This is a genomic window from Rhodobacter capsulatus (genome assembly GCF_003254295.1).
Lineage (GTDB): Bacteria > Pseudomonadota > Alphaproteobacteria > Rhodobacterales > Rhodobacteraceae > Rhodobacter > Rhodobacter capsulatus.
The window spans coordinates 18,819-74,348 of record NZ_QKZO01000006.1 but is presented as its reverse complement, the minus strand read 5'-3'; the positions used below and the strand labels follow the sequence as shown (position 1 = coordinate 74,348).

Genomic DNA, 55,530 nt, shown 5'->3' with positions numbered 1-55,530 from the left:
CGGATAAGAAGAAGGGGGGCTCTGCCCCCCTCTTGCCTTCGGCAATTCACCCCCCGGGATATTTTCACCAAGGTGAAAGGGCTGAAGGCTCTGTTTTCACCTTGGCCCAAATATCCCACGGGGGTGCGGGGGTGTGAAACCCCCGCCGCTGCAGCCGGATCAGCCGCCCATCCCGAACCATTGCGCCCAAAGGCCCGCCGCCCAGAACATCAGGCTCAGCGTCATCATCAGGATGCCGAGTCCGAACTTGTCGCGCAGCGCGAAGACGATCGGGTCGTGATCCTGCTTGCCGAACCAGCCGAGCGCCACCATGCGCACCAGCCACCCCCCCATCGGCAGCATCGCCAGCCACAAAAGCCAGGTGTCGGGGTAAAGCCGCCGCGCCTGATCCGAGATCGAATAGAGAAAGAAGACCACCAGCGCTCCCACGACGCCGATCGCCGCGACATTGAGCAGATCGCCGCGGTCCGGGCGGCCATAGCCGCGGCCGGGCAGGGGCTCGTTTTCCGTGGCAAGGGTCAGTTCCGTCAGCCGCTTCACGCAGCCGAGGCTGAGGAAGATCGGGAAGAGGAAGATCAGCATGTAGATCGAGACATCGACCGCCCCCGCCGCGGCTCCGGCGATCACGCGCAGCGTGTAAAGCGCCGCCAGCGTGGTGATGTCGATCCAGCGCATCCGTTTGAGCTTCAGCGAATAGGTAAGCGACATCGCGATATAAAGCACAAGGATGCCGAGGAACCCCGCGTTCAGCGCCGCCGCAAGGCCCAGCGCCGTCAGCGCCAGCCCGGCGCAGGCGATCATCCCCACCTTGATCGGCACCGCGCCGCAGGCGAAGGGGCGGCGGCATTTCGACGGATGCAGCCGGTCGGCCTCGAGATCGAGCAGGTCATTGACGATGTAGATCGCCGAGGCGGCCAGCGAAAACGCCACCATCCCGAGCAGGATCGGCAGCAGCGTGGCGGCGTCGAAACGATGCGCCGCGATCATCGGCAACAGCAGCAGCAGGTTCTTCACCCATTGATGCGGCCGCAGCGCCTTGAACAGCGCCGCCGCGCTCCAGCCGCCGGGCAGGGTCACCACGCCGATGCCGCGCGCGGGCAGGGCGGCGGCCTCGGGCAGCCGGCCCACCACCACCGCGGTTTCCGCCTGTTCCCAGACCGCCATGTCGCAGGCCTCGTTGCCCGCATAGACGAAGCCGCGCGGCCCGAAGGTCCGCACCAGCGCCCCGGCCTTGGCGGCGCCCTTCAGGTTCCGCCGCCCGTCCGAGGCGAAGATCCGCTCGGAGAGCCCGTGATCGGCCGCCAGCTGCGCCACCAGCCGCTGATCCGAGGCCGAGGCCAGACAGACCTCGCGGCCCTCGTTCAGCGCGCCGATCACCACCTCGGCCACGGCGGGGGCGACCGGCATCAGATCGGTGCGCAAAGGCCCCAGCGCGGCCAGCTCGGCCTTCATCCGGGCGCGGTCGCGAAACCGCGTCGCCGTGATCCGCAACGTGCGCAGCGGCGCGCGGCCAAGACCGGCCCAGAAGCTTTCATGAAGCAGATCGGTGCTCAGAAAGGTGCCGTCGACATCCAGCACCAGCGGTTTGTCATTGCTCATCGTCATCCCTTCGAGGCGAAGACGCAGCCGTCGGTGACCAGTTCGGGCGGGCTGAGGCACAGCCCCCGCGCCACCTGCCAGGCCGCCAGCACCTTGGGCACATAATCGCGCGTTTCGGCATAGGGCGGCACGCCGCCATTGCCTTTCACCGCGTTTTCCCCGGCATTGTAGGCGGCGATCACCATCAGCGGATCGCGGTCGAATTCCTTCATCAGCCAGTTCAGATAGGCGACGCCGCCCTTGATGTTCTGGCTCGGGTCGCGGCTGTCGGAGACGGCAAAGCGGGTGGCCGTCGCCGGAATGAGCTGCATCAGCCCGACCGCCCCCGAGCGCGAGACGGCATCGGCCTGCCCGCCCGATTCCGTCGAGATCACCGCCAGCACCAGCGCCGGTGAAACCTCGGTGCCGATCGTCGCGGCAAGGATGTCGCGGCCATGCGTCTGCGCGATCGCCTGCAGGCTGGCCAGACGCGGCGCCCGCACCGCCTGCCCGCCCGGGCCCATGCTCAGCGCGTCGATCGCCTGCTGGAACCGCCCCGCCCGATCCGAAAGCGTCGGCGAGACCGCCTTCCAGAACCAGGCATAGGAGGCCGCGCCGCCATCCGCCGTCCGGCCCGTTCCCGCCCCCGTTCCGGAGGCGGGGGGCGGGGTCGCGGTCAGCGGCGCGAAGGGTTTGGCCGCCTGGGCGGCCAGGGCGGCCGCCTGTTCCTCGGGGTTGATCTGGATCGTCAGGAACCGCGTCTGCCCGGCTTTCGGCGGCAGCACGCGGCGGGGCTCGAAATGATGCACGGTCGGCGATTTCGGGCCGATTTCGGCAAGGGCGGGCACGACCGCAACGGTCGCGCTCAGGGCGAGACTGACGACGATTATCCGGCGCATGTGCGCAATCCTGCTCTGGTGATCCGGTTTTGGACCTTTTGTCCGGCGGGGCCGGTTGCGGTCACTATTCCCGAAACCGGGCGGAAAACCAAGAAAAACGCGATATCCGTGCCTGACCGGGGCAAGATTCCCCCCGACCTGTTGCACGAAGGCTTGCGCGGCGGGCGCCGCGGCCGCGAAAGGGCCAGCCGCCGGGCGTCGATCCGATTCTTTCGCCGCGGGACAAACCCGTGTCGATGCCGCGAAAATGGTTAAGATTGCATTAACTTCGGTGGGGTTTCGGCCTTGCCGCGAAGATATACCGCTTCCGCCCCAATCAGGTCACGATTCACCGCCAGAAAGAGCCCATACCGCGAGGCTGGATGCAACGAAGCCCGGCAGCAGCGCGGAGCAACCCGAACCGAAGGAGAGACCCGATGAAATTCTTCAAACTCGCCCGCAAGATCCGCACCGAAGAAGATGGCGCCGTGACCGTTGACTGGGTCGTGCTGACCGCCGCCGTCGTCGGCCTGGGCGCTGCCGCCCTGACGCTGGTGCGCGGCAAGACCCAAGTTCTGACCGAAAAAGTCGGCACCTACCTCGACACAGCCGAAGTCAAGAGCACGTTCTGATCTCCCCTCGGGATCGATCGCAAGGGCCGCCTTCGGGCGGCCCTTCGCCTGTTTCGGGCTGATCTTGCGCATTGGGCGGCGGATTCGTCGAAAAAAATGCGCCGATCCGCCCCAATTGTGCCGCCTTGCGGCGCCAGAATGGCGCAGAATTGCCCAGTGCAGAAGGGAACACCGAAATGCGAGAAGGACTTTTGTCGGCCGTCTGGTCCGGGGTCTGCCGTGACGAAGAGGGGGCGATCACCGTCGACTGGGTGGTGCTGACCGCGGCCGTGGTGTCGCTGGGCATGGTTGCGGGCGCGCTGATCTGGAGCAATTCCGGCAGTGTCGCCCGCAATGTCGGAGATTTTCTGGACACGCAGTCGGTGAAGGTCGCCTTCTGATCCGCGGAGGGCGGCGCCTGCGCGTTGCCGGGTCGGATGGTGTCTGGGCAGTGACCGAGGGTTCGGTCCGAAAAGGAAAAGGGGGCGCGGATGCGTATGATTGTCGCTTTGGTGCTGGTGCTGGGTGTCGCCCTTGCCGGTCTTGCGGTCTACATGGCGCAGCAGCAGATCTCGCAGTTCCAGGCCGAACGGGACATGCTGGTGGCCGAACGGCGCAATGCGCCGCAGCTGGTCGACGTGGTGGTGCTGCGCCGCCCGCTGGCCTATGGCGAACGCTTCACCGCCGCCGATCTGGGCGTGATCAAGATGCAGGTGGGCCATCTGCCCGCGGGCATCTTCCACAGCGTCGCGACGCCCCAGGATGCCCCCGAAGAGGCGCGGGCCGCCTCGGTCTTCCCCGGCGGCGAGACCCGTCCGCGCGCGGCCTTGCGGGCCTATGACGCCTATGAGGCGATCCTGGGCAACAAGATCACCGCCCCCGGTGTCGATGCCGGGATCACCGCCAGCCTGTCGCCGAACATGCGCGCCTTCACCATTTCGGTCAATGCCACCACCGGGGTTTCGGGCTTTCTGCGGCCGGGCGACCGGGTCGATGTCTATTGGTCGGGCGAGGTGAACGGCGAGCGGGTGACGAAGCTGATCGACACCAACCTGCGGCTGATCGCCATCGACCAGAGCGCCGATGCCGATCGCGCCGAGGAAACCCAGCTGGCCACCACGGTCACCGCCGAGGTGACGCCCGAACAGGTCGCCTCGCTGACCCTGGCGCAGGGCACCGGAGAGCTGACGCTGTCGCTTGTGGGGATGCAGAACACCGCCGATCTGGGCGCGATCGAGATCGACCGCAACAAGCTTCTGGGCATTCAGGCGCAGGAGGCGGTCAAGGTCGAGGCCGAGCGGGTCTGCACCATCAAGATGCGCAAGGGCACCGACGTGGTCGAGATGCCGATCCCCTGCAAGGAGTGAGCCTCGCCGCTGCGGCCACGGCCGGGGGCTGGCGCGGCAGGAAATGGGCCGCCAAACCGGTTGATTCTTGCAAAAAAATCAACACTCGGGCATTGTCTGCGCCAGACGGGTGAAAATCACCGCATACCGGGCGCAGATCCGGCGGCAGCAGCGTGATCGGAGAGGCAGGGTCACCATGAAAATGAAGAGTTTCCTCGGGGCTTGCGCGCTGGGTGCCGCGCTGGCGACGGCCGTGTCCCTGCCGGTTGCCGCCGAGACGCTGCGCATCGTCTCGGGCACGGGCAGCACGCCGCTGGCGGTGCCGATGAACCGCGCCGTGGTGGTGGAAAGCGATCAGCCGTTCTCGGAACTGTCGATCGCCAATCCAGGCATCGCCGATGTCACCACGCTGTCCGACAAGACGATCTATGTTCTGGGCAAGGTGCCCGGCCGCACGACGATGACGATTCTGGGCGCCGACGGCACGCTTTTGTCGAATGTCGAAGTGCAGGTCACCCCCGACATCGCGGAATTCAAGGAACGGCTGAAACAGATCCTGCCCGGCGAGACTATCGAGGTTCGCACCGCCAATGACGGCATCGTGCTGTCGGGCACCGTGTCGTCGGCGGCGAAACTGGATCGCGCGCTGGATCTGGCGCGCCGCTACGCAGGCGACCGGGTGTCGAACCTGATGAATGTCGGCGGCACGCAGCAGGTGATGCTGAAAGTCCGCTTCGCCGAGATGCAGCGCTCGGTGTCGAAGAATCTCGCCTCGTCGCTGGCGATGCGCGGCACGGTGGGCGGCGGCAGCGCCCAGACCGGCGTCGTCACCGGCACCGGCAATTTCACCGCGACCGATGCGGTGGGCAATGCCTTCGACAAGGGCACGATGCCGATTTCCCCCAACACCCAGGGCGCGCTGGGCCTTGGCTTCACCGTCGGCAACATGGAATTCGGCGTCCTGCTGGAAGCGCTGGAAAGCAAGGGGATGGTGCGCACCCTCGCCGAACCGAACCTGACCGCGCTGTCGGGGCAGCAGGCCAAGTTCCTGGCGGGCGGCGAATATCCGATCCCGGTGGTGGACGACGATGGCGTGTCGATCGAATACAAGCCGTTCGGCGTCGAGATGTCGTTCATCCCGCGCGTCGTCGACGGCGATCTGATCAACCTCGAAATCGCCGCCGCCGTTTCCGCCATCGACACCTCGGTGACGATGTCGAACAACGGCACCACGGTGAACGCCTTCAAGCGCCGCGAGACCTCGACCACGGTCGAGATGCGCGACGGCGAAAGCTTTGCCATCGCCGGGCTGCTGCAGGACGATTTCAACGATCTGAACACGCAGATCCCGTGGCTGGGCGATGTGCCGGTGCTGGGCGCGCTGTTCCGCTCGACCGCGTTCGAACGCAAGCAATCCGAACTTGTCATCATCATCACGCCGCATCTGGTCACGCCGACGCATGGCGAGGCGCTGGCGCTGCCGACCGACCGGATCCGGCTGCCCAGCGAATCCGAGCTGTTCCTGCGCGGCAAGACCGAGGGCGGCGCCGCGGGCGAAGTGGCGCGGCAGGATTTTTCCGGCTCCTACGGCTATGTGATGGAGTGACGGGATGCAGCTGGGGGTCCAGAGGATGCGCTATGGGGTGATCGTCGCGGGCGCGCTGGCGCTGGCCGGGTGCAGCGGTGCCGAACTGGGCAGCCAGTATGAAACCGGCGGCTTCGGCAATGCCACGATGAACAACACCCTGATGATGACCGGGCAACGCGATTTCGCCGTCAGCCTGACGCGCAAATTCGCCCAGGACGTGCCCAATACCGTCAATTTCGCCTTCAACTCGGATCGGCTCGACGGCACGGCGCAGGCGGCGCTCGTGCAGCAGGCGAACTGGATCCGGCAATTCCCCGAGGTGAAATTCCGCGTCTATGGCCATACCGATCTTGTCGGCTCGGATGCCTACAACAAGGCGCTGGGCCTGCGCCGCGCCCGCGCCGTCGTCGCCTTCCTGACCGGGCAGGGGATTTCCCGGTCCCGGCTGGAAGCGGTCGTATCCTATGGCAAGACGCAGCCGCTGGTCTATGACCCGGGTCCGAATGTGCAGAACCGCCGCACCGTCACCGAGGTTTCGGGGTTGGTCAAGCGCACACCGCAATATCTGGATGGCCAATATGCGGAACTGGTGTTCCGGCAATATGTCGCCTCGGCCATGCCGGTCAGCATCGTCACGCTGTCGACCGGCCAGAGCAACGGCAGCGGCGGCGGTGGCGGCGGCGGTGGCGCCCCGCAATAAGCGCTGCGCAGATCTTTCGTTCCGGGCGGGCTTTGGCAACAAGGCCCGCCTGTTTCTTGGATCGTCGCCAAATACCCCACAATTGGAACAATCCGGCCCAAATGTTGCCCTGATTGGCCGCGACCCTTAACGGGCAGGAAATGGCACGTCCCCGAGTCGTGCCCCTTTCGCGGCTGTGCCGGACGCAGGCTTGCCCGGTCCCGGTCGCGAAATGCGTAACAAAGGACCGAGGCAATGAGTGCAGCAGCAAGTCTTTCTCCGGAACCGGCGCCGATCGTGGCCTGTACGGTCTCGCGGGACGTCTCGAATTTCGACCTGCTGATCGAGGACATGGAAGCCGAGCTGGGCGAAAGCTGGGGCGATCTGACCTTCGAGGATGCGGCGGTCTTCCTCAACCAGCCGGATTCCGAACTGCTCGAATTCATCGCCATCGCGGTCGACAACGAAGATGAAAACAACCTCGCGCGGATTTCCGGCATCATCGGCACCGCCAAGGAAAAGGGCATCCGCGTCATCCTGATCGCCGAGGAGGTCAGCCCGATCGCCCTGCACCAGCTCTTGCGTCTGGGCGCCGATGATTTCGTGCCCTATCCGCTGCCCGAAGGCGCCCTGCACGAGGCGATCGAGCGGCTGGGCCAGTCCGATCTGCCGCCCGAGCTGCCCGCCGCCGCCGCGGCCCCGCCCGCCTTCAAGGCCGCGGGCGGGCGCGATGGCGTCGTGTTGCCGGTGCATGGCCTGTCGGGCGGGGTGGGGGCGACGACCTTTGCCGTGAACCTGGCCTGGGAACTGGCCACGCCCGAGGCCTCGAAGAAATCCCCGGCGCCGGCGCCGCGGGTCTGCCTGCTCGATTTCGACCTGCAATTCGGCTCCGCCTCGACCTATCTGGACCTGCCGCGCCGCGATCTGGTGTTCGAGATGCTGCAGGACACCGCGCATATGGACGCCGAAAGCTTCAATCAGGCGCTTCTGACCTTCAACGACCGGCTGCATGTGCTGACCGCGCCGTCGGAAATGCTGCCGCTCGACATCGTCACCGCCGAGGATATTTCCCGCATCATCGAGATGGCGCGGTCGAATTTCGACTTCGTGGTGATCGACATGCCGACCACCGTCGTCAGCTGGACCGAAACCGTGCTGAGCCAGGCGCATCTTTACTTCGCGGTGATGGAGCTTGACATGCGTTCGGCGCAGAACACGCTGCGGATGATCCGGGCGCTGAAGGCGGAAAACCTGCCGATCGAGAAGCTGCGCTTCGTGCTGAACCGGGCGCCGAAATTCACCGATCTGTCGGGCAAGTCGCGGGTGAAGCGGCTGGCCGAAAGCCTGGATATCGGTATCGAGCTTTTGCTCTCCGATTGCGGCCGGATCGTCACCCAGGCCAATGACCACGGCCTGCCGCTGGCGCTGTCGGCGGCCAAGGCGCCGCTGCGCAAGGAAATCCAGAAACTCGCCCAATCCATCGCCGAGTTGAACCGCGCCGCCGAAGCCGCCACGGCCTGAGCGGACCCCGGAGACCGTCATGTTCTCGCGTTACAAGAAATCCGCCGCTGCCGCGCCCGCCGGGACCGTCCGGCCCGCCGCCGCCGCCCCGGTGCCGCAGCTGCCGATCGCCGCCACGCCCGAGACGCCGAAGCCCGGGGTGCAGCGCCGGATGATGCCCGGGGCGCCGGCCTCGGCGCAGGCGGCGGCCGCCGACAAGGACCGCAAGCGCAAGGAGCGCATGGGCGAGCTCAAGGTCGAGCTGCACAAGCGGCTTTTGGAAAACCTGAACCTTTCCGCGCTGGAACATGCCTCGGAAACGGAGCTGAAAGCCGAGATCGCGGCGATCTCGGGCGAGGCGATGACCGAGATGTCGGTGGTGCTGAACGCCGCCGAACGGCTGAGCCTGCATCAGGAACTTTACGACGAGGTGATGGGCCTTGGCCCGCTCGAGCCGCTTTTGAAGGACGAGACCGTCTCCGACATCCTGGTGAACGGGCCCAATCAGATCTTTGTCGAACGCTTCGGCAAGCTGCAGCTGTCGGATGTCACCTTCAAGGATGAAAAGCACCTGCTGCGGATCATCGACAAGATCGTCTCGGCGGTCGGTCGTCGCGTCGATGAATCAAACCCCTATGTCGACGCCCGTCTGGCCGATGGCTCGCGGTTCAACGCGATGGTGCCGCCGGTCGCGGTCGATGGCTCGCTCGTCTCGATCCGGAAATTCAAGAAGGACAAGCTGGCGATCGATGATCTGGTCCGCTTCGGCGCCTTCACCGAGGAGATGGCGGCCTACTTGCAGGCCGCCGTGGCGACGCGGCTCAATGTGATCGTGTCGGGGGGCACGGGGTCGGGGAAGACCACGACGCTGAATGCGCTGTCGAGTTTCATCGACAACTCCGAACGCATCCTGACGATCGAAGACACGGCCGAATTGCAGCTGCAACAGACCCATGTCGGCCGGATGGAAAGCCGCCCGCCGAACGTCGAGGGCAAGGGCGCGGTGACGCAGCGCGACTGTTTGAGGAACGCGCTGCGGATGCGGCCCGACCGGATCATCGTCGGCGAAACCCGCGGCGAGGAAGTCATCGACATGCTGCAGGCGATGAACACCGGCCATGACGGTTCGATGACGACGATCCACGCCAACAACGCCCGTGACGGCATCTCGCGGCTGGAAAACATGGTCGCGATGGCGGGCATCGAAATGCCGCTGAAAGCCGTGCGCAGCCAGATCGCCAGCGCGGTCAACCTGATCGTGCAGGCAAGCCGCCTGCAAGACGGCTCGCGGCGGATGGTCTCGATCACCGAGATCACCGGGATGGAAGGCGACGTGATCTCGATGCAGGAAATCTTCCGCTACGAACGGCTTGGCCTTGCGCCCGATGGCAAGATCATCGGCCGCTTCACCGCCACCGGCGTGCGCAGCCATTATTCGGAGCGCTTCCGGCAATGGGGCTACGACCTGCCCGCCTCGATCTACGAACCGGTTCAGGACTGACGGAGAGCAAAGCCCATGATCATTTCCGCCACGCCGATCATCTATGGCCTGATCTTCGTCGCCGTGCTTCTGATCGTCGAGGGCATCTATCTGCTGGTCTTCGGCAAGTCGATCTCGCTCAACAACCGGGTGAACCGGCGGCTGGAGATGCTCGACAAGGGGCAGCGGCGCGAACAGGTGCTGGAACAGCTCCGCAAGGAGGCGACGCAGCATTCGAAGGCACAGGGCATTCCGCTTTATTCCCTGCTCGCCTCCAAGGCGCAAAAGGCCAATATCGCCTTTTCGCCGATGGCGCTGATCGGCGTGATGGCGCTGGTCAGCTTCGTCGCCTTTCTGGGCCTGACGCTGGGCACCCAGGCCTCGACCCCGGTGCGGGCGGCTCTGGCGGTGGGGATGGGCGTCGGCGGGGTCTATTTCTGGGTCCATGGCAAGGCCGGCAAGCGGCTGAAACTGGCCGAGGATCAGCTGCCCGACGCGGTCGAGCTGATGGTGCGCAGCCTGCGTGTCGGCCACCCGCTAGCCTCGGCGATCCAGGCGGTGGCGCGGGAAATTCCCGATCCGCTGGGCACCGAATTCGGCATCATCGCCGACGAGGCCGCCTATGGCCGCAATGTGGTGGATTGCCTGCGCGATCTGGCCGAACGGCTCGACATGCAGGATCTGCGCTTTCTGGCCGTGGCGGTGTCGATCCAGCAGACCTCGGGCGGCAACCTGGCCGAGGTGCTGGAAGGTCTGGCCAAGGTGATCCGCTCGCGGTTCCGGCTGTTCCGCCGCGTCCGCGCCATCACCGCCGAGCCGAAATGGTCGGGTATTTTCCTGTCGGGTTTTCCGGTCGCCGTGCTGGTGGTGATCCAGGTGGTCGCGCCCGATTACTATGACAACGTCAAGGACACGCCCTCCTTCGTTCCGGCCGCGCTGATCGTCTTCGCGCTTCTGGCGGCGAATGTGCTGTTCATGAAGGTCATGACCACGATCAAGGTCTGAGGAGGCAGGGATGTCCGCACAAGCGATCACCGAGATGCTGACCGCCTGGCTGGGTCCGATGGGCCCGGTCATTGCCATTGCGGCCCTGGGCGCCGTTCTGGTGCTGGCGGCCCTGCCCGCGCTTGTGTCGAAACGCGAAGACCCGCTCGACAAGCTGCGCAAAAGCATCGCGGCGGGCAACGGGACCGCCGGAGCGGCGCAGGCGACGACGAAAAAGGCGCAAAAGCTGCGCAACAGCGGTGGCCCCGACAAGCTGCAGAAATTCGCGGGATTTCTGGAGCCGCAAAGCAAGGAAGAAATGTCCGAAAGCCGGAAATGGCTGCACAAGGCGGGCTATCGCGGCCCGCATGCGGTGCGCCATTTCCACGCCGTGCAATTCGCGCTGGCGATCTCGTTGCTGGGCCTCGGCGTGCTTTATGTGCTGTCCTACAATGCCGGACATGAAATCCCGCTGGAATCGACCAATGCGATCGCGGCGATCCTTGGCCCGGCGGTCGGCGGCTATTACGCGCCGCGCCGCTGGGTGAACCAGCGCGTCGCCGCCCGCACCCAGGAAATCCAGGACGGCTTTCCCGATGCGCTCGACATGCTTCTGGTCTGCGTCGAGGCGGGGCAATCGCTCGATCAGGGCATCATCCGGGTGTCGAAGGAACTCGCCAATTCCTACCCCGCGCTGGCCGAGGAATTCGAAACCGTCGCCCACGAGATCAAGGCCGGTCTGGACAAGCCCACCGTGCTGCGCGCCTTTGCCGAGCGTTCGGGCGTGTCCGATGTCGCCTCCTTCGTCACCGTGATGATCCAGAGCCAGCAATTCGGCACCTCGATCGCCGAGGCGCTGCGGCTTTACGCCGCCGACATGCGCGACAAGCGGATCATGCGCGCCGAGGAAGCGGCGAACAAGATCCCGACCAAGATGACGCTGGGCACGATGCTTTTCACCGTGCCGCCGCTGCTCATCATCCTTGTCGGCCCCTCGGTCCATGATATGATGGAAAACTTCGCCGCCATCGGTGGCAGTCCCTAAGATGTGATCCATGCGCCCGACCCGTTTCGCGCCGCTTGCCGCGCTGTCGCTGTGCCTTCTGGCCGCCTGCATGCCGGGCGGCCTTGGCGCGTCGAAGGGCAGCCCCTTTGCCCCTGGCGCGGCCGAGGGCGAGGGCGTTGACGGGCTGATCGTCGGGCATCGGCTGATGGCGGCGGGCGAATACGAACTGGCTCTGAAGGCCTATTACCGCGCCGCGGGCGAGCAGGGGGCGACAGTCGATGTCCTGTCCGCGATCGGCTCGGCCGATCTGAAGCTGGGCCGTCTGGGGCAGGCCGAACAGATCCTGCGCCGCGCCACCGAAAAGGACGAACGCTTCGTGCCCGCCTGGAACAATCTGGGCGTCGTGCTGATGGAACAGGGCAAGGCCGCCGAGGCCGCGCGGGTGTTCCAGATCGCCTATGGGCTCGACAGTGGCGAATCCGACGCGATCCGGCAAAACCTGCGCCTGGCCCTCGCAAAGAAACAGAAACCCGCCTATGATCCGCCGACGGACCGACCGTTCAAACTGGTGCGGCGGGGGGTTGGAGAATACCTTCTGCTGACCGAGCAGTGAGGCACGAGCAAGAGGACGCAGCACCATGCGCCACCCGATCATCCTTGTGCTCCTTGCGGGCTGTTCCTTCACGCTTGCCGGCTGCATGGGCCGCGACAAGGCCGAGGTCGACAAGGCGCTCGACACGGTCAATGCGGTCGATGCGACGAACCTGTCCGACATCATGCTGACGGTGGGCGACCCGCGCGAGGCGGTGGCCTATTTCACCCGCGCGACGAACGAACACCCCGAGCGGATCGACCTGCAAAGGGGTCTGGGCAAGTCGATGGTGCGGGCCGGTCAGGCCGAAGCCGCGATCGGCGTCTGGACGCGGATCATCGCCATGCCGGGCGGCGGCAATGACGACAAGGTGGCGCTGGCCGATGCGCAGATCCGGGCGGGCAAGTGGGAAGCCGCCAAGGCGACGCTGAACACCATTCCGCCGACGCACGAAACCTTTGAACGCTACAAGCTTGAAGCGATGGTCGCCGACAGCGAGAAGAACTGGAAGAAGGCCGACAGTTTCTACGAGACCGCCGCGGGGCTGACGACGCGGCCCTCGGGGGTGTTGAACAACTGGGGCTTTTCCAAGCTGACGCGCGGCGATGCCAAGGGCGCCGAGACGCTGTTCTCCGAGGCGCTGAGCTATGATTCCACCTCGTTCACCACCAAGAACAATCTGGTGATGGCGCGGGCGGCGCAGCACAAATACGATCTGCCGGTGGTCGACATGACCCAGACCGAACGGGCGAAGCTGCTGTATACGGCGGCGCTGTCGGCGATCAAGCAGGGCGATGTGACGATCGGCAAGGGGCTTTTGCAGGACGCGGTCGACACGTCGCCGGTCTATTTCGAGGAAGCGGCACGGGCGCTTGAAGCGCTGGATGCCGGGGGCAGGCGGGGCTGAGATGCTGGGACTGAGCGTGTCGCAATCGGCCCTGGCGCTGTTCGTCGCCGTGCTGCCGATCTGCGCCTGGGTAAGCTATACCGATCTGAAATACATGAAGATCCGCAATGCCGCGGTGCTTTCGCTGATCGCGGTCTTTGCCGTCGTCGGCGTTCTGGTGCTGCCGCTCGAGGTCTGGGCCTGGCGCTGGCTGCATCTGCCGGTGGTTCTGGGCATCGGCCTTGTGCTGAACATCGCGCTGGGCGTGGGTATGGGCGATGTGAAATTCGCCGCCGCCAGCGCGCCGTTCTTTTCCGCCGATCCGGGCCGGGTGATCCTGGCGGTGCTGCTGCTGCAGGCCTGTCTGATCCTGGCCTTCGCCCTGCATCGCCTCGCCCGCGCGATTCCGGCGGTGCGCGCCGCGACGCCCGACTGGGCCAGCTGGGGGCATCGGAAATTCCCCTTCGGCCTGGTGCTGGTGGGCACGCTGCTGAGCTATCTCGGGCTGATCGCCGCGCTCACCTGAGCTGCGGCGCGGCTTTCTGCGCCTGATCGCCAAGGCTGCCATGCGCGCTCCACCAGCCCGGATGGCTTGCGGCAAGGGCGGCCTGCGCTGCTGCGGCCTCGGCCTCGGTGCCGAACAGGCCAAAGCAGGTCGCCCCCGATCCCGACATCCGCGCCAGTTGGCAGCCGGGCAGGGCGGAAAGCACCGCCAGAACCTCGGCGATCACCGGGGCCTGCGCCACGGCGGGGGCCTGCAGATCGTTGCGCTGGCTGGCCAGCCAGGCGATGCAGGCGCCCGCATCCGCAAAGGCCGGGATCTCGGGCAGGGGGGGATTGTCCTTGCGGCTCAGCGCCTTGAAGACCGAGGGCGTGGGCACTTCGACGCGCGGATTGACCAGAACCGCGGGCAGGGCGGGCAGGGCAACCGGGGTCAGATCCTCGCCGATGCCGCGGGTGCGGGCCGGGCGCGGGTCCAGACACATCGGCACATCGGCGCCAAGCTTCAGCACCGCGCCCGCATCGGGCAGGGGCTGGCCGGTCAGTGCCGCCATGCCGCGCAAGGCCGCCGCCGCATCCGACGAGCCGCCGCCGATCCCCGAAGCTGCGGGCAGGCATTTCTCCAGCCCCACCGCCGCGCCCACGCCAAACAGCGCCGCCGCCTTCAGCACCAGGTTTTCCGGTCCCTCGGGCACGGCCGCGCCTTCGGGGCCGCCGACCTTCAACCCCAGCCCTGCGGCCGGTGCCAGCGTCAGCCCGTCGCCCACCGGCGAAAAGGCGACCAGACTGTCAAGCAGATGATAGCCATCGGCGCGCTGGCCGGTGACATGCAGGGCCAGATTGACCTTGGCCGGGGCGAAAACGTCAATTCTGCGCATGGTCCGGGTGCAGCGGCGCGGCACCTTCCTCCTTCAGCACGGCATCCAGTCCGACTTCAAGCTTGCGGCGGACGCGGTTGGGGTCAAGATCGGGCGAGGGCCCCAGATTGAGCGCCCGACGCCACTGGAATTCCGCCTCGCGCTGGCGTCCGACTGCCCAGTAGACATCGCCCAGATGGTCGTTCAGCAGCGGATCGGCCGGGGTCAGCTCGACCGCCTTTTCCATCTGCACCACCGCCTCGTCATAGCGGCCCAGCCGGTAATAGGCCCAGCCCAGACTGTCGGTGATATAGCCGTCATCGGGTCGCCCGGCGACGGCCTTTTCGATCATCTTGAGCGCCTCTTTCAGGTTCTGGCGCTTCTCGACATAGGAATAGCCCAGATAATTCAGCACTATCGGCTGATCGGGCGAGAGTTTCAGCGCCTGGCGGAAGCCCTTTTCGGCCTTGTCCCACTGCCCCGAGCGTTCCTGCGCGATGGCGCGCGAATACCACAGGCTCCAGTCGGCCGGGCGCGGCGTGCCGGTCAGCGCGATCGCCTTGTCATAGGCGGTGGCGGCCTCGGCGTAGCGTTCCTCGCGGCGCAGCGTGTCGCCAAGCGAGGACCAGGCATTGGGCAGGGCGGGATGGCTGCGGGAGAGCGCTTCGAGCACGCCGATCGCCGCATCGGATTGCCCGGCCGAGACCATCGCCTGCGCCCGGCCCAGTTCGGCGGCATAGAAGGCGGGATTGTCCGGGCCGATCTCGGCATAGGCGGCGATCGCCAGATCATATTGTTCCTGCGATTCCAGGATGTCGGCGATCAGCAGCGCGGCATCGACATCGTCGGGGCGCAGCCACAGCGCCAGCCGGGCATGGATCAGCGCGAAACCGGGCAGTGAATCCGCGCTCAGCGCCAGCGCGACGGACTGGAACACCTCCGCCACGCCATCGCGGGCGGACCCGATCCGGGTGAAGGGCAGGGTTTCCCCGGCCGCCAGCTGCTTGCGGATCGCGGCGATCTCGGGCGGGGCGGTGTCGCCATAGGCCTGATCGATCAGCGCCACCGCATCTCCATCGCGTTCCAGCTGCGAGAGCACCTGCGCATGGGCCAGAATGCCGCGCCGGGTGCCGTTGAAGTAATCGGCATATTTGCCCGAAAAGATCTTCTCGGCGCCCTCGTGATCGCCGACCAGCGCCGCGGCGAGCGCGCGGTGATAGGCGGCAAAGCCTTCGAGCCCGTCCATCTTGCCCAGCGCGCCAAAGCTCTCCATCGCCTCGGACATCTTGCCCGCGCCCGCCAGCGCCCAGGCCTTGTAAAGCCCGCCCACCAGCTGACCGGCATCGCCGCCGCGGTCCAAAAGCGCCTCCCCGGCGGCGAAATCGCCCGAATGCGCCGCCTCGGCCAGCATCACCAGCACCGCCACCTGCGAGGGCTGCTTGGCGGTGACCATCTGCGCCGCCAGATCGCGGGCCGCAGCCATGTCGCCCAGTGACAGAAGGCTGACCAGCAGCCCCTCCTGCACCCGCTCATCGGTGGGATCGTCGGCCAGAAGGCGTTGATAATAGGTCGCCGCCGCGGCGTAATTGCTGTCCGTCGCCGCCGCCTGCGCGGCCAGATAGGCGCCCGCATCCTCGGACCGGACCGCGGTCGCGGGCAGGGCCAGGCCAAGGCCAAGCGCCGTGGCAAGGCAGAGAACAGGCGAAAGTCGGGAAAGGAAGGGCACGGATGGGTCCTTTTGATCGGGCTGGCCCAAAAGGTAGCGAGGCCCATCGTGCAAAGCAATCGGGGGCGGCGAAAGCCCCCCCCGCAACACGCCGATGTGACGCGCAAGACTCACATATTGGGGTAGTTCGGCCCGTCGCCGCCCTGCGGCGTGGTCCAGGTGATGTTCTGCGACGGATCCTTGATGTCGCAGGTCTTGCAATGCACGCAGTTCTGGAAGTTGATCTGGAACTTCGCCTGATCGCCCTCGCCCAGCACCTCGTAAACCCCCGCCGGGCAGTAACGCTGCGCCGGTTCCGCATAGTCGCGCAGGTTCACCGTCAGCGGGATCGAGGCATCCTTCAGCCGCAGGTGGCAGGGCTGGCTTTCCTCGTGGTTGGTAAAGGCGAAGCTGACATTGGTCAGCCGGTCGAAGCTGATCTTGCCATCGGGTTTCGGATAGTCAATCGGCGCGAAATCCTTCGCCAGCCCGGTATGGGCGGCGTCGGTCTTCTTGTGCTTGAGCGTGCCGAAGAAGGAAAAGCCCAGCAGTGAATTCGTCCACATGTCGAGCCCGCCAAGGAACATCGAGGCCCAGATCCCCCACCAGGACCACATCGGCTTGACGTTGCGCACCGGGATCAGATCCTTGGCGATCGCGCCCGAGCGGACATCGGCCTCGTAATCCACCAGCTCGTCGCCTGCGCGTCCGGCCTTGATCGCCTTCGCGGCGGCCTCGGCGGCGGCAATGCCCGAGAGCATCGCATTGTGGTTGCCCTTGATCCGCGGCACGTTCACGAAGCCTGCCGAGCAGCCCAGAAGCGCCGCCCCCGGCACGGTCAGTTTCGGGATCGACTGCCAGCCGCCCTCGGAAATCGCCCGCGCGCCGTAAGCCACGCGCTTGCCGCCCTCCAGCAGCTGCGCCACCATCGGGTGATGCTTGAAGCGCTGGAATTCCATATAGGGGTAGAGATAGGGGTTCTGGTAGTTCAGGTGCACCACAAGCCCGATATACACCTGATTGTTTTCAATGTGATAGATGAAGGACCCGCCGCCCGCATTGTGATCCAGCGGCCAGCCCATCGTGTGCGAAACCGTGCCCTCGCGGTGCTTTTTCGGGTCGATCTCCCAGATTTCCTTCATGCCGATGCCGAATTTCTGCGGGCATTTGCCATCGGAAAGATTGTAACGCTCGATCAGCTGTTTGGAGAGCGACCCGCGCACCCCTTCGGCGAGGAAGACATATTTGCCGCGCAGTTCCATCCCGGGCTCGTAGTTCGGGCCGGGCGTGCCATCGGCGGAAAGCCCCATTTCCCCCGCGACGACCCCGGCAACGCGGGTTTTGCCCTCGGCGTCCTTGTCCCAGACCAGTTCCGAGCACGACATGCCCGGGAAGATCTCGACCCCCAGCGCCTCGGCCTGTTCGGCCAGCCAGCGGCAGACATTCGCCATCGAGACGATGTAATTGCCGTGATTCGACATCAGCTTCGGCATCGGCCAGTTCGGGATGCGGGTCTGCCCGGCGGCCGAGAGCAGGAAGAAATTGTCTTCCTTGACCGGCGTCCTGATCGGTGCGCCCCGGTCTTTCCAGTCCGGAATGAGCTTGTTGAGGCCCCGCGGGTCCAGAACCGCGCCCGAAAGGATATGCGCGCCGACCTCGGAGCCCTTTTCCAGCACGACCACGTTCAGATCCGGATCGATCTGCTTGAGCCGGATCGCCGCAGACAACCCCGAAGGACCGGCCCCCACGATCACCACATCGTATTCCATCGACTCGCGTTCGATCTCGGCCATCTGGGGGCTCCTTCGTTCAGGCAGCTGCAGCGCGTTCCGGCGTCGTGGTAACGCGAATGGGAACATGAAGCAATTGTTACGCAGCGCCGCGACGCAACAATGTTTCGCATCTGCAGAAAAGACACGCGCGCCCGGATGCGGCACCCGGTCGGCGGAAAACGCCCCGCCACCCTTGACACCGGACCCGCTTGGCGGATTTACCTCACAGGACTAAGAAGAAGAATTGGCAGCCAGCACAGGTCAAGACCGCCATGGAAAAGATACCGATGACGCGCGCCGGCTACGACGTGCTCGACGAGGAACTGAAGACGCTGAAGTCCGTGGAACGGCCCGCCGTGATCAAGGCGATTGCCGAAGCCCGCGAGCATGGCGATCTGTCCGAAAACGCCGAGTATCACGCCGCCCGCGAAAAACAGAGCTTCGTCGAGGGCCGGATCAAGGAACTCGAATCGGTTCTGAGCCGCGCCGAGGTGATCGACACGGTGAAGCTGTCGGGCTCGATCAAGTTCGGGGCCACGGTGACGCTGGTCGACGAGGACACCGAGGAAGAGCGCACCTATCAGATCGTCGGCGAGCACGAGGCCGATCTGGAACGCGGTCTTCTGAACATCAAGTCGCCGCTGGCGCGCGCGCTGATCGGCAAGGATGAAGGCGACAGCGTCGAGGTCCGCACCCCGGGCGGGCAGCGCAGTTACGAGATCCTGTCGGTCCGTTTCCTGTAAGCGGATCTGTACAAAGGTGACGAGATGGGCGAGCCCCAGTCCGAGCGCAAGACCTCCGAAGGCGGTGCGGTGCCATGGTCGCCCGTGCCGCAACCGGACGTGCCGTCGCGCCGCACCGAATGGGTGGCGGGCGGGCTGACCGCGCTTTGGCTGGCGCTGGTCGGCGCCGTCTGGCTGTTGCTGCCCGCGGACGGGGCGACGGGGCCGAATGCCGCCTCGCTGGTGATGGCGGTGGTGGGCGTCGTGCTGCCGGTGGTGATGATCTGGATCGCCGCCGTCACCGCCCGCACCGCGCAGGAGATGCGCGCCGAAGCGCAGGCGCTGAAGGTCGCGCTGGAGGCGATGCGCTCGGCCTGGATGAACCAGAGCCAGCTGCGCGGCGGTCAGGCGCTGGAGAAAAAGCTCGACGAGGTGGCGATCGCGGCGCGGCAGGCGGAATCGGCGCTGGCAACGTTTTCGACGCGGCGCGACCATGCGGCGATGCAGCCCCCGGCCGACCGCAAGGCGGCTTTGGCGGTGCCGAAATCCGCGGCCCCGGTCGATGACCAGCCCCGGCTGGCGCTCGGCACGCCTGCCGAGGACTTCAAGCCGCCGGTCTCGGTGGCCGATTTCATCCGCGCCATGCAGTTCCCCGACAATGCCGAGGACAAGGAGGGCTTCCGCGCCCTGCGCCGGGCGCTGGAAGACCGGACGATGGCGAAATTGCTGCGCGCGGCGCAGGATGTGCTGAACCTGCTGGCGCAGGACGGCATCTACATGGACGATCTGAAGCCCGACCGGGCCCGGCCCGAGTTGTGGCGCCGCTTCGCCAAGGGCGAGCGCGGCCGCGAGATCGCCGCCTTGGGCGGGGTGCGGGATCGCTCGTCCCTGGCGCTGACCTCGGGGCGGATGCGCGCCGACACGATCTTTCGCGACGCGGCGCATCATTTCCTGCGCCAGTTCGACCGCACCTTCACCGAATTCGAGCAGAACGCCAGCGATCAGGAGGTCGCGGAACTGGCCGAAACCCGCACCGCCCGCGCCTTCATGCTTCTGGGCCGCGTCACCGGCACTTTTGACTGAAGATCGGGTGATGGGGGATCGGGGCCCGCAGGCCCCGACCTTTCGGCCTTACAGGCTGTCGCCGAAATCGGCGCGGAACTTCGCCGCCAGTTTCTGCTGCCAGTCGCCCACCGGATCGAGCCGCCCGTAGAAGAAGCGCAGGATTTCCGGTTCCTCGACAAAGACCAGCCCGCCCACCAGATCACGGTTCTGATAGAGCCAGTCGATCCGGTCGATGGCATATTTGACCTGAGACAGCGTGAAGACGCGGCGCGGCATCGCGAGGCGCAGCAGTTCCATGTTGGAATAGACTTCCGTCCCGTCCGGGTTGCGTTGCTCGGACAGCGAGCCGCGTTCCATGCCCCGGATTCCGCTGGCGATGAACAGCGCCGAGGCGAGGGCCCCGGCGGGATATTGCGACTGCGGGATATGCGGCAGGAAGCGCATCACGTCGATATGGCAGCCCAGCCCCCCGGGCGGGGTGATCACCGGCACGCCGCGCTTGTCGAGTTCGCGCACCATGTAGTCGATGAAGAGCGGCCCTTGCGAAATCATGTCCACGTCCATGGTTTCCTCAAGCCCCACGGTCAGCGCCTCGATTTCGCGCACCGACATGCCGCCATAGGTCAAAAAGCCCTCGTAAAGCGGCACCAGCACCCGCATCTTGCGGTAAAGCTCCTCGGACCGGATGCAGATGGCGCCGCCCCGCGCACAGCCCAGCTTGCGGGCCGAGAAATAGATCACGTCGCACAGATCGGCGATCTGCCGGGTGATCGCGGCGATGCTCAGATCCTTGCAGCTCTCCTCGCGGGTCTTGTTGAACCACAGGTTGTCGGCCAGCAGCGAGGCATCCAGGACGAAGAGCATCCCGTGCTTGTCGCAGGCGGCGCGGATCTCGCGCAGGTTGGCGATCGAGATCGGCTGCCCGCCGATCAGGTTCGTCCCCGCCTCCATCCGCACGAAGGCGATCTTGTCCGCGCCATGGCTGGTGACCAGCGCCTCAAGCTTGGCGATGTCCATGTCGCCCTTGAACGGATGGGTCGAGGTGACCTCGAGGCCGCGGTCATGGGGGATTTCCTCGACCGAGCCGCCGTTGAGCACGATATGCGCCTTGGTGGTGGTGAAATGGTAGTTCATCGGCACGATCGTGCCCGGCTTCACCAGCACCTGGGAGAGGATGTTTTCGCAGGCGCGGCCCTGATGGGTGGGCAGGATGAAGTCCATCCCGAACAGCTCGACCAGCTTGGCCGCGAATTTCTCGTAGGTGGCGGATCCGGCATAGCTGTCATCGGCGACCATCATCGCCGCCACCTGCCGGTCGGACATCGCGTTCACGCCGCTGTCGGTCAGCATGTCCATGAAAATGTCGCGGTTTTGCAGCAGGAAGGTGTTGTTGCCCGCCATGGCGATCGCCGCCAAGCGGTCCTCGATCGGCGCGAGGGTGAGCTTTTGCACCACCCGCACCTTGTGCATTTCCAGCGGCACGGTCTCGCCGCCAAAGAATTTCACGACCATCTCTTCCTCCCCGGGCCGGTGGCCCTGTTTCCCGCGGCGATTGAGCGCCAGAGCGCGGCCGCGATCAATCCGCGGCGGCTGCGGCACAAGATCACGGCGGGGGGGCCGGGGCTCTGGCCTTCGGGGCGGCCTCGGCTTAGGCTGCGGGGGCAAGAAGGACCCGCCCATGCCCAAACGCCTGCGCCTGACGCGCCGCTTTCCGGTCTCGATGACGAATGACGCCTATCGCGTGCTGCACCGCTTCGCCGCGGAAGCCGGGCTGAGCCCGGACGAGGCTTTGTGCTTCCTCTTCGAGCATTTCAATTCGGTCACGCATCATGAAAATCTTGCGGTGCGGCTGCGGCTGTTCAAGGCGGAACTTGAAGATCGCAAGGCCTGAGGGCGCGCTGGGGGCCGGTCTCGGCAAGGGCGTATTTGGGCCAAGAAAAAGCTGGCGCGTAAGGTTTTGTTAACCAAGGCGCGGCACTCTGGTCGCACGGTACAGGCTGGCGAGCCGATGACCGTCCAAGGAAAAGCCGCCCCGGCGCGGGGAATGATCTTCCCGAGAGGCTTGAGTGACCTCCGTCAGCCGGGGCGCACCTTGGCTTGGGCTTTTCCTGGCGCAAATACGCCCTTTGCGACCTCTCCTCTGCGGGCCTTTCGTGACGTTGCGCCACTTTGTCGCCAGGCTACTTACGCGCACGTCAATTCGTTGCAATATGGTTGCCGACGCGGGGCTTTCCGCGACGGGAGCAGGCCCGGCCTCGTCCGGGCAGAGGAGGATCGATGACCGAAGCCTATATCTATGACGCCTGCCGGACGCCGCGGGGCAAGGGGCGCGCTGACGGCAGCCTGCATGAAGTCACCTCGGTCGCGCTGTCGGCGCGGCTTCTGGATGCGGTGGCGGAACGCAACGGCCTGACGGGTCCCGCGGTCGAGGATGTGATCTGGGGCAATGTCACGCAGGTGGGCGAGCAGGGCGGCTGTCTGGCGCGCTCGGCGGTGCTGCTCTCGGGGCTTCATGAATCGATCCCGGGCCTTTCGATCAACCGCTTTTGCGCCAGCGGCATGGAAGCGGTGAACCTTGCCGCCAATCAGGTCAAAGCGGGGGCGGGCGCGGCCTATATCGCGGGCGGGGTCGAGATGATGAGCCGCGTCGCCATGGGCTCGGACGGGGCGGCAATCGCCGTCGATCCCTCGCTTGCGATGAAGACCTGTTTCGTGCCGCAGGGGATTTCGGCCGATATCATCGCCACCGAATACGGGTTCAGCCGCGGGATGGCCGATGCCCTGGCGGTCGAAAGCCAGCGCCGCGCCGCCGAGGCCTGGGCCGAGAACCGGTTTGCGAAATCCATCGTGCCGGTGCGCGATCAGAACGGGCTGGTGATCCTGGAGCGCGACGAATATCTGCGCCCCGGCACGACGATGGAGGATCTGGCGAAACTCAAGCCCGCCTTCAAGGACATGGGCGAGGTGATGCCCGGCTTCGACAAGGTGGCGATGCTGAAATATCCGCATCTGGAGCGCATCGAGCATATCCACCATGCGGGCAATTCCTCGGGCATCGTCGATGGCGCGGCGGCCGTGCTGATCGGTTCGAAGGACTTCGGGCAGGCGCATGGGCTGAAACCGCGCGCCCGCATTCGCGCGACGGCGAAGATCGGCACCGATCCGACGATCATGCTGACCGGCCCGGTGCCTGTCACCGAAAAGATCCTGCGCGACAGCGGCATGTCGATTTCCGACATCGACCTCTTCGAGGTGAACGAGGCCTTTGCCGCCGTCGTCCTGCGCTTCATGCAGGCTTTTGACGTCAGTCAGGACAAGGTCAACGTGAACGGCGGCGCGATGGCCTTGGGCCATCCCTTGGGCGCGACGGGGGCGATCATCATCGGCACGCTGCTTGATGAGCTGGAACGGCGTGACCTGTCCACCGGCCTTGCGACGCTGTGCATCGCGTCCGGCATGGGCGCGGCCACCATCATCGAACGGGTCTGAGGGAGGAAACCATGACCGATTTCACCTGTGATCTGGGCGCCGATGGCGTCGCCATCCTCACCTGGGACGTGCCCGGCAAGTCGATGAACGTGATGAGCCTCGAGGGCTTTGCCCAGCTCAGTGCGCTGGTCGACGGCTGTCTGGCCGATCCGGCCTGCAAGGGCATCGTGCTGACCAGCGGCAAGAAGGATTTCGCCGGCGGCATGGATCTGAACGTCATCGCCAAGATGCGCGAAGGCGGAGCGGAGGCGATCTTTGCGGGCGTGATGCAGATGCATGCCGTGCTGCGCAAGATCGAGCGCGCCGGGATGGACCCGAAGACGCTGAAGGGGGGCAAGCCGATCGCCTGCGTCCTGCCGGGCACAGCCCTGGGCATCGGGCTCGAGCTGCCGCTTTCGTGCCACCGCATCTTCGCCGCCGAGAACCCGAAGGCGAAGATCGGCCTGCCCGAGATCATGGTCGGCATCTTCCCCGGCGCGGGCGGCACGACGCGGCTGGTGCGCAAGATGGGCGCGATGATGGCGGCGCCGTTCCTGCTCGAAGGCAAGCTTTCCGATCCCAAGGCTGCCAAGGCCGCGGGGATCATCGACGAGGTTTGCGCCGATCCGATGGCCGCCGCGCGCGACTGGGTCTTGAAGGCGACCGAGGCCGATCTGGTCAAGCCCTGGGATGCCAAGGGCTACAAGATGCCCGGCGGCGCGCCCTATCATCCGGCGGGCTTCATGACCTATGTCGGCGCCAGCGCCATGGTTTCGGCCAAGACCCTGGGGGTCTATCCGGCCGCCAAGGCGCTGCTGAGCGCGGTCTATGAAGGGGCGCTGGTGCCCTTTGATCAGGCGCTGCGGATCGAGGCGCGCTGGTTCACCAAGGTGCTGATTAACCCCTCCTCGACGGCGATGATCCGCTCGCTTTTCATCAACAAGGAGGCGCTGGAAAAAGGCGCGAACCGGCCCAAGGTCGCCGATCAGTCGGTGAAGAAACTGGGCGTTCTGGGCGCGGGGATGATGGGGGCGGGCATTGCCTATGTGTCGGCCAATGCGGGCATCGAGGTCGTGCTGATCGACAGCACGCAAGAAGCTGCCGAGCGCGGCAAGGCCTATGCGACCGGCATCCTCGACAAGGGCATCCAACGCCGCAAGGTGACGGAAGAGAAGAAGGCCGAGGTTCTGGGCCGCATCACCGCCACCACCGATTATGCGGCGCTGGCGGGCTGCGATCTGGTCGTGGAGGCCGTGTTCGAGGATCCGAAGGTCAAGGCCGAGGTGACGGCGAAAGCCGAAGCGGTGATCCCCGAGACCGCGATCTTTGCCACCAACACCTCGACCCTGCCGATCTCGGGTCTGGCCAAGGCCTCGAAACGACCGGAAAACTTCATCGGTATCCATTTCTTCAGCCCGGTCGACAAGATGATGCTGGTCGAGATCATCAAGGGCAAGGACACCGGCGAAGTGGCCGTGGCGAAGGCGCTCGATTTCGTCCGCGCCATCCGCAAGACCCCCATTGTCGTCAATGACGCGCGCTTCTTCTACGCCAACCGCTGCATCATCCCCTATATCAACGAGGGCATCCGCATGGTGGCCGAGGGGGTGAACCCGGTCCTGGTGGAAAACGCCGCAAAGCTGGTCGGTATGCCGCTGGGGCCGCTGCAACTGGTCGACGAGACCTCGATCGATCTGGGGGTGAAGATCGCCAAGGCGACGAAGGCCGCGATGGGTGACGCCTATCCCGACAGCGCGGTGGATGACGTGGTGTTCTGGATGGCGGAACAGGGGCGGCTGGGCAAGAAAGCCAATGCCGGGTTCTACGCCTATCCCGAGGGCAAGCGCGGCGGCATGTGGGAGGGGCTGGCGGCGCAGTATCCGCGCGCCGCGGCGCAACCCGAGCTGACCCATGTGCAGCATCGTCTCTTGATGGTGCAGGTGCTGGAGGCCGTGCGCGCCTTTGAACAGGGCGTCCTGACCGACATCCGCGAAGGCGATGTCGGCGCGATCCTCGGCTGGGGTTTCGCGCCCTGGTCGGGCGGCCCCTTCGCCTGGCTTGACATCCTGGGTGCGGCCCGCGCGGTCGAGATCTGCGACGCGCTTGCCGCCCAATACGGCGCCCGTTTCGAGACCCCGGCGCTGCTGCGCGACATCGCGGCCAAGGGCGACAGCTTCTACGCCCGCTTTGGTGCGGGCACGGCGGCGCAGGCCGCCTGAGCGCCCGGATCACGCGAAAGGGGGCGGTGCCGCGGGCATCGCCCCTTTTCCTTTGCGCCCGCGCAGCCTAGCTTCGGGCCAAAGGAGTGCACGCATGACCAACCCGCTTCTGGCCGAGGGCATCGGCCCCTTCGCCCTTCCCGATTTCGCCGCGATCACCGACGCCGATTTCGGCCCCGCCTTCGATCAGGCCCTGACCGAGGCGCGCGCGACGATCGCGGCCATCGCGGCCAACCCGGAACCGCTCAGCTTCGCCAACACCATCGAGGCGCTGGAACTGGCCGAAGGCCTGCTCGACCGGGTGTCGGGGGTGTTCTACAATCTGGCGGGCGCCGACAGCACCCCCGCGCGCGAGGCGCTGATGCGCGATCTGGCGCCGAAGATAGCGGCCTTTGCCTCGGAAGTGACGATGAACCGGCCGCTGTTTGCCCGGATCGAGACGCTCTGGGCCGCCCGCGACAGTCTGGATCTGAGCCCGGAACAGGCCCGGGTGCTGGAGCTTTATCACCAGATGTTCGTGCGCTCCGGCGCGGCGCTTGCGGGCGCCGATGCCGAGCGGATGACCGAGATCAAGGAACGGCTGGCGGTGCTCTCGACCGCCTTTTCGCAAAACCTGCTGGCGGATGAACGCGACTGGTTCCGGCCGCTCGCCGAAGACGAGTTGCAGGGCCTGCCCGATTTCGTCGTGGCCGCCGCGAAGGCGGCGGGAGAGGAGCGCGGGCAGGCGGGTCCGGTGCTGACGCTGAACCGCTCGCTGATCGTGCCGTTTTTGCAATTTTCCCCCCGCCGCGATCTGCGCGAGCTGGCCTATGAGGCCTGGGGCGCGCGCGGGGCGAATGGCGGGGCGACCGACAACCGGCTGATCGCGGCGGAAATCCTGAACCTGCGCGAGGAACGGGCGAAGCTTCTGGGCTATGAGAGTTTCGCCGCCTACAAGCTTGACCCCGAGATGGCGAAGACCCCCGCCACGGTCCGCGATCTCTTGATGCGGGTCTGGACGCCCGCCAAGGCCGCCGCCGAGGCCGATGCGGCGAAACTGACGGCGATGATGCATGACGACGGCCTCAATGGCGATCTGGAGGCCTGGGACTGGCGCTATTATTCCGAAAAGCGACGCGTCGCCGAGCATGATTTCGACGAGACGGCGCTGAAACCCTATCTCTCGCTCGACGCCATGCTGGCGGCGATGTTCGACACCGCGCACCGGCTTTTCGGGCTCGACTTCCGCCCGATCGAGGGGCCGTTCTATCACCCGGACGTGCGCGGCTGGGAGGTCAGCCGCAAGGGGCGCCATATCGCGGTGTTTCTGGGCGATTATTTCGCGCGGCCCTCGAAACGCTCTGGCGCCTGGTGCTCGGCGATGCGGTCGCAAAAGAAGCTGGGCGGCGAGACGCGGCCGATCGTGGTCAATGTGTGCAACTTCGCCAAGGGCGATCCCTGCCTGTTGTCCTATGACGACGCGCGCACGCTGTTTCACGAATTCGGTCATGCGCTGCATCAGATGCTCTCCGATGTGACCTATCAATTCGTCTCGGGCACCTCTGTCGCGCGCGATTTCGTGGAACTGCCGAGCCAGCTTTACGAACATTGGCTGGAAGTGCCCGAGGTGCTGGAACGTCACGCAAGGCACTGGCAGACCGGCGCGCCGATGCCGAAAGCCCTGCGCGACAAGCTGCTCGCCGCCGCGACCTACGATCAGGGCTTCCTGACGGTGGAATTCGTCGCCTCGGCGCTGGTCGATCTGGCCTTTCACGAAGGCGCGGCCCCCGCCGATCCGATGGCGCTGCAGGCGCAGGTTCTGGCCGGGATCGGGATGCCGAAGGCGATCCGCATGCGCCATGCGACGCCGCATTTCGGCCATGTCTTCAGCGGCGACGGCTATTCCGCGGGCTATTACAGCTACATGTGGTCCGAGGTGATGGATGCCGACGCCTTCGCGGCTTTCGAGGAAACCGGCGACGCTTTCGACCCCGCCACGGCGGAGCGGCTGGAACGCTGCATCCTGTCGGTGGGCGGGTCGGTGCCCGCCGATGCCGCCTGGCTGGCCTTCCGGGGCCAAACCCCGGGGGTCGAGGCGCTGCTGAAGGGGCGGGGCCTTCTGGAGGCCTGAGGGACCGGATCCGACCGGCGGAGGCGGGGGTTTCACACCCCCGCACCCCCGTGGGATATTTTCGCCAAGGTGAAAGGGAGCCCGGGCTTTGCTTTCACCTTGGGACAAATATCCCGGGGGGAGCCTCCGCAGGAGGCCGGGGGGCAGCGCCCCCCGCCTTGGCTAGCCTTGCCAGACATCCATGTGGATGATCACATCGGCCTGCGGATAGGCCTCGCGGATGGCGCGTTTCAGGTTGCGGGCGATCGCATGGGCGGCCTCGAGCGACTGCGCGCCATCCAGTTCGATATGCAGCTGCACGAAGATGCGCGCGCCCGCGGTGCGGGTGCGCAGGTCGTGAAAGCCGCGCACGCCGGGCGAGACCGCCGCGATCTCGGCGATGCCCTGCACCACATCGGCGGGGGCGGCGCGGTCCATCAGCGCGTGCCAGCTGGCAAGGCCGATCTGCAACGCGCCGCGCAGCATCAGGGCGGCGGCGAAAATCGCGATTACGCTGTCGGCGCGCGACCAGCCGAACCGGGCCGAAAGACCCAGCGCCAGAATCGCGCCCAGCGTTGGCAGCAGGTCGCCGACGTAATGCAGCATGTCGGCCGCCACGACCTTGTTGCCGGTCATCCGCGCCACGCGGCGTTGCCACAGCACCAGCGCCGCCGTCAGCCCGGCGGAAACCGCCATCACCGCGATCCCCGCGCCCTCGGCGGCGAGCGGCACCGAAGGCGACATGAGCCGCTCGGTCGAGACCCAGAGGATCAGCCCGCCCGAGGCCGCGACAAAGATCGCCTGACCGAGCGAGACCAGATCCTCGATCGCGCTGTGCCCGAAGGTGTGATCGTCATCGGCGGGCCGCGCCGCATAGATGATCGCCGCCAGACCCGCCGCCGAGACGAAAAGATCCATCGCCGAATCGGCCAGCGAGGCGGCGATCGACAGCGCCCCGGTCGCCCAAAGCGCCCAGAGCTTCAGCACGACCAGCACCGCGGCAACGCCGACCGAGGCGAGCCCGGCCGAGAGATTCAGTTTCTGCGAAGCGGCATCATAGGGCATGAACGACTCGGGGCTGGGATGCGGGCCCTGTCCCTAACCGATCTGGCCGCCTCAGTCACGGATTTCATCCGCGTCCACACCCCAGATCGCCGTTTTCGGCACCCAGCCGTCGGCCTCCTCGGCGCTGATCTCGCACCAGTCCGGGGTGCAGTTTTCCAGCTGGGCCACCGCCCCCATCTCGGCCAGCGCCACCACCGCCGATTTCGCATCGGCGCGGGCATGCAGCTCGGTCATGTCATCCTCGACGATCACCGTGCGCACGCCCGACAAAAGCGCGTAATGCACCCAGCCGCCCGCGCCGTCGCGGTCTTCGACCCGGCGCCAATGGCCGAATTCCGCGGTGACCCGCAGGGGCATGCCGGGATGGGTGAAGACCCAGTCGATGCGGTGCGACAGCGAGGGGCCGCGCCGCGCATTGCCCTCGGAGCCCTTGAGCGAGACATAGCGCGGCAAGGGCAGGTTCGTCACCGGACCGCGGCCGCTTTGCGCGGCCAGCGCCTGCGCCACCGCCTCGTCGGTGGGGGTCGGGCTGTCATCCACCTCCTGCGCGGGCGCAGGCAGCGTGCCAAACCCCAGTACCGCGGCCAGAATCAGCCCCGCCAGCCTGGGCGACAGGTGTTGTTCACGATCGCGCGCGCAACAAAATTGCGCTAACACGCCAAAAATCGTCATTTCTGCTCTCTCCGGGCCTTGTAACTTGCCCCTTTGACGGTCAATTTGCACGCAAGCAGACAAGTTTGGAAGAGAGGAGAGACAACCATGCCCGCACCGCGACTGAGTGTTGTCGTGACGCGACGGTTGCCCGAGGTGGTCGAGACGCGGATGAAGGAACTCTTCGAGGTCACCCTGCGGGAGAGCGACGACAAGATGACCCGCGAGGAGTTGGTGGCGGCGATGCAGCGGGCCGACGTGCTGGTGCCGACGCTGACCGACCACATCGATGCCAACATGCTAGCCGGGGCAGGCAACCGCTTGCGCCTGATCGCGAATTTCGGCGCCGGGGTGGATCACATCGATGTCGCCTCGGCGCGCTCGCGCAATGTGCTGGTGGCCAATACTCCGGGCGTGGTGACCGAGGACACCGCCGACATGGTGATGTCGCTGATCCTGGCCGTCACCCGGCGCATCCCCGAGGGGCTGGCCGGGATGGCGCGCGGCGACTGGCAGGGCTTCGCGCCGATGGCGAATCTGGGCGGGCGGATCGGTGGCAGGCGGCTGGGCATCATCGGCATGGGCCGGATCGGTCAGGCGGTCGCGCGCCGCGCCGCCGCCTTCGGGATGGAGATCCATTACCACAACCGGCGCCAGCTGCGCCCCGAGACCGAGGCCGATCTGAAGGCGACTTTCTGGGACAGTCTTGACCAGATGGTGGCGCGGATGGACGTGATTTCGGTGAACTGCCCGCACACGCCCTCGACCTTCCATCTGCTCAACGCGCGGCGGCTGAAGCTGATGAAACCTTCGGTGGTGATCGTGAACACCTCACGCGGGGAGGTGATCGACGAAAACGCGCTGGTGCGGGCGCTGAAGGCCGGTGAGGTGGCCGGGGCGGGGCTTGATGTCTATGAACACGGCGCCAACATCAACCCGGCGCTGCGCGAGCTGCCCAATGTGGTGGCGCTGCCGCATATGGGCTCGGCCACGCGCGAGGGCCGGATCGAGATGGGCGAAAAGGTGATCTTGAACATCAAGACCTTTGCCGATGGCCATCGGCCGCCGGATTTGGTCGTGCCCGGCTTGCTGTAAGCGAAAGGGCGGCCGCGGGGCCGCCCTTTTCACATGCTGCTGTCGCATCGCGGGCGGCTGGTCGCGGTCACATCGTCAGCCGGACGGCGCGGCCATTCTGGCGGTCGGGGCTGACGGCGGTCAGCGACATCGTCGAGTAGGCGCCCTCGCGCGCCTGCGCGGCTTTCTGCTGGCTTTGCATCTGTTCCTGCGCTGAGGGCTTGTCGATCAGGCTGGTGCCGCGGCGGGCGCGCCCCTCGGCCAGAGCCTGCTCGCTCATCTGCCGCAGGGCGTCATCCTGCTTGCTGATGTCGACACGGGTCTGCGACAGATCGACCTTTTGCGCCAGCGGCGAGGTCTGTTCGATCAGCGCGTTCATCTCTTCGACGCTGCCGCCGGGCTTGCCGCCCGCCTGCTGCTCCTTGAGCACCTCGACCGGCGTCGGCTCGCGGACCTTCATTTCGCTGGCCGCTTCCGCCGCGATCTTCTTGACGGAATAGACGGCCCCCGCGGGCTGGGTCTCGGTGCTGGCGATTTCGCGCTTCATCCGGTCGGAGGCGGGGTTTTCAGGCATCTGCCGCGCCTCTTTCGAGACGTCGCGCAGCCCGCTTTGCGGGGTCGTGTCCTGGCTTTTGGCTCGTGTCACCGGGCCCGCCAGCGAGGCCTCGATGACCTGGCCCATCAGCTTGCGGGAAGGGGCGCTGCTGCCGCCCGCGGCTGCGGGGACCGCGCTGGTGCCGCCGCTGCTGGCGGCGGGTTGCGACGCGGCCGCGCGGGAAGACCCGCCCGAGACGGCAGTGACAGGAGAGACGGCAGAGACGGAAGCAACAAGCGACATGACAGCCTCGGACCACAAATTCCGTGCAACCTTACACCCGAAGGCGTCGCAGATCATGGAAAAGCTCACCAAATGGTAAACTTGCGGCAGCGCGAGGGGGGCATGTCGTTTTTTGCCATCAAATGTCGGCGACGCTTGCCCGAAGCTTCGCCAACCTGCGACAACGGGGGAAACGCTTCAGGAGTGTCCGATGAAGACCCATGTCAAAGCCCTTGTCGTCGGCGGCGGTGCCGTTGGCTGTTCGATTGCCTATCACCTGGCCAAGGCGGGCTGGGAGACGATGCTTGTCGAGCGGGACGAGCTGACCTCGGGCTCGACCTGGCATGCGGCCGGTCTGCTGCCGCTTTTCAACATGAGCTATGCGACGACGCATATCCACAAATATTCGGTTGATCTTTACAAGCAGCTGGAGGCCGAGACGGGCCTGAACGCGGGCTTTTCGGTCTGCGGCAACCTGCGCATGGCGCAGACGCAGGAGCGGATGGACGAATACATGCTCTATTCGAGCGTGGCCGAGACCGCGGGCGTCTATCACGAATTCCTGACGCCCGCGCAGATTGCCGAACGCTGGCCGCTGGTGCGCACCGACGACCTGAAGGGGGCGCTGTTCCACCCGCAGGACGGCTACATCAACCCGGCCGACGTGACCCAGGCGATGGCCAAGGGCGCCCGGCAGCGCGGCGTGGACATTGTCCGCAAGCTGCAGGTGAACGGCTACAAATGGACCGGCTCCGAATGGATCGTGACGCTGGAAAAGATGGTCGAAAAGGGCGGCAACCTGGTTGGCTCGGGCGAGCTGATCGAGGTGCATGCCGAACATGTCGTCACCGCGACGGGCAACCACGCGCAGCGCACCGCCCGGCTTCTGGGCATCAAGATCCCGGCGATTCCGGTCGAGCACCAGTTCATCGTCACCGAGCCCGATCCGATGCTGCAGGAATGGCGCAAGTCGAACCCGGAACATCCGGTGCTGCGCGATGCCGATGCGAAATGGTATGTGCGCGAGGAACGCGGCGGCTGGATTTTGGGCCCCTATGAAAAGGGCGCCCCGGCCCGGTTCCTCTATGACGTGCCGGAGACCTTCCGCGCCGATCTTTTCCCGCTTGATCTGGAACGGATCGAGGCGGAATACATGTCGATGATCCACCGGCTGCCGTCCTCGGAAACCGTGGGTCTGAAAGACGATTTCAACGGCCCGATCTGCTACACGCCCGATGGCAACCCGCTGGTCGGCCCCGCGCCCGGTCTGCGCAACATGTGGCTGGCGGAAGGCTTCAGTTTCGGCATCACGGCGGCGGGCGGCACCGGCTATTATCTGGCGCAGATGATGGTCGAGGGCGAGGCCGAGATCGACATGGCCAGCCTTGATCCCAAGCGTTACGGCAGCTGGATGACCACCGAATATGCCGCGCGCAAGAACGAGGAATGCTACGATCACGTCTTCATCCTGCATCACCCGGATGAAGAACGCGAAGCCTGCCGCCCGCTGCGCACCGCGCCCGCCTATGACCGGCAGCTCGCGCTTGGCGCGCAGATGGGGCAGGTGAACGGCTGGGAGCGGCCGAACTACTATGGCCCGCTCGATGCGGCCCCGGATTTCGATCACAATTCCCGCAGCTTCCGCCGCGGCGCCTGGTGGCCCCATGCGGTCGCGGAAGCGCAAGCGATCCGCGACACCGCGGGGATCATCGACGCCTCGGCCTTCACCAAGCATCTGCTGCGTGGCCCCGGCGCGACGGCCTTCCTCGACCATTTCACCTGCAACAAGCTGCCCGCGGTGGGGCGCATCAACCTGACCTATGCGCTGACCGATGCGGGCACGACGCGGACGGAATATACGATCGTTCGTCTGGCCGAGAATGAATACTACCTGATCTCGGCCGGGGCCTGGACGGCCTATGATTATGACTTCCTGCAGAAATCTGCCGATGACTTCATGGCTTCGGGCGGTGGTCATATCGACATCCACGATGTCACCACGCAATGGGGCGTCTATGCGCTGGCGGGTCCGAATGCCCGCGCGATCCTGTCCGAGATCGTCAAGGATGCGGCGCCGGACACCGTTCTGGGCAACAAGCGCTTCCCCTGGCTCAGCTGTCGCACCATCGAACTGGGCATGTGCCCGGTCCGCGCGATCCGCGTCGCCTATACGGGCGAACTTGGCTGGGAACTGCATTACCCGATCGAATTCGGCCGCTACCTCTGGGATCTGATCTGGTCGGTCGGGCCGAAACACGGGCTGAAACCGGTCGGCGCCCGGGCGCAGAACTGGCTGCGGCAGGAGAAGAGCTACCGCGCCTTCGGCAACGAATTGGGCCGGGATGCGACGCCGATGGAAGCCGGGCTGGATCGCTTCATCGACCTGTCCAAGGAGTTCCGCGGCAAGCAGGCGATGCTTTCGACCGGCATTCGCGCGAAATGCGTGACGCTGCTGATCGACGGGCCGTCGGACTCCGACCCTTGGGGCAAGGAAGCGCTGATCCACAACGGCGAAAAAGTCGGTCGTCTGACCTCGGGCGGCTGGTCGGTGGCCTTCGGCAAGCAGATCGGCATGGGCTATGTCCGCCCCGATCTGGCCGAGGTCGGCACGAAGCTGAAGGTGAAGATCCAGTTGAAGGAATGGGATGCGGTCGTCACCGAGGACAGCCCGCATGATCCGACGAACGCCCGCATCCGCAAGGATGGCTGAAACAGGCGGGCCGGGGGAAACCCCGGCCCTTTCGCGTCGGGGCTACCGTCGCAAGGGCGTATTTGGGCCAAGAAAAAGCCCGGTGCGTTTCACCTTGGGCCAAATATCCCGGGGGGAGTCCCGCAGGGACGGGGGGCAGCGCCCCCTTTTTCGCTTCAGCGCTGGGTGCGGGCGGCGAGCCAGCTTTCCCAGGCCCCGCGCGAGCCCGCAAAGGCGTTGATGTCGACGATGCCGCCGACGCCGGGCACGACGCCGGTGCCGGTATATTGCCAGAAGGTCCAGCGCTCGCCCGGGTAGCGTTCGGAGGGATGCGCCGTCACCGCGCGCAGCCAGAAATCCACCCCAGACAAGCTGCCCAGATCGTTGTCCTTGTAGAAATCCGGTGTGGTATAGACGACGGGCCGGGTGCCGTAATGGCGTTCCAGCAGGCTCAGGAAGGTCCGCATTTCCGATCGCACCGTGGCGGCATCGGGGCGGGCCTTGCAGCTGGGCGAATCGGGGTTCCATTCGATGTCGAGCACCGGCGGCAGATCGCCCTGCCGTTTCGGAATGTTGCGGATGAACCAGGCCGCCTGTTCCGAGGCCGGGCGGCAGAAATAGAAGAAGTGATAGCCGCCGACCGGCACCCCCGCCGCCCGCGCCGCGCTGGCGTTCAGATCGAAGCCCGGATCGACGCGGTCGCCGCCCTCGGTCGCCTTGAGCCAGGCAAAGGACACCCCCGCCCGCCGCGCCGCCGCCCAGTCGATCGCGCCCTGATAGCGCGCGGCGTCAAGCCCGTGCACCGCATAATGCGCAGGCGTGATGCCCTGCCATTCATGCGGATCGGTGTCGCCGAAGCCCGCAGGCAGGCCCGGGGCGCGGTGATCGGCGGGATCAAGCCTGCCGGGGGTCTCGAGCCGCCCCTTCACCGGGCCGGAATCCGGTCGGCCGCCACAGCCAAGAACCAGCGCGCAAAGCGCCGTGGTGAAAAGGATCGTGGAAATCCGCATGCCTGCCTCTGCCCGTGCTGGTCTGATTTGCCCCAAGGGTGACGCAAAACGCCCCCGCTGTCACGGGGGCGTGGCCGGGCTGGCGGAAATTTGCGACGCTCAGGCGGTGGTGGGGCCCGGTTGCTCGGCGGCGAGTTCGTCCCAGCAGGCAAGGGCATGCGCCGCATACATCATCGCCGGGCCGCCGCCCATCTGGATCGCCACCGCGCAGATGTCGGCCAGCTCTTCGCGGGTGCCGCCCGCGCGCATCATCGCGCCGATGTGAAAGCCGATGCAGGGTTCGCAGCGCTGCGCGATGCCCATGGCCAGCGCGATCCATTCCTTTTGCCGCTTGTCCATCACCCCGTTCTCGGTGATGGCCTTTTCCATCTCGCCAAAGCCGCGCATCGCCTCGGGGATGACTTTGCGCATCACCCGCAGCTCGCCGCGCATCGTTTCGATCTTCGTCTTGTAGCTCATCTGGGCCTCCTTATTTGAGACCTAGATATATTCATAGTTTGGAATGTCAATCGAAACGCGACGGGGCGAGCGCGGACAGAAGCGCGCGGTCAAGCGCGGGTTGGCGGCCCGCGATCAGATCTGCGACCAGCTCGGCCGCCGCAGGCGCCAGCTGGAAGCCGTAGCCGCCCTGACCGGCAAGCCAGAAAAAGCCGGGCGCGGCGGTGTCAAAGCCGATCACCGGCGCACGGTCCGGCGCAAAGCTGCGCAGCCCGGCCCAATTCGCCAGAAGCCGGGTCACCGGGGCGGTCACCGCCTCCTCATAGCGCGCCAGCCCCTCGGCCAGAACCATGTCATCGGCCCAGGCGTCCTGCGGCTCCACCGGGTCCTCGTCGGCGGGCGAGACGATCAGTGCCCCGGCGTCGGGCTTCATGTACCAGTCCTCGCCCCCGCCGATCACCATCGGCCAGCTGCGGACATCCAGTCCCTCGGGGGCGGGGATGCGCGCCATCGAGCGGCGCAGCGGCGTGATGCCGAGGGTCTTCACCCCGGCCAGCGCGGCGAGCTGATCGGCCCAGGCGCCCGCGGCATTGATCACGATCTTTGCGGTGAAGACGACGCCCCCGGCCTCGACCTCCCAGCCCGCGGGCAGGCGGGTGATCCGGGTGGCGCGGGACCGGGTGCGGATCGTCGCCCCGGCCGCCTTGGCCTCGCGGGTGTAGCGGGCCAAAAGCGCGTCGGTGTCGATGTCCTTCGCCCGGTCGGCATAGCCCGCAAAGGCCACCGTCGCGGGGTTCAGGATCGGCCAGAGCGCCTGCGCCGCGGGGATTGTCAGCGCATCCAGTTGAAAATGCTGAAGATGGTCGCGAAACCGGGCCTCATGCGCGGCATCATCCACCACCATCAGCCCGCGCGGGGTCAGCAGCCCGGAGCCTTCGTAAAAGCCCTGCGAGGCGAGCGAGAGCGCCACCACGACCGGATTGCCATAGCGCGGTTCATAAAGCGCGGCCGAGCGCCCCGAGGCGTGATAGGCCAGATCGGCCTCGGCCTCGAGCAGGGTCAGGCTGCCGAGAGGCGCGAGATGGGCGGCCGCGGAAAGCCCCGCGATGCCGCCGCCAAGAATGAGGAAATCGGTCTGCATGGCGGCAGGTTAGTGGCGGGCAGGCCGGTTGAAAAGGGAGATTGCATCGCGGCTTGCCCCGGGCTTAGGCTGAGGACAGCCAAGGAGGGCGCGATGAAACAGGTTTGGATGCTTGGACTTCTGCTGGCTCTGGCGGCTTGCGGCGACAGCGTGCCGTTGGTGCCGTTCCTTTGAGAAAATGCGGCGCGCTTGTGACGCGCCGCGAGGGATCACTTCTCCTTGCGGACGCCCTTGAAAGGCGTCTTGTCAGAGGTTTTGACGTCCAGGAACCGGCCGGTTTCGGTGTCGCGCTTGACCCAGTGTCCAGAAGGAGTCTGGGTTTGAGAACGATCCTTGACGGCACCGTTACGGTGATTGTCACCTTTCGGGGGATTGGTCGCCATTGCGGTCCTCTCAGCTCACATGACAGCCGGGGCAGCAATGTTTGCAGCCATTGATGCGATTCCAGCTCGGATGACGCCGCTTGGCCTCGGATATCGCATAACTGCAGTGAGAGAAGTCCCCCAAATACTCCCGATTGCTTTGAGCAGGGAGCCACAGACAGCTGCCAGTATGAACCTCATAGTCCCCATTGGGCTGCTGGTTCGTGTTGAGATAATAGTTCGCCATTTTCCTCGCTCCTTAGCTTGAGGAATTGATTGCATTGGAGCGGACGAAGGCTTAGAAACAAAGCGCAACCAGAGACTCATGGCGGTTTCGTCCGCTTTTGTTTTCGAGAAGGCCGACCCTATGGTCGGTCTTTTTGATTCACGGTCCTGCTTAGGGGCAACCTCCCACGATTTCGATATCACAGAATCAGGCAGGCTGCCCGACACTGTTAACGATAAGGGGAATCCGCGAGCGAGTCCAGTCGGAACCATATATGGCGCGTTTCGCACCAAGCCGCGTCTATGTTGATTCTAGGCCAATATATTGTGGATATCAACTGATATTATACATGATTTCAAGAAATTCTCTCATTTGTTCATGTGGATAACTTGCTTTGCCGCGAACAAATCGCGATCAAATCAATAAGGCGCCCGTTGGGGCGCCTTATTCTTCTCGTTAAAATATGGATAGGTCACGCCTGCAGCGGCCGGACCGAGATTTCGCCCTCGGCGCGGCTCTTCATCGCGGCGACGGCGGCGATGGAGGCGGCGGCGGTGGTGAAATAGGGGATCTTGTCATAAAGCGCGACGGCGCGGATTTCGCGGCTGTCCGATACCGATTGGTTGCCATCGGTGGTGTTGAAGACCAGCGCGATATCGCCGTTCTTGAGGCGATCGACGATGTTCGGACGGCCCTCGTAGACCTTGTTCACCGCTTCGGCCTCGACGCCCTTTTCCTTCAGCCATGCCCCCGTGCCGCGGGTGGCAACCAGCGTAAAGCCCATCGCGATCAGATCGCGCGCGGCTGCGGCCAGATCGTCCGACTTGTCGGCATCCTTGATCGACAGGAACACCCGGCCGGTTTCCGGCAGATGCGTGCCCGCGCCCATCTGCGCCTTGAGGAAGGCGCGCGGGAAGTTGCGGTCCCAGCCCATGACCTCGCCGGTCGAGCGCATTTCCGGCCCCAGAAGCGTATCGACGCCCGGGAAGCGGGCGAAGGGCAGCACGGCTTCCTTGACCGAGAACCACGGCGTGTTCGGATCGGCCAGCGTCATCGGATCGGCGAAGGGCAGGGGGGTCTCCGGTCCCACGCCTTCGGGATAGGCGGCGCGCTGCGGGAAGTTCGCCATCGGCTCGCCCGCCATCAGCCGCGCCGCGATCGAGGCAATGGCCGAATCGGTGGCCTTCGCCACGAAAGGCACGGTGCGGCTGGCGCGCGGGTTGACCTCCAGCACATAGATCACCCCGTCCTTGATCGCGAATTGCACGTTCATCAACCCGACGACGCCCAGCGCCAAAGCCATCTTCTCGGTCTGCGCCTTCAGCTCCGCCACGGTCTCGGCCGAGAGCGAATAGGGCGGCAGCGAGCAGGCACTGTCGCCCGAATGGACGCCCGCTTCCTCGATATGCTGCATGATCCCGGCGACATGGACGGTCTTGCCGTCCGAAAGCGCATCGACATCCACCTCGATCGCGCCCGAAAGATAGCTGTCGAGCAGCACCGGGCTGTCGCCCGAGACGGTGACGGCGGTGGTGATGTAGCGTTTCAGATGCTCGGTGTCGCGGACGATTTCCATCGCGCGCCCGCCCAGAACATAGGACGGGCGAATGACCAGCGGATAGCCGACACGGCCCGCGATTTCAAAGGCTTGCGCCTCGGTCGCGGCGATGCCGTTGACCGGCTGCTTCAGCTCCAGATCGTTGAGCAGGTGCTGGAAGCGCTCGCGGTCTTCGGCCAGGTCGATGGCGTCGGGGGTGGTGCCCAGGATCGGGATGCCTTCGGCTTCCAAAGCATTGGCCAGTTTCAAGGGCGTCTGGCCGCCGAATTGCACGATCACCCCGTGCAACGTGCCGTTGTCCTGCTCGACGCGCAGGATTTCCAGCACATGTTCCAGCGTCAGCGGCTCGAAATAGAGCCGGTCCGAGGTGTCATAATCGGTCGACACCGTTTCCGGGTTGCAGTTGATCATGATGGTTTCATAACCCGCCTTCGTCAGCGCGAAGCAGGCATGGCAGCAGCAATAGTCGAACTCGATCCCCTGACCGATCCGGTTCGGGCCGCCGCCGAGGATGACGACCTTCTTGCGGTCGCTGGGCCGGGCCTCGCATTCGACATCGCCCATCGCCGGGACTTCGTAGGTCGAATACATGTAGGGGGTCTGCGCCTCGAATTCGGCGGCGCAGGTGTCGATGCGCTTGAAGACGGCGGTGACGCCCAGATTGCGCCGCGCGCGGCGGACCTGGCCCTCGTCGCGGCCGGTCAGCTTCGCCAGACGCGCATCGGTGAAGCCCATCATCTTCAGCTTGCGCAGGCCCTTTTCATCAAGCGGCAGGCCGTTCTTGCGGATCGCGGCCTCGGCCTCGACGATCTCGCGGATGCGGGCGAGGAACCACGGATCGAAGGCCGTGGCGGTGACGATTTCGGCGTCGGTCAGCCCGTGGCGCATCGCCTGTGCAATCAGCCGCATCCGGTCCGGGGTCTGGCGGGAAATCGCCTTGATCACCGCGGCCTTGTCGGGTGCGCCCTCGATGGCGATTTCGTCAAAGCCGGTCAGGCCGGTTTCCATCGAGGCCAGCGCCTTTTGCACCGATTCGTGGAAGGTCCGGCCAATCGCCATCGCTTCGCCCACCGATTTCATCGCGGTGGTCAGCTCGGCTTTCGAGCCGGGGAATTTCTCGAACGCGAAGCGCGGGATCTTCGTCACGACATAATCGATGGTAGGTTCGAACGACGCCGGCGTGACCTTGGTGATGTCGTTGTCGAGTTCATCGAGCGTGTAGCCCACGGCCAGTTTCGCCGCGATCTTCGCGATCGGGAAGCCGGTGGCTTTCGACGCCAGCGCGGACGAGCGCGACACCCGCGGGTTCATCTCGATCACCACCATGCGGCCGTCGGCCGGGTTGATCGCCCATTGCACGTTCGAGCCGCCGGTCTCGACGCCGATCTCGCGCAGCACGGCAATCGAGCCGTTGCGCATGATCTGGTATTCCTTGTCGGTCAGCGTCAGCGCCGGGGCGACGGTGATGGAATCGCCCGTATGCACGCCCATCGGGTCGATGTTTTCGATGGAGCAGACGATGATGGCGTTGTCGGCTTTGTCGCGCACCACCTCCATCTCGTATTCTTTCCAGCCCAGAAGCGATTCATCAATCAGCACCTGCGCCACCGGCGAGGCATCGAGGCCCGAGCGCACGATGGCCTCGTAGTCGTCGCGGTTGTAGGCGACGCCGCCGCCGGTGCCGCCAAGGGTGAAGGCCGGACGGATGATCGCCGGCAGGCCGATATGTTCCAGATCGATCAGCGCCTGCCGCACGCCCGCGGAAATGTCGTATTTGCCGTTTTCCAGCTTCGGCGCGGCGATGATCGTGGCTTTCGGGTTTTCCAGCCCGATCCGGTCCATCGCCTCGCGGAAAAGCTTGCGGTCTTCGGCCATTTCGATGGCCTGACGGTTGGCGCCGATCAGCTCGACGCCGAATTTCTCCAGCACGCCCATGTCGGCGAGCGCCAGCGAGGTATTGAGGCCGGTCTGCCCGCCCATCGTCGGCAACAGCGCGTCGGGGCGTTCCTTTTCGATGATCTTCGCCACGACCTCGGGGGTGATCGGCTCGATATAGGTCGCATCGGCCATTTCCGGGTCGGTCATGATCGTCGCGGGGTTCGAGTTCACCAGAATGACCCGGTAGCCTTCCTCGCGCAAAGCCTTGCAGGCCTGGGCGCCGGAATAGTCGAATTCGCAGGCCTGCCCGATGATGATGGGGCCCGCGCCGATGATGAGGATGGACTGGATGTCGGTTCTCTTCGGCATGGGGGACCCCTTCATGGCATGGCGCGGCAAGAGGCACCGGGCCGTGGGGGTCCGGTGCGCAAATTGATGGGGGTTATAGTCAGGTCACGGCGCGGCGCAAGCGTCATTCCATGCGCGGCAGACGGATTTGACCGCGGCCGCGGGCGGGGTGGCTTGACTTTGCCCGGCCTTCGCGGTTGATCGGGCGTCGATACGACAAGCCCGGGAAAGGGGAGAGTGATGCACGCCTATCGCAGCCATACCTGCGCCGCCCTCAGCGCCGCGAATGCGGGTGAGGAAGTTCGTCTGTCCGGCTGGGTGCATCGGGTGCGAGATCACGGCGGTGTCCTGTTCCTCGACCTGCGCGACCATTACGGCATCACGCAGATCCTGTGCGACGGCGACAGCCCGGCCTTTGCGGCGCTGGAAAAGGTCCGCGCCGAATGGGTGATCCGCATCGACGGCAAGGTGAAGCTGCGCGACGCCAGCCTGATCAACGCCAAGATCCCGACCGGCGAGATCGAAGTTTACGCCAAAGAGATCGAAGTTCTGGGCCCGGTCGAGGGCGATCTGCCGGTGCAGGTCTTTGGCGAGCCGGAATACCCGGAAGAAACCCGGCTGACCTATCGCTTCCTCGATCTGCGCCGCGACAGCCTGCATCAGAACATGATGCTGCGCTCGAATGTGGTGCGGTCGCTTCGCAACCGGATGTGGGACCGCGGCTTCACCGAATTCCAGACGCCGATCATCACCGCATCTTCGCCCGAAGGGGCGCGCGACTTCCTGGTGCCCTCGCGGCTGCATCCGGGCAAGTTCTATGCCCTGCCGCAGGCGCCGCAGCAGTTCAAGCAGCTGATCATGGTGGCGGGCTTTGACCGCTACTTCCAGATCGCGCCCTGCTTCCGTGACGAAGACCCGCGCGCCGACCGTAGCCCGACCGACTTCTATCAGCTCGACATCGAGATGAGCTTCGTGAAGCAGGAAGACGTCTTCGCCGCGGTGCAGCCGGTCATTCAGGGTCTTTTCGAGGAATTCGGAAAAGGCAAAAAGGTCGATCCGAACTGGCCGCTGATCGCCTATCGCGACGCGCTGCTGTGGTATGGCTCGGACAAGCCCGACCTGCGCAACCCGATCAAGATGGCGGATGTGTCGGAACACTTCAAAGATTCCGGCTTTGCGATTTTCGCGAAACTTCTGGAAAACGACGGTACCGAGGTTCGGGCGATCCCCGCGCCCACCGGCGGTTCGCGCAAGTTCTGCGACCGGATGAACGCTTTCGCGCAGGCGAACGGTCTGCCGGGCATGGGCTATATATTCTGGCGCAAGGCCGAAGACGGGTCGATGGAAGCCGCCGGTCCGATCGCCAAGGCGTTGGGCGCCGAGCGCACCGAAGCGATCCGCACGCAGCTTTCGCTGAACGAAGGCGATGCCGTCTTCTTCCTGGGCGGCAAGGCCGAGCAGTTCGAATCCGTCGCGGGCAAGGCCCGGAACGAAATCGGCCGCGAGCTGGGCCTGACCGAGACCGACACGTTCCGCTTTGCCTGGATCGTCGATTTCCCGATGTACGAGAAGACTGACGAAGGCAAGATCGACTTCTCCCACAACCCGTTCTCGATGCCGCAAGGCGGGCTCGAGGCGCTGATGGGCGACCCGCTCAAGGTCTATGCCTATCAATATGACCTCGCCTGCAACGGCTATGAGCTGGTCTCGGGCGGCATCCGCAACCACCGCCCGGACATCATGTTCAAGGCCTTCGAGCTGGCGGGCTACCCGAAGGAAGAGGTCGAGAAACGCTTCGGCGGCATGGTCAAGGCCTTCCGCTATGGCGCCCCGCCCCACGGCGGCTGCGCGGCGGGCATCGACCGGATCGTGATGCTTCTCGCCGATACCGCGAACATCCGCGAAGTCATCATGTTCCCGATGAACCAGCGCGCCGAAGACCTGATGATGGGCGCGCCTTCGGAGCCGATGAACGAACAGCTGCGCGAATTGCGGCTGCGGGTGCTGCCGAAAGAGGCGTGATCTTCACGCAAGCGTGAGCGGAAGGATGCCGAAGGTGACGACGGCATCCTTTCGTTTCTGCGTATCCTCTCTCGCGGACGTCTGGGCGGGAGGGCAGGATGGAGTTTTCGCAACTGGCGCAGGTGCGCTTCGGTTTCGGCCCCGCGCCGGGCAAGCCCGGTCCCGCCCCCGGTCCCGCCGATGCCGAGACGATGCTGGCGACGCTTGCCGGCCCCGATGATCTGGCCGCCCGCTGGCCGGGGATGACCACCGAACAGGCGCTGGCCGAAGGCCGGGCCTTTCAGGAGGCGCGCAAGGCGACCCGAAACGCCAGCCCGGCCGAGGCCGAGGCCGCCGAAGCGGCGCTGACCGCGAAAAAGCAGCACATGGCGGGGCTCTTGCGCGACAATCTGCAGCTGTCGCTGGCCCGCGCGGTCGAGGCGCCGGACGGCTTTCGCGAAAGACTCTGGGCGTTCTGGCGCGACCATTTCACCGTTCTGGCGAAGCGGCGGCAGGATGTCGGTCTGTCCTGCGCCCACGGCGAGGCGCTGCGGCCCCATATCACCGGCAATTTCAAGACCTTGCTGCGGGTGGCCGAAACCCATCCGATGATGCTGATCTATCTGGATCAGACCTTTTCGATCGGTCCGAATTCGCGGCGCGCGCAAAAGCGTCCCGGGCGCGGGCTGAACGAGAACCTGGCCCGCGAGGTGATGGAGCTGCACACGCTGGGCGTGGGCGGCCGCTACAGCCAGGCGGATGTGCGGCAGCTGGCCGAGCTGTTCACCGGGATGCAGGCGGATTCGGGCGAGGATTTCACCTTTGCGCCGAATCTGGCCGAGCCGGGGGCCGAAACGGTTCTGGGAAAAAGCTACGGTGGCGATCCGGCGCGGCTGGAAGACATTCACGCCGTGCTGGATGCGTTGGCGCTGCACCCCGACACCGCGCGGCATCTGGCCTGGAAACTGGCGGTGCATTTCGTCGCCCCCGATCCCGATCCGGCGCTGGTGAACGCGATGGCCGAGGCCTATGCCGCGGCCGGGGGCGAATTGATGCCGGTCTATCGGGTGCTGCTGACGCATCCGGCGGCACTGCGGCCGCAATTCGCCAAGGTCCGCCAGCCCTTTGATCATGTCGCCACCGGCTTGCGGGCGCTGGGTCTGGACGGGGCGGCGGTGATGGCCTGGGACGAGCGCATGATCCGCGCCCTGGCGCTCGCGCCGATGCGGGCGATGGGGCAATCCTGGCTGGTCACCGACGGTCCCGATGGCTGGCCCGAGGCGGAGGCCGAATGGATCTCGGCGCAGCAGCTGGCGGCGCGGATCAACTGGGCGATGCGGGTGCAGACCCTGCTGGGGCTGCGGCTTGCGGATCCGACGGCCTTTGCCGAAGCGGCGCTGGGGCCGCGGCTGTCGCCCGCGCTGGCGCAGGCGGTGCCGCGGGCGGAAACCCGGGCCGAAGCGGTGGCGCTGGTGCTGGCTTCCGTCGAATTCACAAGGAGATGAACCGATGCTGACACGGCGTTTCTTGTTGAAAGGCGCGCTCCTGGCCGGGTGTTCGGCGGCGGCGCATCCGCTGATGAACGCGGTCACCTTTGCCGCCGTGCCGGGGGATCGGCGGCTCGTTGTGATCATCCTGCGCGGCGGCATGGACGGGCTGGATATCGTGCAGCCCCATGGCGATCCGATGCTGGCGCAGCTGCGCCCCGGTTTCGCCATCGGTCCTGCGGCGGGGGCGGCGGATCTGGACGGGTTCTTCGGGCTGCATCCGCTGCTGGTGCCGAAGCTGATGCCGATGTGGGCGGCGGGCGAGCTGGGCTTCGCCCAGGCCGTCTCCACCCCCTATCGCGACAAGCGCAGCCATTTCGACGGTCAGGACATGCTGGAAGCCGGGACCGGCATGGATGTGCCGGTGTCGCGGATCCGCGACGGCTGGCTGAACCGGCTGCTGCAGACCCTGCCCGGGGCCACGGCCGAGACCGCCTATTCGGTCGGCGAGGAGGAGTTGCGCATCTTGTCCGGGGCGGCGCCGACGATGTCCTGGACGCCTGAGGCCTGGCTGGGCCTGTCGTCGCAGGGGCGGCGGCTGCTCGAATCGATCTATCACGACGACCCGCTGTTTCGCGATGCCGCGGAAGATGCGCTGCGGATGACCGCGCCCGAGGCGCAGATGGACGGGGACGATTCTGCCCCCGCGCCGCGGCGGCGCCCGGCAAAACCCGAGGGGGTGAAAGTGCCCGGCCGCGATCCTCTGGCGGCCTTTGCCGCGGAACGGCTGCGCGGCGCGGCGCGGATCGCCGCCTTTTCGCTGACCGGCTGGGACACGCATCGCAGTCAGGCCAATGCGTTGCGCCGTCCGGCCGAGCAGCTGGCGGCGGCGCTGACGACGCTGAAGACGGAGCTGGGCCCGGTCTGGGGGGAAACGCTGGTGCTGGCGATGACGGAATTCGGCCGCACGGCGCGACAAAACGGCAGTGCGGGAACCGATCACGGCACCGGCGGCGCGATGGTGATGGCGGGGGGCGCGCTGAAGGGCGGCAAGGTCTATGGCCGCTGGCCGGGTCTGGCCGAGGCCGATCTGTATGCCGGGCGCGACCTTATGCCGACGGCCGACAGCCGCGCCTATGCCGCCTGGGCGCTGGCGGGGCTTTTCGGCACGCCGCGCGACGCGCTGGAACGCGCGATCTTTCCGGGGCTCGAGATGGGGGCCGACCCGCGTTTTCTGGCGTGACTCAGGCGAAGAAGGCGGTCCAGGCGGTGCCGCCCACGGCGACCGCCAGACTTGCCGCGCCAAGGCTGAAGCTGGTCCAATGCGCCGCGTCGATCAGGCGCTTGTCGGTCAGATAATGCAGGGCTTTGGCTTTCATCGCGGACCTCTGGCAGGGGATCACCTCGCAGGATCCCGCCGGATTGCGGCGGGAATCGGGAAAGATTGGCGCCTTTGCACGGCAATTGCGCCCTCGCGCCCGGGCGGTTAGCCTGATCCGAAACGGGAGGGTGAAGATGAAACGATTTGGTGAGGCGGTGACCGGCTGGGCGGCGCCGCGGTTTCCCGATGCCAAGGTGATCGACGGCCGGGCCTGCCGCCTGGAGCGGCTGGAGGAACGCCACGCCGATGCGCTGTTTCGGGCCAACAGTGAAGACGACGCGATCTGGGATTACCTGCCCTATGGGCCTTTCCCCTCCGAGGCGGGCTATATCCGCTGGGTCGGCGACATGGCGGCCTCGCACGATCCGCTGTTCTATGCGGTGGTGGAGAAAGAGACGGGGCTGGCCTCCGGGGTGATGTCCTATCTGCGAATCACGCCAGACATGGGGGTGATCGAGCTGGGGCACATCAACCTGTCGCGCAGGCTCTCACGCTCGACCGCGGCGACCGAGGCGATGATCCTGATGATGTCCTGGGCCTTCCGGGCGGGCTATCGGCGGTTCGAATGGAAATGCGACGCGCTCAACATCCCGTCGCGCCGGGCCGCCGAACGGCTGGGGCTGAGCTATGAGGGCATCTTTCGACAAGCGGCGATCGTCAAGGGGCGCAACCGCGACACCGCCTGGTTTGCCGCCACCGACAAGGATTGGCCGGGCCTGCAGGAGGCCTATGAGGCCTGGCTGTCGCCTTCGAATTTCGATGCCAAGGGGCATCAGATCGAGCGCCTCTCCGACTTGACGCGGCTGGTGCGCGTCACCTCGGATCCGGTGCTGGCTGGGCAGTAAGGCTTTGCGTATTTGAGCCAGGAAAAGCCGCGGGTTTTTTCTTGGTCCAAATACGCTCTTGTCCAGATCACCCCGGGGCGCGGGGTCTCAGAACCCCGAAGCTGCGGCAAGGCGGGCCTGCACGATCCCGGTCAGCCGCGAGATCGCCGCAGGGGTCGGCGCGGTCTTGCCGCCCAAAGCGGTGGCCGCCGATTCAAGATCGCCGTCATGCGCCGAGCGTGCCACCCCGGCGAGGAATTGCGCCACATAGCCCAGCACTGCGCCATCGGGACCGGCGGCCAGAACCTCGGCCACATGGTTCAGATCGTCGCGCAGCGCCAGCGGATCGGGCGAGACCTTGTCGTCATTCATCGGCCGCACCCCGGCCGGGCGAACGTCGGGCGGCAGGACCGACAGCACCCGGGCCTGGAAGGCCACCAGCGAATCGAGCGGTTTTTCCATGAAGGCATCCGCCCCCGCCGCCATCGCGTCGGCCATCATGCCGGGATCGCCCGAAAGCCCGATCACCGCGGGGCTGCCGGGACCGCCCGCCTTGATATGGCGGATCAGATCGGCGCCCGAGCCGTCGGGCAGGCCCATGTCCACCACCACCACGTTCGGGCGGTAGGTGGCCAGATGCCGATGCGCCGAGCGCAGGCAATCCGCCCGGCGGATCCGCGCCCCCGAACGCAGGCACAAAAGCCGCACGGCCTCCGAGGCGAAGCGGCTGTCTTCGACCAGAAGCAGGGTCAAGCCCAGCAACGGGCGTTCCGCGGTGGCGGGTCGGCAGGCAAGGAAAGAGTTCAGATCGTCGGTCATGGCGCCACCCTGGCAGAGGAATTGCGGTTCCATGAGTTAACGATGCATTTGCCTAACGTGGGGTTAACGCAAACAGCGAAAGCCGCGCTTGCATCGCGGTTTTCGCCCCCCTATGCGGGGAAAAGCAAAGGGAGGCCCACCATGATCGGACGTCTGAACCATGTCGCCATCGCCGTGCCGGATCTTGCGGCGGCGTCGGCGCAATATGCCAACACGCTTGGCGCAAAAGTGAATCCGCCGCAGGACGAGCCCGACCACGGCGTGACCGTGGTCTTCATCGAACTGCCCAACACGAAGATCGAGCTTCTTTACCCTCTTGGTGAAAACAGCCCGATTCAGGGCTTTCTGGACAAGAATCCCTCGGGCGGGATCCATCACATGTGCTTCGAGGTCGAGGATATCCTTGCCGCGCGCGACAAGCTCAAGGCCGAGGGCGCCCGGGTGCTGGGCACCGGCGAGCCGAAGATCGGCGCGCATGGCAAGCCCGTGCTCTTCCTGCATCCGAAGGATTTCAACGGCTGCCTGATCGAGCTGGAACAGGTGTAAGGCTTTCGGCTGGCGCGGTTATCGCTGCGCCAGCCGGTGAAACAGATGGGTGAAGGCCGCAGCGCCCACCACCGGCACGGCCAGGTTCAGCACCGGCACCGTCAGCGGCAGCGCCATCAGCGCCCCCGAGGCCCAGATCGTGCCCTTGTTGTCCGCATAAAGCGCCTTCGCCTCGGCCCGGCTCATGCGCCGCACCGCCGCCATCTGGAAATATTCGCGGCCAAGCAGATAGCCGTTCAGCGCGAAGAAGACGACAGGCGCGAAGGGCCCGACAAACAGATAGACGATCAGCGCCACAAGGTTCGCCCCCAGCACGACGCCGAAAAACCGCAGACTGTCGCCCAGCGTTTCCGACAGGCTCAGGCGGCGCACCGGCGGCAGGCCGGGGTAATGATGGCGCTCGACCAGCTCGGCCACCTCGTCGAGGAAGAAGCCGGTGAAGATCGAGGCCACCGGCACCATCAGGAAGACCGAGGCGATCAGCATCACCCCGATCGAGGCGATCGACAGCGCCGGGTCGATCCAGCCGATTTCGCCGAAGAAGGGCAGGGTGATCGTGTCGGGGACGAACCAGCCGATCAATTCGAAGAGGCCGAACCAGACGACGAGCAGCAGAAGGATGGCAAGGCCGATGCCCTTGAGAAGAACTTTCAATGCGCCGGGGCGGGCCAGATCGGCCCAGCCGCGCAGGAAGATGTCGAAGATCATGCGTTCACCCATGTGAGGAGAGTGTCCAGATCGGGGCGGGGGCGTTCGGGCGGCGGCGCCGTCTCGGTGCCGATATGGATCAGCCCCGCGACCCATTCGCCCTCGGCCAGACCCAATGCCGGGGCGGCAAAGCGCAGATCATGCGCCACCCAGCCGGTCAGCCAGGAAGCCCCCCAGCCCGCCGCCAGCGCGGCATTCAGAAGCTGCATCCCCGCGGCGCCGACCGACAGGGTCTGCTCGATCGCGGGCACTTTCTCGGTGGGCCGGGGCACGGCGATCAGCGCGACGCAAAGCGGGCTTTGCGCGAATTGCGACACGCCCTTGGCGGCGATCTCCTCGGGCAGAAGATGGGTGGCGGCAAAAACCGCGGCCTCGTCCGCCAGCCGTTCAAGCGCCGGCTTTTCCAGAACGACAAAGCGCCAGGGTTCCAGCTTGCCGTGATCGGGCACGCGCGCGGCGATGGTCAGGATCTCGCGCAGCGCGGCGCGGTCGGGCGCCGGGGCGGCGAGCAGCTTCGGCGGCCGCGAGCGGCGGCTGGCAAGGAAGGTGAGGGCCGCGGCGTCGCGCCGGGCGGGGTTGACGGTGCCGGGGGGAATCTCCATCGCGCATCTCCTGTCTGCGCAAGATATCGGCGGTCGCGTCTAGGATTGCAAGGACGGGCCTTGCCCGGCGGGCCGGGCGCGGTAGAAGGGGGCATGAGGGATGATCTGAGCCATCTTGCGCAACCGGGCGCCGAAATCGCGCTGCGCGTGACCCCCAAGGCCTCGCGCAACGAGATCGTCGTGGCGGAAGATGGCCTGCGCGCCTATGTGACGGTCGTGCCCGAGGGCGGCAAGGCCAATGCGGCGGTGCTGAAACTGCTGGCGAAAAGCCTTGGCGTGGCGAAATCGCGGCTGACCCTGATCCGGGGCGAGACCGCGCGCGACAAGGTGTTCCGCCTCGATTGAGGCGGCCCGGGCGGGAGGCGCGGCCTCCTCTTTCGGCTGCGCCGAAATGCACCCCCGGGATATTTGCGGCAAGATACAGGGGCGCATTTCACCTTGGGCAAATATCCCGGGGGTGAGGCCGCAGGCCGAGGGGGCAGCGCCCCCGTCCGTCGTGTGGATCGCGCAACTCGCGGGCGGATTTTCCCCCTGCGGCATCGCTGCATCTGGTCGCTGACGGATTTGTGAGTTTTCCTGACCAAAGGGTCGAAGCGGATCTCGGTTCGCATTTGGGCGCAGGCAGTGCGCATGCCGGACGGGTCGGGCTGTTCGGGAACGTGGTGTCTTGTCCGCGGTCCTGTCACATGTTCGGACTGGTCGGGGACGAAGAATGATCGGATTTGGCAGATTGCTGGTGTTGCTCGCCGTTATGGCGATTTCGGGGTATTGGGTGTTGCGATTGTCGATGGCGTCGCGAAAACGTGAAGCGCTCGAGGCGGCATGGAACGAGGGCGCGGGTGATGCGTTGGATTTCGATGCCTATCTAAAGAGCGGAATGGCCGCATGGGAAAACAGCCTGCCGCAGCGCATGTTGCGTCTGGTGATGCTGCTGCCCTTCGCGATCGTCGGGTCACTCGTCTTTTTCGCCAACTGAGAGGTGCGCATGGGATACGTCAAATGGACTTTCTGGCTGCTGATCGCGGTGATCTTCGGCAGCTTCCTGCACTACACCCTGCCCCGGCACGAAGTCGTGCGGGTGGTCAATATCTATCAGGAACGGCAGGATCCGAGCGGCTGGACCAGCATCTTCTGGTCGGGGCCGAAGGTGAAGTCCGGCACGCAGACGAGCTATGACGTGCAGTTCATCTCGGCGGTGACGCCCGAGGGCAAGCCGGTCGTCTATCGCAACGAGGACACGGGCTGGGGCTGGCCGCCCTATTTCAAATTCGACACCGCGAACCTGTCGACCCGGGCCGCCGATCTGCAGTCGACGGGCGAGGCGCCGAAATGGGGGGTGATGACCTATTACGGCTGGCGCAGCGAGCTGTTCTCGATCTTCCCGAATGCGGTCTCGATCAAGCCCGTGGACGGGCCCGAGGTCTCGATCGTTCCGTGGTTCAACATCATCTTCCTCACGCTGCTCACGATGGCGATCCTGACGGTGCGGGCGCTGTGGATCCAGTTCCGCCGCAATGCGATCGACCCGGTGCTGGGCGATGTCGCCGATGCGATCGAGGATGTGACCGACCGCGCCGAATCGGGCGTCGACAAGGCCCGGGGCATGTTCGACGATCTGACCGGGAAGAAGTGATCAAGGCGGGGCGCTGCCCCCCATCTCATCCCGGGGTGTTTCGGGCAAGAGGCAGGAAACCGCGTCCGGGTCCCGGGCGCGGTTTTTCCGTTCAGAAGCCGTAGGGCACCCAGATGGTTTTCGTCTGCGTCGCCTGTTCCAGGGTTTCGCGCATCTCCTGCGCCGCCCAGTCGCGCAGCGTCGGGCACCAGGTCGCCTTCAGGCTGGCGGCACTTTCGCGTTCCACCATTGCGGCGCCGTCCGGGCTGCCCGCATACCAGAGCGCCGCCACATCGTCATGGCCCGCCAGCACCTTCGCCAGATCGTCGCGCGGGCCCGAGATCAGGTTCACCACGCCGCCCGGCACGTCCGACGTGTCCAGCACCTGCGCGAAATCGGCCGCCACAAGCGGCTGCGCCATCGCCGGGATCGCCACCACGCGGTTGCCCGCCGCGATCGCGGGCAGCACCAGCGCGGCCAGCCCCAGCAGCGGTTGGCGGTTGGCGCAGGCGATGCCCAGAACGCCCCAGGGCTCGGGCCGGGTCAGGGTCAGCAGCTGCGATTTCGTCTGGATCACCGCGCCTTCGATCTTGTCGGCCAGCGCGGCGGCGCGGAAGGCCAGCCGGATCGTCTGACCGACCTCGGAGGGATCATGGCCGGTCTCGGCCAGACGCGTCTCGAATTCCGCGGTGCGCAGCGCGAGGTTCTCGGCCAGGAAGTAAAGCACCTGCGCGCGGACATGCCCGGTCAGCTTCGACCAGCCCGCCGCCCTGTGCGCCGCCTCGACCGCGTTGCGGATGTCCTTGCGCCCGCCAAGGGGCGCAAGGCCGATCTCGCGGCCCTGATGCGTGACGCGCCAGCTTTGCCCGCCCTCGGGGCGTTTCTGGGCGCCGCCGATGTAAAGCTTCGCGGTGCGGTCGATCGGCTGCGCTGCGGCGGCTTCGGGGCAGGGCGCGGGGTTGAAATCCGGGGCGGGGGCCTCTGGCACCGGGGTCGTCGCGGGGTGGCGGAGCTGGGCGCGCAGCCCCTCGCGCCCGCCGCTGCGGCCAAAGCCGCTGTCACGCCTGCCGCCAAAGGGCGCGGCGGCATCAATCAGGGCGTGGCAGTTGATCCAGACCGTCCCGGTCGCCAGTTTCGCCGCCACATCCTGCGCCAGCGTCAGGTTTTCGGTCCAGACCGAGGCCGCCAGACCAGAGCGCGTCGAATTGGCCAGTTCGACCGCCTCCGCGGGGGTGCGGAAGCTGGTCAGCGTGGCGATGGGGCCGAAGAGATCCTCGGTCACACAGGGGTTTGCGGGGGATGCGTCGATCAGCAGGCCCGGGGCGCAGAAGGTGCCGCGGGCGGGCAGGGGGATGTCCGCCGTGATCAGCCGCGCGCCCTCGGCGACGCCCTTTGCCACAAGCGCGTGCAGATGCGTCCGCCGCGCGGGCGAGACGACCGCCCCCAGATCGGTGCATTTGTCGAGCGGATCGCCAAGCCGCAGTTTCTGCAGCCGGGTCAGCAGGCGGGCGGTGAAGGTCTCGGCCACGGCCTCGGCGACGAAGATCCGCGGTCCGGTGGCACAGATCTGCCCCTGATGGGTCCAGGCCGCGGCGACGACGCCTTCGATGGCGGCATCCAGATCGGCATCGGCAAAGACGAGGACGGGCGACTTGCCGCCCAGCTCCAGCGTCAGCGCCTTGCCCGTGCCCGCCGTGGCGGCGCGCAGGGTGCGGCCGACCTCGGTCGTGCCGGTGAAGGTGATCTTGTCGACCGGGCTTGCCGCAAGGGCGGCGCCGGTTGCCCCGTCGCCGGTGACGATGTTCAAAACCCCCGCGGGCAGGCCGATTTCAAGGCAGATCTCGGCAAAGGCGAGCGCCGAGAGCGGTGTTGCCTCGGCCGGTTTCAGCACCACGGTATTGCCTGCGGCCAGCGCCGGGGCGACCTTCGCGGCCAGCATCAGAAGGGGCGCCTGCGCGGGCAGGATCGCCGCGACGGTGCCCAGGGGTACAAGGCCGGGAAATTCGTCAGCGCATAATTCCGCCCAGCCGGCGTGGTGGTAGACATGCCGGATCGCCAGCGGAAGGTCGAAATCGCGGGTCTCGCGGATCGGCTTTCCAGTATCCAGAACCTCCAGAATTCTAAAAAACGCCTCGCGTTTCTGCAGGGTCCGGGCGATGGCATAAAGCCATTTCGCCCGCTCATGCCCCGACAGCGCCGCCCAGCCGGGGGCGGCGGCGCGGGCGGCGGCAACGGCGGCCCCCACTTCGGCCTCGCTTCCCCGTGTCACCTCGGCCAGGGTCTCGCCCGTAGCCGGGTTTTGCACCGCGACGACCGTGCCGGGCGGCGTCATCGCCCCGCCGATCAGATGGCCAAAGCGGCCGCGGGCCTGCAGCCAGCCCCTCACCTCGCCCGAGGCTTCGGGGGCGGGGCCATAGTCCATCGTCGTCAGGATCTCTTTCACGGAAGGCATCTTTCCCTCAGGCAAGCGCGTGGCGGTGGCTGGCGGCATAGCGGCCGGTGACATGGGTTTCGAGCTGGCGTTCGATGTCGCCCAGCATCGAGGAGGCGCCCAGACGGAACAGGTCGGGCCGGAGCCAGTCGGTGCCCAGCTCCTCCCTCATCAGGATCTGCCAGTTCAGCGCGTCCCTGGCGGTCTTCATCCCGCCCGCGGGCTTGAAGCCGATCTTCACCCCGGTCCGCGCGCCAAAGTCGCGCAGCGCGCGCGCCATCACCAACGACACCGGCAGGGTGGCGTTCACCGCCTCCTTGCCGGTGGAAGTCTTGATGAAATCCGCCCCCGCCTGCATCGCCACCATCGCGGCCTTGTAGACATTCGACAGCGTCTGCAGATCGCCCGTCGCCAGAATCGCCTTCAGATGTGCCGCGCCGCAGGCCGCGCGCATCGCGGCGATCTCGTCATGAAGCTGCGCCCAATCGCCCCGCAGCACCAGCGCGCGCGAAATCACGATGTCGATTTCCGCCGCGCCTTCCTCGACCGCGTAACGGATCTCGGCCAGTCGCAGGGGCAGCGGCATCAGCCCGGCCGGAAAGCCCGTCGCCACCGAGGCCACGCGAATATCCGTGCCCCGCAAGGCCCTGACCGCCGCCGCCACCATCGTCGGATAGACACAGACGGCGCCCGTGCTCAGACGTTCCAGCCCGAGCCCCGCCAGGATGTGATCGGCCAGCGGCGCCCGCGCCTTGGCGCAAAGCCGCGCCACCCGTGCCTCGGTATCGTCGCCCGCAAGCGTTGTCAGATCCATGCAGCGGACCGCATTCACCAGCCAGGCCGCCTGCCATTGCCTCTTCAGCGACCGGCTGCTCCCCAGATGCGCGGCGCGGGCTTCGGCGGCGGGGGTGTTGACGGCGATCTCCTCGAACCAGCTGCGGTCAAGGGGGAAGCCGGGGTTGCGAAGCTGGGGATCGGTCATGGCGGGCCTGTGGTTGCGTTCTTGCAGGCTAGCGGTTGCCGACCCGGGCTTCAATGACCGGCAAAGGCGCAGAATTCGGCGTTGATTCACTCTGACGTGCCGAAACTTCGCAAAACCGGCGGGAAATCGTTGCGGCAAGAGCCGTTTTGCGCATTCTGGCGACATTTGAGGTGATCATGACGATGTTGGCGTTGCGAATCGAGGAACGGGTGGCATTTGCCATCGAACGGCTGCTGCGGGCGGACGACTCCTGGCGCGGTCTGGTGCGCGACATGGTCGATCGCTGGCCCGAGGAGCCGCCGCTGGAACTGGGCTTCACGCTGGTCTCGGCGGCCTCTGCGATCGAAAGCTCCTTTGCGGAAGGCAGCCCCGCGCGCGAGGCGGCGATGCAGGGCTATCGGCTGGCGGCGCTGGTCAGCATGGATGTGCATGCGATGCAGCTTCTGGGCATGGACTGCGACCGGGCCGACCATCTGCTGGCCTATTGGGATATCGACCCGTTTTTCGCAAGACTCTGAATGTTCCGAAAAATGAAAAGCCCCGCCGAGGCGGGGCTTTCGGGATCGGGGGCGGCGTCTCAGGCGTTGGCGGCGCGGATCTGGTCGGCGCGGCCCTTGTCATAGGTGATGCCCTTGTCGTCGAAAAGCTTGTCGAGTTCGCCCGAGAGCATCATTTCGGTGACGATGTCACAGCCGCCGACGAAGTCGCCCTTGACGTAAAGCTGCGGGATCGTCGGCCAGTCGGAATACTCCTTGATGCCCTGACGCACGTCGGCATCGGCCAGCACGTTGACGTCCTTGTAGGTCACGCCAAGGTAGTTCAGCACGCCCGCGACGCGGCTGGAAAACCCGCATTGCGGCATGTCCTTCGTGCCCTTCATGTAAAGGATGACGTCGTTTCCGGCGATGTCGGCCTTGATCTGGTCGAGTGCGGTCATGGGAGGGGTCCTTTCTGCGAAACGTGAACCGCGGCTCATTCGGCCTTGGTGGTCAGGGCAAGGGCATGCAGCGGCGCATTCGGCCCGTCCATCGCGCCTTTCAGCGTGGCAAGGACGGCGCGTTGCTGCTGCACCCGGTTCAGCCCCTTGAACGAGGCGTCGATCACCTCGGCCCCCCAATGGTTGCCGTCCCCGGCAAGGTCGGTGATGGTGATCTTCGCATCGGGAAACCCGGCGCGGATCAGGGCTTCGATGTCACTGGCTTCCATCGGCATGGGCAACTCCTTGTTCTGGGATCAATCTAGGTCGCGCTGCGAGAGGCGACAAGGGCCAAGCGCCGGGCGGCCGTGCCAAGAGACGCCGCGCGGCGCAGGCCGCTGCGATGGTCGGTTGTCGGGGGGGGGGGGGGGGGGGCGG

The 55,530-nt window shown here is 66.0% G+C and carries 52 protein-coding genes; 30 read left to right on the top strand and 22 right to left on the bottom strand.

The genetic code is table 11. The features are described from left to right. Positions 1–159: 159 nt before the first annotated feature. Positions 160–1,599 carry a UbiA family prenyltransferase gene (locus tag LY44_RS10050; RefSeq protein ID WP_055211654.1) on the bottom strand — a complete coding sequence of 480 codons (1,440 nt, stop codon included), beginning with the start codon at positions 1,597–1,599 and terminating at the stop codon, positions 160–162. Between the two features lie 2 nt (positions 1,600–1,601). Continuing rightward, complete coding sequence (locus LY44_RS10045) at positions 1,602–2,477, bottom strand: lytic transglycosylase domain-containing protein (RefSeq protein ID WP_055211652.1); 876 nt, start codon at positions 2,475–2,477, stop codon at positions 1,602–1,604. Between the two features lie 416 nt (positions 2,478–2,893). Here LY44_RS10045 and LY44_RS10040 point away from each other — a divergent pair, with 416 nt between their 5' ends. The 12 genes from LY44_RS10040 (at position 2,894) to LY44_RS09985 (ending at position 13,654) form a co-directional block, all read left to right on the top strand. Next, entirely contained in the window at positions 2,894–3,088 is a 195-nt protein-coding gene (locus LY44_RS10040) for a hypothetical protein (protein ID WP_055211650.1), read from the top strand. A gap of 176 nt (positions 3,089–3,264) precedes the next feature. Continuing rightward, positions 3,265–3,468, top strand: a complete 204-nt coding sequence (locus LY44_RS10035) for a hypothetical protein (RefSeq protein WP_065118414.1) — start codon at positions 3,265–3,267, stop codon at positions 3,466–3,468. 90 nt (positions 3,469–3,558) lie between these two features. Continuing rightward, positions 3,559–4,434, top strand: coding sequence for a Flp pilus assembly protein CpaB (gene cpaB / locus LY44_RS10030; protein ID WP_065118410.1), 876 nt, complete (start codon positions 3,559–3,561; stop codon positions 4,432–4,434). 175 nt (positions 4,435–4,609) lie between these two features. Beyond that, positions 4,610–6,019: a type II and III secretion system protein family protein gene (locus LY44_RS10025; protein ID WP_055211644.1), complete on the top strand. Its 1,410-nt coding sequence runs from the start codon at positions 4,610–4,612 to the stop codon at positions 6,017–6,019. A 4-nt stretch (positions 6,020–6,023) separates the two neighbouring features. Beyond that, positions 6,024–6,701 (top strand): OmpA family protein, encoded by a 678-nt coding sequence (locus LY44_RS10020; RefSeq protein WP_055211642.1) that lies wholly within the window; start codon positions 6,024–6,026, stop codon positions 6,699–6,701. 234 nt (positions 6,702–6,935) lie between these two features. Beyond that, positions 6,936–8,201, top strand: coding sequence for an AAA family ATPase (locus tag LY44_RS10015; protein ID WP_055256451.1), 1,266 nt, complete (start codon positions 6,936–6,938; stop codon positions 8,199–8,201). Positions 8,202–8,220: 19 nt separating this feature from the next. Continuing rightward, on the top strand, positions 8,221–9,681 hold the full coding sequence (locus LY44_RS10010) for a CpaF family protein (RefSeq protein ID WP_055256449.1): 1,461 nt from the start codon (positions 8,221–8,223) through the stop codon (positions 9,679–9,681). A 15-nt stretch (positions 9,682–9,696) separates the two neighbouring features. Further along, positions 9,697–10,665 carry a type II secretion system F family protein gene (locus LY44_RS10005; protein ID WP_055211640.1) on the top strand — a complete coding sequence of 323 codons (969 nt, stop codon included), beginning with the start codon at positions 9,697–9,699 and terminating at the stop codon, positions 10,663–10,665. A 10-nt stretch (positions 10,666–10,675) separates the two neighbouring features. Next, positions 10,676–11,689, top strand: coding sequence for a type II secretion system F family protein (locus LY44_RS10000; protein ID WP_055211638.1), 1,014 nt, complete (start codon positions 10,676–10,678; stop codon positions 11,687–11,689). 10 nt (positions 11,690–11,699) lie between these two features. After that, positions 11,700–12,263: a tetratricopeptide repeat protein gene (locus LY44_RS09995; protein WP_055211636.1), complete on the top strand. Its 564-nt coding sequence runs from the start codon at positions 11,700–11,702 to the stop codon at positions 12,261–12,263. A gap of 25 nt (positions 12,264–12,288) precedes the next feature. Next, entirely contained in the window at positions 12,289–13,149 is an 861-nt protein-coding gene (locus LY44_RS09990) for a tetratricopeptide repeat protein (protein ID WP_055211634.1), read from the top strand. Position 13,150: 1 nt separating this feature from the next. Further along, positions 13,151–13,654, top strand: coding sequence for a prepilin peptidase (locus LY44_RS09985; RefSeq protein WP_055211992.1), 504 nt, complete (start codon positions 13,151–13,153; stop codon positions 13,652–13,654). Here LY44_RS09985 and LY44_RS09980 read toward each other — a convergent pair. From LY44_RS09980 to LY44_RS09970, 3 genes are all read right to left on the bottom strand, one after another. After that, a complete protein-coding gene (locus LY44_RS09980) occupies positions 13,647–14,507 on the bottom strand; it encodes a 4-(cytidine 5'-diphospho)-2-C-methyl-D-erythritol kinase (RefSeq protein WP_055211991.1) in 861 nt (286 codons plus the stop codon). The genes LY44_RS09985 and LY44_RS09980 overlap by 8 nt on opposite strands. Next, positions 14,494–16,212, bottom strand: a complete 1,719-nt coding sequence (locus LY44_RS09975) for a tetratricopeptide repeat protein (protein ID WP_055211631.1) — start codon at positions 16,210–16,212, stop codon at positions 14,494–14,496. The genes LY44_RS09980 and LY44_RS09975 overlap by 14 nt, the downstream gene beginning before the upstream one ends. Positions 16,213–16,322: 110 nt before the next feature. Continuing rightward, positions 16,323–17,984, bottom strand: a complete 1,662-nt coding sequence (locus tag LY44_RS09970; RefSeq protein WP_055211629.1) for an electron transfer flavoprotein-ubiquinone oxidoreductase — start codon at positions 17,982–17,984, stop codon at positions 16,323–16,325. Positions 17,985–18,235: 251 nt separating this feature from the next. Here LY44_RS09970 and greA point away from each other — a divergent pair, with 251 nt between their 5' ends. Together greA and LY44_RS09960 are read left to right on the top strand one after the other, a co-directional pair. After that, positions 18,236–18,706: a transcription elongation factor GreA gene (gene greA / locus LY44_RS09965; protein WP_055211626.1), complete on the top strand. Its 471-nt coding sequence runs from the start codon at positions 18,236–18,238 to the stop codon at positions 18,704–18,706. A gap of 24 nt (positions 18,707–18,730) precedes the next feature. After that, positions 18,731–19,768 (top strand): hypothetical protein, encoded by a 1,038-nt coding sequence (locus LY44_RS09960; RefSeq protein WP_055211624.1) that lies wholly within the window; start codon positions 18,731–18,733, stop codon positions 19,766–19,768. A 48-nt stretch (positions 19,769–19,816) separates the two neighbouring features. Here LY44_RS09960 and LY44_RS09955 read toward each other — a convergent pair whose 3' ends face one another. Continuing rightward, entirely contained in the window at positions 19,817–21,262 is a 1,446-nt protein-coding gene (locus LY44_RS09955) for a tryptophanase (protein WP_055211989.1), read from the bottom strand. Between the two features lie 166 nt (positions 21,263–21,428). On the opposite strand from LY44_RS09955, the gene LY44_RS09950 reads away from it, so the two are divergent. The 4 genes from LY44_RS09950 to LY44_RS09935 all read left to right on the top strand — a co-directional run bounded on the left by LY44_RS09950 (position 21,429) and on the right by LY44_RS09935 (position 27,547). Continuing rightward, a complete protein-coding gene (locus LY44_RS09950; RefSeq protein WP_055211623.1) occupies positions 21,429–21,641 on the top strand; it encodes a hypothetical protein in 213 nt (70 codons plus the stop codon). A gap of 386 nt (positions 21,642–22,027) precedes the next feature. Beyond that, positions 22,028–23,239: an acetyl-CoA C-acetyltransferase gene (locus tag LY44_RS09945; protein WP_055211621.1), complete on the top strand. Its 1,212-nt coding sequence runs from the start codon at positions 22,028–22,030 to the stop codon at positions 23,237–23,239. A gap of 11 nt (positions 23,240–23,250) precedes the next feature. Beyond that, the gene (locus LY44_RS09940; protein ID WP_055211619.1) at positions 23,251–25,437 is read left to right on the top strand and encodes a 3-hydroxyacyl-CoA dehydrogenase NAD-binding domain-containing protein; all 2,187 of its coding nucleotides are present in this window, start codon (positions 23,251–23,253) and stop codon (positions 25,435–25,437) included. A gap of 94 nt (positions 25,438–25,531) precedes the next feature. After that, on the top strand, positions 25,532–27,547 hold the full coding sequence (locus LY44_RS09935) for a M3 family metallopeptidase (protein ID WP_055211617.1): 2,016 nt from the start codon (positions 25,532–25,534) through the stop codon (positions 27,545–27,547). Between the two features lie 162 nt (positions 27,548–27,709). Here the strand turns inward: LY44_RS09935 and LY44_RS09930 are convergent, their stop codons facing one another. Then, positions 27,710–28,591, bottom strand: coding sequence for a cation diffusion facilitator family transporter (locus LY44_RS09930; RefSeq protein ID WP_055211615.1), 882 nt, complete (start codon positions 28,589–28,591; stop codon positions 27,710–27,712). A 51-nt stretch (positions 28,592–28,642) separates the two neighbouring features. Then, a complete protein-coding gene (locus LY44_RS09925; RefSeq protein WP_055211613.1) occupies positions 28,643–29,263 on the bottom strand; it encodes an SH3 domain-containing protein in 621 nt (206 codons plus the stop codon). Between the two features lie 87 nt (positions 29,264–29,350). Here LY44_RS09925 and LY44_RS09920 point away from each other — a divergent pair, with 87 nt between their 5' ends. After that, the gene (locus LY44_RS09920; RefSeq protein WP_055211611.1) at positions 29,351–30,337 is read left to right on the top strand and encodes a 2-hydroxyacid dehydrogenase; all 987 of its coding nucleotides are present in this window, start codon (positions 29,351–29,353) and stop codon (positions 30,335–30,337) included. Between the two features lie 67 nt (positions 30,338–30,404). On the opposite strand, the gene LY44_RS09915 is transcribed toward LY44_RS09920, so the two are convergent. After that, positions 30,405–30,998 carry a hypothetical protein gene (locus LY44_RS09915; protein ID WP_055211609.1) on the bottom strand — a complete coding sequence of 198 codons (594 nt, stop codon included), beginning with the start codon at positions 30,996–30,998 and terminating at the stop codon, positions 30,405–30,407. Between LY44_RS09915 and LY44_RS17655 the strand changes: the two genes are divergently transcribed. Both LY44_RS17655 and LY44_RS09910 read left to right on the top strand, forming a co-directional pair. Next, on the top strand, positions 30,985–31,233 hold the full coding sequence (locus LY44_RS17655) for a hypothetical protein (protein ID WP_146707226.1): 249 nt from the start codon (positions 30,985–30,987) through the stop codon (positions 31,231–31,233). The genes LY44_RS09915 and LY44_RS17655 overlap by 14 nt on opposite strands. 111 nt (positions 31,234–31,344) lie before the next feature. Further along, a complete protein-coding gene (locus LY44_RS09910; protein ID WP_055211607.1) occupies positions 31,345–33,843 on the top strand; it encodes a GcvT family protein in 2,499 nt (832 codons plus the stop codon). 155 nt (positions 33,844–33,998) lie between these two features. Here the strand turns inward: LY44_RS09910 and LY44_RS09905 are convergent, their stop codons facing one another. The 5 genes from LY44_RS09905 to carB form a co-directional block, all read right to left on the bottom strand. Then, positions 33,999–34,832, bottom strand: a complete 834-nt coding sequence (locus LY44_RS09905) for a glycoside hydrolase family 25 protein (protein WP_055211605.1) — start codon at positions 34,830–34,832, stop codon at positions 33,999–34,001. A gap of 99 nt (positions 34,833–34,931) precedes the next feature. Next, positions 34,932–35,291, bottom strand: coding sequence for a carboxymuconolactone decarboxylase family protein (locus LY44_RS09900; RefSeq protein ID WP_055211603.1), 360 nt, complete (start codon positions 35,289–35,291; stop codon positions 34,932–34,934). A gap of 46 nt (positions 35,292–35,337) precedes the next feature. Then, the gene (locus LY44_RS09895; RefSeq protein ID WP_055211601.1) at positions 35,338–36,411 is read right to left on the bottom strand and encodes an NAD(P)/FAD-dependent oxidoreductase; all 1,074 of its coding nucleotides are present in this window, start codon (positions 36,409–36,411) and stop codon (positions 35,338–35,340) included. A gap of 209 nt (positions 36,412–36,620) precedes the next feature. Beyond that, positions 36,621–36,794, bottom strand: coding sequence for a hypothetical protein (locus LY44_RS17940; protein ID WP_162838695.1), 174 nt, complete (start codon positions 36,792–36,794; stop codon positions 36,621–36,623). A gap of 677 nt (positions 36,795–37,471) precedes the next feature. Next, on the bottom strand, positions 37,472–40,804 hold the full coding sequence (gene carB, locus LY44_RS09885; protein WP_055211599.1) for a carbamoyl-phosphate synthase large subunit: 3,333 nt from the start codon (positions 40,802–40,804) through the stop codon (positions 37,472–37,474). A 219-nt stretch (positions 40,805–41,023) separates the two neighbouring features. Here carB and aspS point away from each other — a divergent pair, with 219 nt between their 5' ends. The 3 genes from aspS to LY44_RS09870 all read left to right on the top strand — a co-directional run bounded on the left by aspS (position 41,024) and on the right by LY44_RS09870 (position 45,514). Continuing rightward, positions 41,024–42,805 carry an aspartate--tRNA ligase gene (gene aspS, locus LY44_RS09880; RefSeq protein WP_055211988.1) on the top strand — a complete coding sequence of 594 codons (1,782 nt, stop codon included), beginning with the start codon at positions 41,024–41,026 and terminating at the stop codon, positions 42,803–42,805. Between the two features lie 98 nt (positions 42,806–42,903). After that, the gene (locus LY44_RS09875; RefSeq protein WP_055211597.1) at positions 42,904–44,289 is read left to right on the top strand and encodes a DUF1800 domain-containing protein; all 1,386 of its coding nucleotides are present in this window, start codon (positions 42,904–42,906) and stop codon (positions 44,287–44,289) included. A 4-nt stretch (positions 44,290–44,293) separates the two neighbouring features. Next, positions 44,294–45,514 (top strand): DUF1501 domain-containing protein, encoded by a 1,221-nt coding sequence (locus LY44_RS09870; RefSeq protein WP_055211595.1) that lies wholly within the window; start codon positions 44,294–44,296, stop codon positions 45,512–45,514. A gap of 1 nt (position 45,515) precedes the next feature. Here LY44_RS09870 and LY44_RS18440 read toward each other — a convergent pair whose 3' ends face one another. Beyond that, a complete protein-coding gene (locus LY44_RS18440; protein ID WP_262985705.1) occupies positions 45,516–45,650 on the bottom strand; it encodes a hypothetical protein in 135 nt (44 codons plus the stop codon). Positions 45,651–45,786: 136 nt separating this feature from the next. On the opposite strand from LY44_RS18440, the gene LY44_RS09865 reads away from it, so the two are divergent. Next, positions 45,787–46,497: a GNAT family N-acetyltransferase gene (locus LY44_RS09865; protein ID WP_055211593.1), complete on the top strand. Its 711-nt coding sequence runs from the start codon at positions 45,787–45,789 to the stop codon at positions 46,495–46,497. 87 nt (positions 46,498–46,584) lie between these two features. Here the strand turns inward: LY44_RS09865 and LY44_RS09860 are convergent, their stop codons facing one another. Beyond that, positions 46,585–47,295, bottom strand: a complete 711-nt coding sequence (locus LY44_RS09860) for a response regulator (protein WP_055211591.1) — start codon at positions 47,293–47,295, stop codon at positions 46,585–46,587. Between the two features lie 141 nt (positions 47,296–47,436). On the opposite strand from LY44_RS09860, the gene mce reads away from it, so the two are divergent. Then, on the top strand, positions 47,437–47,841 hold the full coding sequence (gene mce / locus LY44_RS09855; RefSeq protein ID WP_013066282.1) for a methylmalonyl-CoA epimerase: 405 nt from the start codon (positions 47,437–47,439) through the stop codon (positions 47,839–47,841). 18 nt (positions 47,842–47,859) lie between these two features. Here mce and LY44_RS09850 read toward each other — a convergent pair whose 3' ends face one another. Then, positions 47,860–48,549: an EI24 domain-containing protein gene (locus LY44_RS09850; protein WP_055211589.1), complete on the bottom strand. Its 690-nt coding sequence runs from the start codon at positions 48,547–48,549 to the stop codon at positions 47,860–47,862. Then, on the bottom strand, positions 48,546–49,151 hold the full coding sequence (locus LY44_RS09845; protein WP_055211587.1) for a nitroreductase family protein: 606 nt from the start codon (positions 49,149–49,151) through the stop codon (positions 48,546–48,548). The genes LY44_RS09850 and LY44_RS09845 overlap by 4 nt, the downstream gene beginning before the upstream one ends. 93 nt (positions 49,152–49,244) lie before the next feature. Between LY44_RS09845 and LY44_RS09840 the strand changes: the two genes are divergently transcribed. The 3 genes from LY44_RS09840 to LY44_RS09830 all read left to right on the top strand — a co-directional run bounded on the left by LY44_RS09840 (position 49,245) and on the right by LY44_RS09830 (position 50,784). Further along, the gene (locus LY44_RS09840; RefSeq protein ID WP_055211585.1) at positions 49,245–49,496 is read left to right on the top strand and encodes a DUF167 domain-containing protein; all 252 of its coding nucleotides are present in this window, start codon (positions 49,245–49,247) and stop codon (positions 49,494–49,496) included. 367 nt (positions 49,497–49,863) lie between these two features. Then, positions 49,864–50,127 carry a hypothetical protein gene (locus LY44_RS09835; protein ID WP_055211583.1) on the top strand — a complete coding sequence of 88 codons (264 nt, stop codon included), beginning with the start codon at positions 49,864–49,866 and terminating at the stop codon, positions 50,125–50,127. Positions 50,128–50,136: 9 nt separating this feature from the next. Beyond that, positions 50,137–50,784 carry a DUF1523 family protein gene (locus tag LY44_RS09830; RefSeq protein ID WP_055211581.1) on the top strand — a complete coding sequence of 216 codons (648 nt, stop codon included), beginning with the start codon at positions 50,137–50,139 and terminating at the stop codon, positions 50,782–50,784. A gap of 91 nt (positions 50,785–50,875) precedes the next feature. On the opposite strand, the gene LY44_RS09825 is transcribed toward LY44_RS09830, so the two are convergent. Next, positions 50,876–53,215 carry an aldehyde dehydrogenase family protein gene (locus LY44_RS09825; RefSeq protein ID WP_055211579.1) on the bottom strand — a complete coding sequence of 780 codons (2,340 nt, stop codon included), beginning with the start codon at positions 53,213–53,215 and terminating at the stop codon, positions 50,876–50,878. A 7-nt stretch (positions 53,216–53,222) separates the two neighbouring features. Continuing rightward, a complete protein-coding gene (deoC, locus tag LY44_RS09820) occupies positions 53,223–54,176 on the bottom strand; it encodes a deoxyribose-phosphate aldolase (RefSeq protein WP_055211577.1) in 954 nt (317 codons plus the stop codon). Positions 54,177–54,352: 176 nt separating this feature from the next. Here deoC and LY44_RS09815 point away from each other — a divergent pair, with 176 nt between their 5' ends. Next, positions 54,353–54,694 (top strand): hypothetical protein, encoded by a 342-nt coding sequence (locus tag LY44_RS09815; RefSeq protein ID WP_139182385.1) that lies wholly within the window; start codon positions 54,353–54,355, stop codon positions 54,692–54,694. A 59-nt stretch (positions 54,695–54,753) separates the two neighbouring features. On the opposite strand, the gene grxD is transcribed toward LY44_RS09815, so the two are convergent. Together grxD and LY44_RS09805 are read right to left on the bottom strand one after the other, a co-directional pair. Then, complete coding sequence (gene grxD, locus LY44_RS09810) at positions 54,754–55,113, bottom strand: Grx4 family monothiol glutaredoxin (RefSeq protein WP_055211573.1); 360 nt, start codon at positions 55,111–55,113, stop codon at positions 54,754–54,756. 35 nt (positions 55,114–55,148) lie between these two features. Continuing rightward, positions 55,149–55,388, bottom strand: a complete 240-nt coding sequence (locus tag LY44_RS09805) for a BolA/IbaG family iron-sulfur metabolism protein (protein WP_055211571.1) — start codon at positions 55,386–55,388, stop codon at positions 55,149–55,151. Positions 55,389–55,530 lie beyond the last annotated feature (142 nt).

Bases quoted from the DNA above. Each gene is read 5' to 3' on its own strand.
- LY44_RS10050 (WP_055211654.1), bottom strand. From the start codon at position 1,599: ATGAGCAATGACAAACCGCTGGTGCTGGATGTCGACGGCACCTTTCTG.
- LY44_RS10045 (WP_055211652.1), bottom strand. From the start codon at position 2,477: ATGCGCCGGATAATCGTCGTCAGTCTCGCCCTGAGCGCGACCGTTGCG.
- LY44_RS10040 (WP_055211650.1), top strand. From the start codon at position 2,894: ATGAAATTCTTCAAACTCGCCCGCAAGATCCGCACCGAAGAAGATGGC.
- LY44_RS10035 (WP_065118414.1), top strand. From the start codon at position 3,265: ATGCGAGAAGGACTTTTGTCGGCCGTCTGGTCCGGGGTCTGCCGTGAC.
- cpaB (WP_065118410.1), top strand. From the start codon at position 3,559: ATGCGTATGATTGTCGCTTTGGTGCTGGTGCTGGGTGTCGCCCTTGCC.
- LY44_RS10025 (WP_055211644.1), top strand. From the start codon at position 4,610: ATGAAAATGAAGAGTTTCCTCGGGGCTTGCGCGCTGGGTGCCGCGCTG.
- LY44_RS10020 (WP_055211642.1), top strand. From the start codon at position 6,024: ATGCAGCTGGGGGTCCAGAGGATGCGCTATGGGGTGATCGTCGCGGGC.
- LY44_RS10015 (WP_055256451.1), top strand. From the start codon at position 6,936: ATGAGTGCAGCAGCAAGTCTTTCTCCGGAACCGGCGCCGATCGTGGCC.
- LY44_RS10010 (WP_055256449.1), top strand. From the start codon at position 8,221: ATGTTCTCGCGTTACAAGAAATCCGCCGCTGCCGCGCCCGCCGGGACC.
- LY44_RS10005 (WP_055211640.1), top strand. From the start codon at position 9,697: ATGATCATTTCCGCCACGCCGATCATCTATGGCCTGATCTTCGTCGCC.
- LY44_RS10000 (WP_055211638.1), top strand. From the start codon at position 10,676: ATGTCCGCACAAGCGATCACCGAGATGCTGACCGCCTGGCTGGGTCCG.
- LY44_RS09995 (WP_055211636.1), top strand. From the start codon at position 11,700: ATGCGCCCGACCCGTTTCGCGCCGCTTGCCGCGCTGTCGCTGTGCCTT.
- LY44_RS09990 (WP_055211634.1), top strand. From the start codon at position 12,289: ATGCGCCACCCGATCATCCTTGTGCTCCTTGCGGGCTGTTCCTTCACG.
- LY44_RS09985 (WP_055211992.1), top strand. From the start codon at position 13,151: ATGCTGGGACTGAGCGTGTCGCAATCGGCCCTGGCGCTGTTCGTCGCC.
- LY44_RS09980 (WP_055211991.1), bottom strand. From the start codon at position 14,507: ATGCGCAGAATTGACGTTTTCGCCCCGGCCAAGGTCAATCTGGCCCTG.
- LY44_RS09970 (WP_055211629.1), bottom strand. From the start codon at position 17,984: ATGGCCGAGATCGAACGCGAGTCGATGGAATACGATGTGGTGATCGTG.
- greA (WP_055211626.1), top strand. From the start codon at position 18,236: ATGGAAAAGATACCGATGACGCGCGCCGGCTACGACGTGCTCGACGAG.
- LY44_RS09960 (WP_055211624.1), top strand. From the start codon at position 18,731: ATGGGCGAGCCCCAGTCCGAGCGCAAGACCTCCGAAGGCGGTGCGGTG.
- LY44_RS09955 (WP_055211989.1), bottom strand. From the start codon at position 21,262: ATGGTCGTGAAATTCTTTGGCGGCGAGACCGTGCCGCTGGAAATGCAC.
- LY44_RS09950 (WP_055211623.1), top strand. From the start codon at position 21,429: ATGCCCAAACGCCTGCGCCTGACGCGCCGCTTTCCGGTCTCGATGACG.
- LY44_RS09945 (WP_055211621.1), top strand. From the start codon at position 22,028: ATGACCGAAGCCTATATCTATGACGCCTGCCGGACGCCGCGGGGCAAG.
- LY44_RS09940 (WP_055211619.1), top strand. From the start codon at position 23,251: ATGACCGATTTCACCTGTGATCTGGGCGCCGATGGCGTCGCCATCCTC.
- LY44_RS09935 (WP_055211617.1), top strand. From the start codon at position 25,532: ATGACCAACCCGCTTCTGGCCGAGGGCATCGGCCCCTTCGCCCTTCCC.
- LY44_RS09930 (WP_055211615.1), bottom strand. From the start codon at position 28,591: ATGCCCTATGATGCCGCTTCGCAGAAACTGAATCTCTCGGCCGGGCTC.
- LY44_RS09925 (WP_055211613.1), bottom strand. From the start codon at position 29,263: ATGACGATTTTTGGCGTGTTAGCGCAATTTTGTTGCGCGCGCGATCGT.
- LY44_RS09920 (WP_055211611.1), top strand. From the start codon at position 29,351: ATGCCCGCACCGCGACTGAGTGTTGTCGTGACGCGACGGTTGCCCGAG.
- LY44_RS17655 (WP_146707226.1), top strand. From the start codon at position 30,985: ATGACCTGGCCCATCAGCTTGCGGGAAGGGGCGCTGCTGCCGCCCGCG.
- LY44_RS09915 (WP_055211609.1), bottom strand. From the start codon at position 30,998: ATGGGCCAGGTCATCGAGGCCTCGCTGGCGGGCCCGGTGACACGAGCC.
- LY44_RS09910 (WP_055211607.1), top strand. From the start codon at position 31,345: ATGAAGACCCATGTCAAAGCCCTTGTCGTCGGCGGCGGTGCCGTTGGC.
- LY44_RS09905 (WP_055211605.1), bottom strand. From the start codon at position 34,832: ATGCGGATTTCCACGATCCTTTTCACCACGGCGCTTTGCGCGCTGGTT.
- LY44_RS09900 (WP_055211603.1), bottom strand. From the start codon at position 35,291: ATGAGCTACAAGACGAAGATCGAAACGATGCGCGGCGAGCTGCGGGTG.
- LY44_RS09895 (WP_055211601.1), bottom strand. From the start codon at position 36,411: ATGCAGACCGATTTCCTCATTCTTGGCGGCGGCATCGCGGGGCTTTCC.
- LY44_RS17940 (WP_162838695.1), bottom strand. From the start codon at position 36,794: ATGGCGACCAATCCCCCGAAAGGTGACAATCACCGTAACGGTGCCGTC.
- carB (WP_055211599.1), bottom strand. From the start codon at position 40,804: ATGCCGAAGAGAACCGACATCCAGTCCATCCTCATCATCGGCGCGGGC.
- aspS (WP_055211988.1), top strand. From the start codon at position 41,024: ATGCACGCCTATCGCAGCCATACCTGCGCCGCCCTCAGCGCCGCGAAT.
- LY44_RS09875 (WP_055211597.1), top strand. From the start codon at position 42,904: ATGGAGTTTTCGCAACTGGCGCAGGTGCGCTTCGGTTTCGGCCCCGCG.
- LY44_RS09870 (WP_055211595.1), top strand. From the start codon at position 44,294: ATGCTGACACGGCGTTTCTTGTTGAAAGGCGCGCTCCTGGCCGGGTGT.
- LY44_RS18440 (WP_262985705.1), bottom strand. From the start codon at position 45,650: ATGAAAGCCAAAGCCCTGCATTATCTGACCGACAAGCGCCTGATCGAC.
- LY44_RS09865 (WP_055211593.1), top strand. From the start codon at position 45,787: ATGAAACGATTTGGTGAGGCGGTGACCGGCTGGGCGGCGCCGCGGTTT.
- LY44_RS09860 (WP_055211591.1), bottom strand. From the start codon at position 47,295: ATGACCGACGATCTGAACTCTTTCCTTGCCTGCCGACCCGCCACCGCG.
- mce (WP_013066282.1), top strand. From the start codon at position 47,437: ATGATCGGACGTCTGAACCATGTCGCCATCGCCGTGCCGGATCTTGCG.
- LY44_RS09850 (WP_055211589.1), bottom strand. From the start codon at position 48,549: ATGATCTTCGACATCTTCCTGCGCGGCTGGGCCGATCTGGCCCGCCCC.
- LY44_RS09845 (WP_055211587.1), bottom strand. From the start codon at position 49,151: ATGGAGATTCCCCCCGGCACCGTCAACCCCGCCCGGCGCGACGCCGCG.
- LY44_RS09840 (WP_055211585.1), top strand. From the start codon at position 49,245: ATGAGGGATGATCTGAGCCATCTTGCGCAACCGGGCGCCGAAATCGCG.
- LY44_RS09835 (WP_055211583.1), top strand. From the start codon at position 49,864: ATGATCGGATTTGGCAGATTGCTGGTGTTGCTCGCCGTTATGGCGATT.
- LY44_RS09830 (WP_055211581.1), top strand. From the start codon at position 50,137: ATGGGATACGTCAAATGGACTTTCTGGCTGCTGATCGCGGTGATCTTC.
- LY44_RS09825 (WP_055211579.1), bottom strand. From the start codon at position 53,215: ATGCCTTCCGTGAAAGAGATCCTGACGACGATGGACTATGGCCCCGCC.
- deoC (WP_055211577.1), bottom strand. From the start codon at position 54,176: ATGACCGATCCCCAGCTTCGCAACCCCGGCTTCCCCCTTGACCGCAGC.
- LY44_RS09815 (WP_139182385.1), top strand. From the start codon at position 54,353: ATGACGATGTTGGCGTTGCGAATCGAGGAACGGGTGGCATTTGCCATC.
- grxD (WP_055211573.1), bottom strand. From the start codon at position 55,113: ATGACCGCACTCGACCAGATCAAGGCCGACATCGCCGGAAACGACGTC.
- LY44_RS09805 (WP_055211571.1), bottom strand. From the start codon at position 55,388: ATGCCGATGGAAGCCAGTGACATCGAAGCCCTGATCCGCGCCGGGTTT.